Annotated in this window: 49 protein-coding genes (2 of these 49 only partly in view); 18 read left to right on the top strand and 31 right to left on the bottom strand. The window is 72.9% G+C overall.

Features of this window, described 5'->3' with window-relative positions; genetic code table 11:
• From JQN84_RS14740 to JQN84_RS14720, 5 genes are all read right to left on the bottom strand, one after another.
• On the bottom strand, nt 1-1,419 hold the 5' portion of the coding sequence (locus tag JQN84_RS14740; RefSeq protein WP_204958888.1) for a class I adenylate-forming enzyme family protein. 309 nt of this gene lie to the left of the window's left edge; only the first 1,419 of its 1,728 coding nucleotides appear in the window; the start codon lies at nt 1,417-1,419; its stop codon lies off the left edge, out of view.
• A 34-nt stretch (nt 1,420-1,453) separates the two neighbouring features.
• Entirely contained in the window at nt 1,454-2,773 is a 1,320-nt protein-coding gene (locus JQN84_RS14735) for a flavin monoamine oxidase family protein (RefSeq protein WP_204958887.1), read from the bottom strand.
• Entirely contained in the window at nt 2,770-2,991 is a 222-nt protein-coding gene (locus JQN84_RS14730) for an acyl carrier protein (RefSeq protein ID WP_204958886.1), read from the bottom strand. The genes JQN84_RS14735 and JQN84_RS14730 overlap by 4 nt, the downstream gene beginning before the upstream one ends.
• Nucleotides 2,992-2,995: 4 nt before the next feature.
• Nucleotides 2,996-4,549 (bottom strand): amino acid adenylation domain-containing protein, encoded by a 1,554-nt coding sequence (locus JQN84_RS14725; protein ID WP_204958885.1) that lies wholly within the window; start codon nt 4,547-4,549, stop codon nt 2,996-2,998.
• Between the two features lie 1,661 nt (nt 4,550-6,210).
• Complete coding sequence (locus JQN84_RS14720) at nt 6,211-7,386, bottom strand: metallophosphoesterase (RefSeq protein WP_204958884.1); 1,176 nt, start codon at nt 7,384-7,386, stop codon at nt 6,211-6,213.
• Nucleotides 7,387-7,555: 169 nt separating this feature from the next.
• Between JQN84_RS14720 and JQN84_RS14715 the strand changes: the two genes are divergently transcribed.
• The 4 genes from JQN84_RS14715 to JQN84_RS14700 are packed head-to-tail and all read left to right on the top strand — an operon-like array spanning nt 7,556 to nt 11,122.
• Nucleotides 7,556-8,281 (top strand): ABC transporter ATP-binding protein, encoded by a 726-nt coding sequence (locus tag JQN84_RS14715; RefSeq protein WP_204958883.1) that lies wholly within the window; start codon nt 7,556-7,558, stop codon nt 8,279-8,281.
• The gene (locus tag JQN84_RS14710; protein ID WP_204958882.1) at nt 8,278-9,048 is read left to right on the top strand and encodes an ABC transporter permease; all 771 of its coding nucleotides are present in this window, start codon (nt 8,278-8,280) and stop codon (nt 9,046-9,048) included. Before JQN84_RS14715 ends, JQN84_RS14710 begins: the two co-directional genes overlap by 4 nt.
• On the top strand, nt 9,041-10,462 hold the full coding sequence (locus tag JQN84_RS14705; protein WP_239485296.1) for a sensor histidine kinase: 1,422 nt from the start codon (nt 9,041-9,043) through the stop codon (nt 10,460-10,462). Before JQN84_RS14710 ends, JQN84_RS14705 begins: the two co-directional genes overlap by 8 nt.
• A 15-nt stretch (nt 10,463-10,477) precedes the next feature.
• On the top strand, nt 10,478-11,122 hold the full coding sequence (locus JQN84_RS14700; protein ID WP_204958988.1) for a response regulator transcription factor: 645 nt from the start codon (nt 10,478-10,480) through the stop codon (nt 11,120-11,122).
• A gap of 106 nt (nt 11,123-11,228) precedes the next feature.
• Here JQN84_RS14700 and JQN84_RS14695 read toward each other — a convergent pair whose 3' ends face one another.
• On the bottom strand, nt 11,229-12,560 hold the full coding sequence (locus tag JQN84_RS14695) for an alpha/beta hydrolase family protein (RefSeq protein WP_204958881.1): 1,332 nt from the start codon (nt 12,558-12,560) through the stop codon (nt 11,229-11,231).
• Nucleotides 12,561-12,730: 170 nt separating this feature from the next.
• On the opposite strand from JQN84_RS14695, the gene JQN84_RS14690 reads away from it, so the two are divergent.
• The 3 genes from JQN84_RS14690 to JQN84_RS14680 all read left to right on the top strand — a co-directional run bounded on the left by JQN84_RS14690 (nt 12,731) and on the right by JQN84_RS14680 (nt 15,504).
• Nucleotides 12,731-13,585, top strand: coding sequence for a helix-turn-helix domain-containing protein (locus JQN84_RS14690; protein WP_204958880.1), 855 nt, complete (start codon nt 12,731-12,733; stop codon nt 13,583-13,585).
• A gap of 175 nt (nt 13,586-13,760) precedes the next feature.
• The gene (locus JQN84_RS14685) at nt 13,761-14,699 is read left to right on the top strand and encodes an NADP-dependent oxidoreductase (protein ID WP_204958879.1); all 939 of its coding nucleotides are present in this window, start codon (nt 13,761-13,763) and stop codon (nt 14,697-14,699) included.
• 67 nt (nt 14,700-14,766) lie between these two features.
• Nucleotides 14,767-15,504 carry a phosphotransferase family protein gene (locus JQN84_RS14680; protein ID WP_307821216.1) on the top strand — a complete coding sequence of 246 codons (738 nt, stop codon included), beginning with the start codon at nt 14,767-14,769 and terminating at the stop codon, nt 15,502-15,504.
• A gap of 183 nt (nt 15,505-15,687) precedes the next feature.
• On the opposite strand, the gene JQN84_RS14675 is transcribed toward JQN84_RS14680, so the two are convergent.
• From JQN84_RS14675 to JQN84_RS14660, 4 genes are all read right to left on the bottom strand, one after another.
• Nucleotides 15,688-17,067: a glycoside hydrolase family 6 protein gene (locus tag JQN84_RS14675; protein WP_307821215.1), complete on the bottom strand. Its 1,380-nt coding sequence runs from the start codon at nt 17,065-17,067 to the stop codon at nt 15,688-15,690.
• Between the two features lie 203 nt (nt 17,068-17,270).
• Complete coding sequence (locus JQN84_RS14670) at nt 17,271-17,663, bottom strand: PPOX class F420-dependent oxidoreductase (RefSeq protein ID WP_204958878.1); 393 nt, start codon at nt 17,661-17,663, stop codon at nt 17,271-17,273.
• Between the two features lie 275 nt (nt 17,664-17,938).
• Nucleotides 17,939-19,180 carry a hypothetical protein gene (locus JQN84_RS14665; protein WP_204958877.1) on the bottom strand — a complete coding sequence of 414 codons (1,242 nt, stop codon included), beginning with the start codon at nt 19,178-19,180 and terminating at the stop codon, nt 17,939-17,941.
• The gene (locus tag JQN84_RS14660) at nt 19,167-19,700 is read right to left on the bottom strand and encodes a SigE family RNA polymerase sigma factor (RefSeq protein WP_204958876.1); all 534 of its coding nucleotides are present in this window, start codon (nt 19,698-19,700) and stop codon (nt 19,167-19,169) included. Before JQN84_RS14660 ends, JQN84_RS14665 begins: the two co-directional genes overlap by 14 nt.
• A gap of 182 nt (nt 19,701-19,882) precedes the next feature.
• Here JQN84_RS14660 and JQN84_RS14655 point away from each other — a divergent pair, with 182 nt between their 5' ends.
• Both JQN84_RS14655 and JQN84_RS14650 read left to right on the top strand, forming a co-directional pair.
• Nucleotides 19,883-21,172 (top strand): sensor histidine kinase, encoded by a 1,290-nt coding sequence (locus JQN84_RS14655; protein WP_204958875.1) that lies wholly within the window; start codon nt 19,883-19,885, stop codon nt 21,170-21,172.
• Nucleotides 21,160-21,825, top strand: a complete 666-nt coding sequence (locus JQN84_RS14650) for a response regulator transcription factor (RefSeq protein WP_204958874.1) — start codon at nt 21,160-21,162, stop codon at nt 21,823-21,825. The genes JQN84_RS14655 and JQN84_RS14650 overlap by 13 nt, the downstream gene beginning before the upstream one ends.
• On the opposite strand, the gene JQN84_RS14645 is transcribed toward JQN84_RS14650, so the two are convergent.
• The 11 genes from JQN84_RS14645 to JQN84_RS14595 form a co-directional block, all read right to left on the bottom strand.
• Nucleotides 21,794-22,534 carry an ABC transporter ATP-binding protein gene (locus JQN84_RS14645; RefSeq protein ID WP_204958873.1) on the bottom strand — a complete coding sequence of 247 codons (741 nt, stop codon included), beginning with the start codon at nt 22,532-22,534 and terminating at the stop codon, nt 21,794-21,796. The genes JQN84_RS14650 and JQN84_RS14645 overlap by 32 nt on opposite strands.
• On the bottom strand, nt 22,531-23,538 hold the full coding sequence (locus tag JQN84_RS14640) for an ABC transporter ATP-binding protein (RefSeq protein WP_307821213.1): 1,008 nt from the start codon (nt 23,536-23,538) through the stop codon (nt 22,531-22,533). Before JQN84_RS14640 ends, JQN84_RS14645 begins: the two co-directional genes overlap by 4 nt.
• Nucleotides 23,535-24,434 carry an ABC transporter permease gene (locus JQN84_RS14635; RefSeq protein WP_204958872.1) on the bottom strand — a complete coding sequence of 300 codons (900 nt, stop codon included), beginning with the start codon at nt 24,432-24,434 and terminating at the stop codon, nt 23,535-23,537. The genes JQN84_RS14640 and JQN84_RS14635 overlap by 4 nt, the downstream gene beginning before the upstream one ends.
• On the bottom strand, nt 24,427-25,428 hold the full coding sequence (locus JQN84_RS14630) for an ABC transporter permease (RefSeq protein WP_307821212.1): 1,002 nt from the start codon (nt 25,426-25,428) through the stop codon (nt 24,427-24,429). Before JQN84_RS14630 ends, JQN84_RS14635 begins: the two co-directional genes overlap by 8 nt.
• Nucleotides 25,425-27,020 (bottom strand): ABC transporter substrate-binding protein, encoded by a 1,596-nt coding sequence (locus tag JQN84_RS14625; RefSeq protein WP_204958871.1) that lies wholly within the window; start codon nt 27,018-27,020, stop codon nt 25,425-25,427. The genes JQN84_RS14630 and JQN84_RS14625 overlap by 4 nt, the downstream gene beginning before the upstream one ends.
• A gap of 77 nt (nt 27,021-27,097) precedes the next feature.
• Nucleotides 27,098-27,358: a superoxide dismutase gene (locus tag JQN84_RS14620; RefSeq protein WP_204958870.1), complete on the bottom strand. Its 261-nt coding sequence runs from the start codon at nt 27,356-27,358 to the stop codon at nt 27,098-27,100.
• A 5-nt stretch (nt 27,359-27,363) separates the two neighbouring features.
• Nucleotides 27,364-28,038: a superoxide dismutase gene (locus tag JQN84_RS14615; protein WP_239485295.1), complete on the bottom strand. Its 675-nt coding sequence runs from the start codon at nt 28,036-28,038 to the stop codon at nt 27,364-27,366.
• Nucleotides 28,039-28,204: 166 nt separating this feature from the next.
• Nucleotides 28,205-29,524: a cellulose binding domain-containing protein gene (locus JQN84_RS14610; RefSeq protein WP_239485294.1), complete on the bottom strand. Its 1,320-nt coding sequence runs from the start codon at nt 29,522-29,524 to the stop codon at nt 28,205-28,207.
• Between the two features lie 726 nt (nt 29,525-30,250).
• Nucleotides 30,251-31,510 (bottom strand): ABC transporter permease, encoded by a 1,260-nt coding sequence (locus JQN84_RS14605; RefSeq protein ID WP_204958868.1) that lies wholly within the window; start codon nt 31,508-31,510, stop codon nt 30,251-30,253.
• Nucleotides 31,507-32,163 (bottom strand): ABC transporter ATP-binding protein, encoded by a 657-nt coding sequence (locus JQN84_RS14600; protein ID WP_088643779.1) that lies wholly within the window; start codon nt 32,161-32,163, stop codon nt 31,507-31,509. Before JQN84_RS14600 ends, JQN84_RS14605 begins: the two co-directional genes overlap by 4 nt.
• A gap of 26 nt (nt 32,164-32,189) precedes the next feature.
• Nucleotides 32,190-33,434: an efflux RND transporter periplasmic adaptor subunit gene (locus JQN84_RS14595; RefSeq protein WP_204958867.1), complete on the bottom strand. Its 1,245-nt coding sequence runs from the start codon at nt 33,432-33,434 to the stop codon at nt 32,190-32,192.
• 89 nt (nt 33,435-33,523) lie between these two features.
• On the opposite strand from JQN84_RS14595, the gene JQN84_RS14590 reads away from it, so the two are divergent.
• The 3 genes from JQN84_RS14590 to JQN84_RS14580 all read left to right on the top strand — a co-directional run bounded on the left by JQN84_RS14590 (nt 33,524) and on the right by JQN84_RS14580 (nt 36,088).
• Entirely contained in the window at nt 33,524-34,090 is a 567-nt protein-coding gene (locus JQN84_RS14590; protein ID WP_204958866.1) for a hypothetical protein, read from the top strand.
• Nucleotides 34,091-34,175: 85 nt separating this feature from the next.
• On the top strand, nt 34,176-34,727 hold the full coding sequence (locus JQN84_RS14585; RefSeq protein ID WP_204958865.1) for a hypothetical protein: 552 nt from the start codon (nt 34,176-34,178) through the stop codon (nt 34,725-34,727).
• Between the two features lie 113 nt (nt 34,728-34,840).
• Nucleotides 34,841-36,088, top strand: coding sequence for a PP2C family protein-serine/threonine phosphatase (locus JQN84_RS14580; protein ID WP_204958864.1), 1,248 nt, complete (start codon nt 34,841-34,843; stop codon nt 36,086-36,088).
• A gap of 7 nt (nt 36,089-36,095) precedes the next feature.
• Here JQN84_RS14580 and JQN84_RS14575 read toward each other — a convergent pair whose 3' ends face one another.
• Complete coding sequence (locus JQN84_RS14575) at nt 36,096-36,443, bottom strand: STAS domain-containing protein (protein WP_204958863.1); 348 nt, start codon at nt 36,441-36,443, stop codon at nt 36,096-36,098.
• A 339-nt stretch (nt 36,444-36,782) separates the two neighbouring features.
• Here JQN84_RS14575 and JQN84_RS14570 point away from each other — a divergent pair, with 339 nt between their 5' ends.
• Complete coding sequence (locus tag JQN84_RS14570; protein WP_239485292.1) at nt 36,783-39,332, top strand: FIMAH domain-containing protein; 2,550 nt, start codon at nt 36,783-36,785, stop codon at nt 39,330-39,332.
• Nucleotides 39,333-39,508: 176 nt separating this feature from the next.
• On the opposite strand, the gene JQN84_RS14565 is transcribed toward JQN84_RS14570, so the two are convergent.
• The gene (locus JQN84_RS14565; RefSeq protein ID WP_204958862.1) at nt 39,509-40,180 is read right to left on the bottom strand and encodes a DUF305 domain-containing protein; all 672 of its coding nucleotides are present in this window, start codon (nt 40,178-40,180) and stop codon (nt 39,509-39,511) included.
• Nucleotides 40,181-40,440: 260 nt separating this feature from the next.
• Here JQN84_RS14565 and JQN84_RS14560 point away from each other — a divergent pair, with 260 nt between their 5' ends.
• Both JQN84_RS14560 and JQN84_RS14555 read left to right on the top strand, forming a co-directional pair.
• Nucleotides 40,441-43,437, top strand: a complete 2,997-nt coding sequence (locus tag JQN84_RS14560) for a 3-keto-alpha-glucoside-1,2-lyase-like domain-containing protein (protein WP_204958861.1) — start codon at nt 40,441-40,443, stop codon at nt 43,435-43,437.
• Between the two features lie 253 nt (nt 43,438-43,690).
• Nucleotides 43,691-44,830 (top strand): hypothetical protein, encoded by a 1,140-nt coding sequence (locus JQN84_RS14555; RefSeq protein WP_204958860.1) that lies wholly within the window; start codon nt 43,691-43,693, stop codon nt 44,828-44,830.
• A gap of 40 nt (nt 44,831-44,870) precedes the next feature.
• On the opposite strand, the gene JQN84_RS14550 is transcribed toward JQN84_RS14555, so the two are convergent.
• Nucleotides 44,871-46,085 (bottom strand): PP2C family protein-serine/threonine phosphatase, encoded by a 1,215-nt coding sequence (locus JQN84_RS14550; protein ID WP_239485291.1) that lies wholly within the window; start codon nt 46,083-46,085, stop codon nt 44,871-44,873.
• Nucleotides 46,086-46,178: 93 nt separating this feature from the next.
• Here JQN84_RS14550 and JQN84_RS14545 point away from each other — a divergent pair, with 93 nt between their 5' ends.
• Nucleotides 46,179-46,610 carry a DUF1304 domain-containing protein gene (locus tag JQN84_RS14545; protein ID WP_281900911.1) on the top strand — a complete coding sequence of 144 codons (432 nt, stop codon included), beginning with the start codon at nt 46,179-46,181 and terminating at the stop codon, nt 46,608-46,610.
• 47 nt (nt 46,611-46,657) lie between these two features.
• Here the strand turns inward: JQN84_RS14545 and JQN84_RS14540 are convergent, their stop codons facing one another.
• The 3 genes from JQN84_RS14540 to JQN84_RS14530 form a co-directional block, all read right to left on the bottom strand.
• Nucleotides 46,658-47,341 carry a response regulator gene (locus JQN84_RS14540; RefSeq protein WP_204958859.1) on the bottom strand — a complete coding sequence of 228 codons (684 nt, stop codon included), beginning with the start codon at nt 47,339-47,341 and terminating at the stop codon, nt 46,658-46,660.
• Nucleotides 47,338-49,878, bottom strand: a complete 2,541-nt coding sequence (locus JQN84_RS14535; protein WP_204958858.1) for a sensor histidine kinase — start codon at nt 49,876-49,878, stop codon at nt 47,338-47,340. The genes JQN84_RS14540 and JQN84_RS14535 overlap by 4 nt, the downstream gene beginning before the upstream one ends.
• Nucleotides 49,879-50,013: 135 nt before the next feature.
• Entirely contained in the window at nt 50,014-51,549 is a 1,536-nt protein-coding gene (locus JQN84_RS14530; protein ID WP_204958857.1) for a glycosyltransferase family A protein, read from the bottom strand.
• A gap of 359 nt (nt 51,550-51,908) precedes the next feature.
• On the opposite strand from JQN84_RS14530, the gene JQN84_RS14525 reads away from it, so the two are divergent.
• On the top strand, nt 51,909-52,337 hold the full coding sequence (locus JQN84_RS14525) for an ATP-binding protein (protein WP_204958856.1): 429 nt from the start codon (nt 51,909-51,911) through the stop codon (nt 52,335-52,337).
• Between the two features lie 125 nt (nt 52,338-52,462).
• Here the strand turns inward: JQN84_RS14525 and JQN84_RS14520 are convergent, their stop codons facing one another.
• Nucleotides 52,463-53,350 (bottom strand): DUF3152 domain-containing protein, encoded by an 888-nt coding sequence (locus JQN84_RS14520; RefSeq protein WP_281900919.1) that lies wholly within the window; start codon nt 53,348-53,350, stop codon nt 52,463-52,465.
• Nucleotides 53,351-53,515: 165 nt separating this feature from the next.
• On the opposite strand from JQN84_RS14520, the gene JQN84_RS14515 reads away from it, so the two are divergent.
• Nucleotides 53,516-54,793 (top strand): DUF2786 domain-containing protein, encoded by a 1,278-nt coding sequence (locus tag JQN84_RS14515; RefSeq protein WP_204958855.1) that lies wholly within the window; start codon nt 53,516-53,518, stop codon nt 54,791-54,793.
• Between the two features lie 26 nt (nt 54,794-54,819).
• On the opposite strand, the gene JQN84_RS14510 is transcribed toward JQN84_RS14515, so the two are convergent.
• The 3 genes from JQN84_RS14510 to JQN84_RS14500 all read right to left on the bottom strand — a co-directional run.
• Entirely contained in the window at nt 54,820-55,329 is a 510-nt protein-coding gene (locus tag JQN84_RS14510; RefSeq protein ID WP_204958854.1) for a hypothetical protein, read from the bottom strand.
• A 133-nt stretch (nt 55,330-55,462) separates the two neighbouring features.
• Nucleotides 55,463-55,636: a CsbD family protein gene (locus JQN84_RS14505; protein ID WP_088643694.1), complete on the bottom strand. Its 174-nt coding sequence runs from the start codon at nt 55,634-55,636 to the stop codon at nt 55,463-55,465.
• Between the two features lie 144 nt (nt 55,637-55,780).
• Nucleotides 55,781-57,671, bottom strand: partial view of a heavy metal translocating P-type ATPase gene (locus JQN84_RS14500; RefSeq protein WP_204958853.1) — the 3' portion only. It continues 398 nt past the right edge of the window; only the last 1,891 of its 2,289 coding nucleotides appear in the window; its start codon lies beyond the right edge, outside the window — the gene reads right to left on this strand; the stop codon is at nt 55,781-55,783.

Below are 57,671 nucleotides of genomic sequence, written 5' to 3'. Positions count from 1 at the left end.
GGCCAGCAGGACCTCCTCGATCGGCAGGCTGTACACCGGCCCGGACGCGGTGTCCATGACGTCGACCGTACGGTCGAGGTGGTAGAAGTTGCCCTCGCTGTCGCGGTACGCCACGTCACCGGTCAACCAGTAACCGTTGAGCTCGAACGAGCGGGTCAGCACCGGGTCGTTCCAGTAGCCCGGGGTACGCGACGGGGTCTGCACGGCGAGCAGACCCACCGTGCCGTCGGGCAGCTCGCGACCCTCCTCGTCGAGGACGGCGGCCCGGTGGACCACCTCGAGCGGCTTGCCGACGCAGCGGTCGTTGCGGGCCGACTCGGGCGTCGTCACCTGCCCGAACAGCGCCATCCCCATCTCGGAGGAGCCCAGCCCGTCGATGAACTGCGACCCCGGCAGCGCGGGCTGCTCGGCCTTCTCGTCGGGCAGCAGCCACGGCTTGATCAGCCCCGCCGGCCGCTCGCCCAGCGTCACCAGTCGACGGATGTGGCCGTAGTGCGCGCCGTCGCCGGTGTTGAACCAGCTGTGCACCTTCGCCGCGCCCCGGACCGGCAGGTCACCCGTGGCCAGCTCCACATAGGTGCGCGGGAACGATGCGATCATGGTCGGCTGGAACGCCTCCATCACCGGCTCGACGACCTCGCGCCGCCAGTTCCCCATCACCACCGTCGGTACACCGAGCAACGTCGTGGTCAGGAAGTAGCTGAGGCCGCCGGCGTGCGTGTGCGGCATCAGGGACATGAGCTTGTCGTACGACTCCGCCGGGAACCGCACCATGCGGGGCTGCTTGCCGTTCCAGAACTGCTTGTGGGCCAGCATGGTGGACTTCGGGGTGCCGGTGGTGCCGGAGGAGTGGATGAGCGCCACCACCTCGTCGTCCTTGTGCTGGTACGGGAACCACTCGGGCAGCTCACCGGGCTGCGGGTCGTACGCCCGGATCTCTGCCGTCGGCACGACGAAGCGCGGCTTGCGCTGGTTCGCCCGGTACGCCGCGACCAGCCGGGTCGGGTCGTCGGAAACCACGCCGACCACGCCCACGTGGTCCAGGTACCGCACGGCGCCGTTCGTCGGCATCGCGTCGTTCACCATCGCGGGGATCGCCCCGAGCGAGGTGAGCGCGAAGTAGTGGAGCAACGGCTCAAGCCCCTCGGCGACCAGGACACCCACCGGGTCACCCGGACGGACGCCGTTCGCCCAGTACCACTTGGCGTACCGGTCCCGCAGCGCGGCGAGATCCACCAGGCTGTGACCGCGCAGGACGACGGCGCCCCGGTGGTCGGTCGAGTGGCTGTACGCGTACGGCACGTTGCGGTTCGGGTTCAGCTCAAGGGCACGCTGGAGGAAGTTGCCGGCGCCGAGTGTCGGGTCGGTCATCATCTCGCGCCGAACCGACAGTGGGGCGATGGGGCTGATCGCGCTCATCGAGATCTCCTAGGCTCTCAGTGCTCTGCGTGGCTCAGTGCTGCTCTGCGGTGATTTCCGCGGCCACTCGATGGCCGGAGCGGATCGCACCCTCCATCAGGCCGAAGAACTCGGTGCTCGTCTCGGTGCCCGCCCAGTGCACCCGCTGGTGCGGCTCGGTGAGGTGGGGGCCGTGCCGCATCCAGTCCCCCGGGCCGAACAGCGCGGCGTAGCAGCCACGGCTGTACTCCGCCGTGACCCAGTCGGTCACGAAGAACGACACCGGGTCCGGTAGCTGCGGGAAGAGCTGGCGGGCCTGGGCGAAGGCCGCGGCGCGCTGCTCGGCATAGGTGAGCGCGCCGAACCGGCGGGCCTCGCTGCCGGTGACGAACCCGGTCAGCACCCCGACCCCGCCCTCCGGGGAGTCGTCGACCGTGGACAGCAACGGGCCGTCGGCGCTGACCGACCAGCCCGACAGCCCGTGCTCGCGCCACAGCGGGCGGGGATAGACCAGGTGCAGCTTGACCGCACATCCGGGAGCGGTCTGCGCGGAGGCACGCGGAGCCGGCAGCGCCGGGTGGTACTCCAGGCCGTCGGCCAGCAACGGCGGCAGCGCGACGATCACCCGGTCCGCGCGCAGCTCGCCGCTGGCCGCGTACACCGTGACACCGTCGGCGTCCTGGTGGATCGCCCGTACCGGATCGGAGAGCCGGACCCGGTCGCCGAGCGCGGCGGCGAGCACCTCGCAGACCTGGTGCGCGCCACCGGCGACCCGCTCCTCCTGCGCCCCGCCCTCGAACGCGTTGAGATAGCTGACTCCGCCACCGGAACGCAGGTAGAACGCCATGTGCAGGACGGAGATGTCCGCCGGGTCGGCGGCCATCATCTCGCCGAGGAAGAGCGGGAAGAACAGTTGCGCGTCCGGATGCGGCAGGTTGTGCCGCGCCCACTGCGCCGCCGTCATGGCATCCAACTCGGCCGCGTTCGGCGTCAGCCAGGGCGCGTCCACCCGTACGCTCGCGACCAGTTCGTCGAGCAGGTCGAACATCCCGCCCAACGCGACCGCGTTGAGCGGCGGGAACCGCCCCGGGCTGGTGTCCCGCCCGTCGTTGAGCGCGAACGTGCTGGCCCCCGCCATGGTCGTCGGCGTGGTCTTCAGGCCGGTGCGGGCCAGCAGGGCCAGCAGGCTGGTGTGCCGCTCACCCAGGTACGCCGCGCCCGCGTCGACCCAGTTGCCCGGCGCGACCTCGATGCCGTGGGTACGCCCCCCGACCCGGTCGCGTGCCTCCAGAACGGTCACCTCGACACCGGCCGAGACGAGTTCCGTCGCGGCGGTCAGGCCGGCGAGACCGCCACCGACAACGATGACGCTCACTGGACCACGCTCGCGATCTTCTCGGACAGATGGTCGGGCGACGGACCGTTGAGGAAGTCCTCGAAGGACAGCTCGACGCCGTACTCGCGGGCGATTGCGCTCAGCACCCGCGTCGCGAGCAGGGAGTCTCCGCCCAGCTCGAAGAAGTCCGAGCTCATCGCGATGTCGTCGGTCTGCAGAACCCTGCGGAAGATGTCGGTCACTCCGGCGGCGCTCATTGGCTCAGCTCCTTGAAAGGTGGTCGGACGCGTACCGCCGATGCGACCCGGCGCGGTCGACCTTGCCACTTGACGTGTAGACGAGGTCCGGAACGACGATGATCCGGTTGGGCACCAGATGTCGGGGAACCCTGGTACGCAGGTAGGCCAGGACCTCCGCGCCGAGCACCTCGGTGTCGGCCCGGGGACGGGGCACCACGTACGCGGTCATGGTGGTGTGGTCGGCGACGGTGACACCCACGACCGCGGTGGCGGCCACGTCCGGTTGGCCCGAGATCTGGGCCTCGACCTCACCCGGGTCGACGCGGAACCCGCGCACCTTGATCTGGCTGTCGAGCCGACCCTCGTGGATCAGCGTGCCGTCCACGGCCCGGCTCACCCGGTCACCGGTGTGGAAGTAACGCTGCGGCCCGTCGCCGAGATCGAGCAGTTCGAACCGGGCGGCGGTCTCGGCCGCCAGGCCGAGATAGCCCAACGCCACCGACGCCCCGCCGATCAGCAGCTCACCCTCGTCGCTGATGTGCTCCCGCACGTGCGGGAGCGCCCGTCCGATCGGCACCCGCCGGGTCGGGTCCCATCCGGACCCGACGCCCGGCGTACGCGGGCCGTGCAGGTCGACGGCGTGGGTGACCAGGGTGGTCTCGGTGCAGCCGTAGGTGTTGACGAGGCGGATCGCCGCGGTGTCGCGGGCGCACCAGTCGGCCAGTCGGGCCGGGCTGGCCGCCTCACCACCGATGATCATCAGTCGTACGCACGCGGGCAGCGTGGCCTCGTCCTCCACCAGGTAGTGCACGAGTTCGTGCCAGAACGCGGTCGGCAGGTCCAGGACGGTCACCCCCTCCGCCGCGACCATCCGCAGGAAGCGGGGGAACGATCCGGAGTAGGCCTCGCTGTTGAAGACCAGGGTCGCTCCGCTGGTGAGGGTCGGCAGGATCTCCTCGAAGCAGGTGTCCCAGTTCAGCGAGGCGAACTGGAGAACCCGGTCGCCGGGGCCGATGTCGAACAGCTCCGCGAGCGAGCGGGTGGCGGCGGTGATCGCCCGGCGCGGGGTGAGCACCGCCTTCGGCGTCCCGGTGGATCCCGAGGTGAACAGCACGTACGCCGGGTCGTCGGGGTCCGGTGCGCCGAAGGTCGCCGGATCGCCGACCGTCTCGTGCATGCTGTCCGCGAACGGGTCGGTGGGACCGCCAACGAGGCTTCCCGACGTGGACGGCTCGGGTGCCGCCGGCAGTATCCGGGCGGATCCGCTCGCCGTCACCAGTTCCTGCTGTCGGGAGACCGGGAAGGTCGGGTCGATCGGGCAGTAGGTCCCACCCGCATCGAGCACGCCGAGCAGCCGGACGATCGTGTCGGCTGATCGTGCGGTCCGCACGCCGACCACACCCGGTTGCGGGCCGATCTCGGCGGCCGTCTCCCGGACCATCCGTTCAAGCTGCGCGTAGCTGAGCACCCGACCGTTCTCGCTGATCGCCGGTGACTCCGGGTGACGGCGCGCGGTCCGGTGAAAATGATCAAGTAAATCGTCCGAGGCCGCAGCCTCTCCATCGTGCTGTGACATGGAACCCCCCGTGCTCGCCACACGGTCCACCCTGGGCCGAGTGCCTTCGCAATTCGAACAGGCCCGAATAGTCCAAGTGGCTGGACCAATGTTGGACGGCGGCTTGCTCCGCGCCCATCATGCATGGGATGAGCCAATCATGCAAATCACTCGCTTTGCTGGTTCCCTTAGCCCTGGTAGAGGATTCACCGGCTCCCAAGGACACAGAAGCGGGCACAGCAAACCGCAGATAGACCGATGTTCTGCGGCGATGTCCAGGAAGCCGCGGCCACGCCGCCGACACGCCCGGCGGTGCCCGCGAGTCGGACTGACCGTTTTCTGACAGCAGATTTCACAATGAGGTTAGATCTAACGCGCCAGTAGGTGCAAATTGCCACGAATGGGCTCTGCGCGAAACGGTGCGCAGGATGAGGCGCCGAGCCACCCTCGACCGATCCTCGAATTTCTCTGGCCGCCGGCCACTGTTCTTCCGAATATCCGCTGGTGGCAACCGATACGGGTGCGCCATTGGCACCCCCACGACGGGACCGGTGCCGGTCGACAGCGCTCACCCGCTCGGGCCGGACCCACCGCCGAATCCCGCCCGGGCGGCCAGCCCCTCGACCGGACGCCGGCCGGCCGACGCCCGACCAGCAGCGGCCTTACCGCCTCTGATCAGCACCGCAGCGAGCAAACTCGGCCCCGATGGACCGCCCGGCGGCCAGCCGGGGCATCCCCTGCCGCCACACCCGCCCGGACCACACCCACGCCCGAGCGCCACCCCGGCCGGAGCAGCCGGGCCTATCCTCCGACGAACCGGGGACCATGGGGCGATGCGTGTCGAAAACGGATAAATGCGAGTGGGAAAAACGTCGCTCCCACACCGCCCCGCACCCATTTGGCAAGATTCACGTACGTATCCACCGACCCGCGCCCACCAATGCCCCGACGCCGCCCGGCCATTCGCCCACATATGCCATTTGAGCTGCTACGATACACATACTTTCCCATATTCAGGACACCCGCAGGGTCGCCGCCGCAGCTACCCGCCGGACCATTAGGATTTCCGGCCGCCGCCCGGGCGACCCGGGCCCGGCATTCAGCAGCACCCGCTGATGCCGTCAGCACTTGCCGAGATCGCGCCGCCGCACCGACCCCCGAACGTGCTGCGCCCGGCCATGGTCACCGGTGGTGACCGGCTGCCCGTTCACCACCCCGGCGGTGGTGTGCGCAGTGATCGGCGGGGCGCGGACACCCAAACGTTGATCTTTATCGACGCGCCGCCCGCGGCGTTACCACTGCACAGATGACACGACCTCAGAGTCCGCCAAGTGCCGCGAAACAAAGTGTTTACACAATGCACGATCCGACCGACGAGTTGTCGGAGACCTGTCAACCGGAATTTCTCAACTCGCAGTGAATGGTGAGAACACCCCGGTCGGCCGTACGACGGTGGTCATCCCTTGCGGGACCATCGACCACGGCGCTGTTTCTGCGGTGCGCGACCGGGCCGAAACCGCTCGCCCGGACCGGGGCCACCCGGGTCGACCGGTCCGCGCCGCCCGGTGATGACCGCGCCGCCGGTACCGTCGATCGTCACCAGGTCGCCCTCGGACAGGGTGCGCTCGCCGACCCGGATCAGACCTGCGGCCTCGTCCGTCCGGCCAGGTGTGGCTGGAGCACTACCCGGCCCGGAGGGTGAGCAGGGTGATCTCGCTCGGCGCGAAGATCCGGAACGGCGGGCCCCAGAAGCCGGTCCCCCGGCTCGTGTAGAGCTGGGTCCTGCCGTGCCGGCTCAGGCCCTGGACGACCGGCTGGTCGAGCCGGACCAGGTAGTGGAACGGCCACATCTGGCCGCCGTGGGTGTGCCCGGACAGTTGCAGATCCACGCCGGCCGCGACCGCGTCGCCGATCTGCTTCGGCTGGTGCGCCAGCAGCAGCACCGGCAACCGCGGGTCGGTGCCGGCGAGCGCCGCGGCGTGGTCGGCGCGGTGCCCGGCGACGCCGGAGGAGGCGGCGGTCAGGTCATCCACCCCGGCGACGACGAGCCGGGCGTCGTCCCGCTCCACCACGAGGTGCCGGTTGTGCAGGGGCTCCCAGCCGAGTGCCCGCATGTGCTCGACCCAGCCCTGCGCCTGGCCGTAGTACTCGTGGTTGCCCGTCACGTACACCCGGGCCAGCCGGGCCTGCACGGTGCCCAGCGGCGCCGCCTGCGCCCGGCGCTGGTCGACGGTGCCGTCGGCGATGTCGCCGGTGTGGCAGACGATGTCGGGGGCCAGGCCGTTGACCACCTCGATCGTCCGGGCGGACCAGCGGGCCCGGTCGATCGGGCCGTAGTGGGTGTCGGTCAGCAGCACCACCCGGACCCCGTCGAGACCGGCTCCCAGCCGGTCGATGGTGACCTCCACCCGCCGGACCCGGGGCACCCGCATCGCCTCGACGTAACCCCAGACGGCCAGGACGACCGCGACGACCGCCGCACCGGCCGCCACGAACCGGGACCGCGCCGGATCGGCGACCCCCATCGCGGCCAGCGGGAGCCGGGCGACGTTGCCGATCAGCGCCCAGACGAACAGGATCCACACCAGGCCGAGCAGGGTGTCCCCGGCGCGGGCCGCCGCGTCCAGCCGCCGGCGGCCGTGCCCGAGATACATCAGTACGGGGAACGCGACGAGCGCGACCACGAACAGGGTCGTGCCGGCGGCCTGCACGGGCGTCGGCCAGCGCGCCGCCACCGTCAACGTCCACCACGGCAGCCCGAACAGCAACGCCAGGACCGCGACCAGCGTCGCCCCGGACAGCAGCGGTCGCAGCGATCCTCGCCTCGGCCGCACCTGTACGGCATCGCCAGCAGCCATCGTCGTCCTCCCGTCGGGGCCCGTGCAGCATGACACGGTCCGGGCTGGATCGACCACGCCGGAAAACACCCGGACGCCCGGCGAAACCGGGAGCTGGGGGAAAACCGCCAGGCGGAGCCGGGTGCCTGCCGGCTTCTGACCGCGGACGCTGTTGCCTAACGTCGATCTGGTGATCGAACTACGGGAGTTGACCAAGAGGTACGGGGACCGGGTCGCCGTGAACGGGCTGACCGTCCGGGTACAGCCGGGGGTGGTGACCGGCTTCCTCGGCCCGAACGGGTCCGGCAAGTCGACGACGATGCGGATGATCCTCGGGCTGGACGCCCCGGACCATGGGGAGGCACTGATCGGCGGTGTGCCGTACGCGAAGCTGACGTGGCCGTTGAGGTCGGTCGGCGCACTCCTCGACGCCGGGGCGTTCCACCCCGGTCGCAGCGGCTACGCGCACCTGGCCGCGCTCGCCGCCAGCAACGACATCCCCCGATCGCGCGTCGATCAGGTGTTGCGCCTCGTGGGTCTGTCCGATGCGGCGAAGCGGCGCACCGGCACCTACTCGCTCGGCATGCGCCAGCGGTTAGGCGTCGCGGTGGCGTTGCTCGGCGACCCGGGGGTCCTGCTGCTCGACGAGCCGGTCAACGGGCTGGACCCGGAGGGCATCCGCTGGATCCGGAGCCTGCTGCGCGCACTCGCCGCCGAGGGTCGGACGGTGTTCGTGTCCAGCCACCTGATCGCCGAGATGGCGTTGACCGCGGACCAGCTGGTGGTCATCGGCCGGGGCGAACTGCTGGCGGAGACCACCGTCGCCGAACTCGCCGGCCGCCACGACACGCTGGAGGACGCGTTCTTCCGGCTCACCTCGCAGACCACCGACTACCGCGGCACGGAGGTGTCATGAACGGCTACGGATTCCGGCAGGTGGCCCGGATGGAATGGATCAAGCTGAGCAGCGTCCGGTCGACGTGGTGGCTGACGGTCGCGACGGTGCTGTCGATGGCGGCGACCGGGGTGGGGGTGGGCCTCGGCTACCGGTCCCACACGCCGGTCGCCACCACCGCCCAGATCCTGAACAACAGTCTCAGCGGCGCCCTCCTGGCCCAACTGTTCCTGGGCGTGCTCGGCGTCCTGCTGGTGACCGGCGAGTACGGCACCGGGCAGATCCGGTCGACGTTCGCCGCCGTACCGCGGCGTCGGACGGTCCTTTCGGCGAAGGCCGCCGTGTGCGGTGGCGCGGCTCTCACCGTCGGCATGGCCGGGACGTTCGCCGGCTATCTGGGCGGGCAGCTCGCGATCCGTGGTACCGCCATCCCGACCGCTTCCCTCGGGGACCCGGCGGTCCTGCGGGCGGTCCTGCTGACCGGCGGTTATCTGGCCGCCACGGCGCTGATCGGGGTGGGTATCGGGGCGTTGGTGCGGCATTCGGGGGCGGCGATCGGCATGCTGTTCGGTCTGATGTTCGTCCCCACGATCGTGGTCGGGCTGTTCGGCGAGCACGGCGTCGCCGTCGGACGCTTCATGCCGCTGCTGATGCTGCTCAACTCGGTGGCGGTGCTCTCGCCCGGGTCCGGGCTGTTCACCGGGTGGGTCAGCGTGCTGCTGATGTGCGGGTACGCGGCGGTGGCGATCCTGTGCGGTGGCATCCTGCTCCGCTCCCGGGATGCGTGACCCACGGGCCGACGACAACGGGGCCGACCACGACCGGGCCGGTCGCAACGGAACAGGCAGCAGCGCGGTCATCGGCCAGAATGGGCCGATGACCGCGCTGCGCGCACCGTTCACCGGACCCGTCCTGCGTCAGGCCGTGTTCTGCGTGGTCGGTGTGCTCAGCGCGGTCACGGTCCTGGCCGCACCGATGCTCGTGCCCGCCGTGGGTGCCCTCGTCCTGTGGGCCACCGGGGCCATGTCCCGTGAGCCCGCCCCCACCGTCGCGCCGCTGTTCCTGGTGCTGTTCCCGCTCACCGTCGCGCTGCTGGTCGTGTTGGCCGCCCCGGCCGGGCGCGCGACGGGAGCGGTGCACCGCCGGCTCGCGTCCCGGCTGCTCGGCGTACACCTGGAAGCTCCGCCGCCACGGTCGTCGCGGCGGCCCGGTGCGCTGGTCACCGACGGGCCGGGCTGGCGGGCCTGCGGGTACGCCCTGCTCAAGGTGCCGCTGGCCGTCCCGCAGGGCTACGGCGTGTTCTGTTACGTGTTCGGGCCGGTCAACCTCAGCTACCCGCTGTGGTGGCCGCTGTTCCGCAACCACCCGCCCGGCACCCGCCTCGGGCCGGTGTTGGCGCTGACCCCGTTCGGCCCCATCGGCGCGCGCACGCTCGCCGGCACGTTCCTCATCGCGGCGGCCGGTCTGGCCATGCTCCTGGTGGCACCGACGCTGATGCGGATCGGCACGACGGCCGACCTGGCGGCGATGCGGTGGCTGCTCGGTCCGCGCCGGCTCGCCGAACGGGTGCGGCAGCTCCAGGTCAGCCGGGCCCAGGCCATCGACGACGCGGCCACGATGATGCGCCGGCTGGAACGGGACCTGCACGACGGCGCGCAGATCCGGCTGGCGACGCTGGCCATGAACCTCGGCATGGCCACCGAGAAGCTCGGTGTCGACGGCCCGCCACCCGACCTCGTGCAGGCCCGCGAGCTGGTCGCCCTCGCCCACCAGGGCGCGAAGGACGCCCTCGCCGACCTGCGCGACCTGGTGCGCGGCATCCACCCACCGGCGCTCGACAACGGTCTCGGCGACGCGCTGGCGACGCTGGCCTCCAGCAGCGCGCTCCCGGTCACGGTGACGGTCGAGCTGCCCGACCGGCCGGCGCCCGCGATCGAGACGATCGCCTACTTCTGCGCGGCCGAACTGCTCGCCAACGCCGCGAAGCACAGCAACGCGACCCGGGTCCGGCTCGGTGTCGTCGGCACCGGCCGCAGTCTGACGCTCGGTGTCACCGACGACGGCACCGGCGGGGCGGACCCGGCCGGCCCCGGCCTGACCGGGCTGGCCCGCCGCATCACCGTCGTGGACGGCCGGATGATGGTGCACAGCCCGGTCGGCGGGCCCACCCGGGTCGAGATCGAGCTACCCACACAGGTGTGAATGGGAGGCGACGGCATGCGGGTGGTGATCGCGGAGGACGCCGCGATGATGCGCGAGGGGTTGGTCCGGCTGCTCACCGACCGTGGCTTCCAGGTCTGCGCGGCGGTGACCGACGCGGACTCGTTACGGTCGGCCGTCGCCGACGCCCTGCCGGACGTGGCAGTGGTCGACATCCGGATGCCGCCGACGCACACCGACGAGGGGCTGCGTGCCGCGATCGACATCCGCCGCGACCATCCCGAGGTCGGGGTGCTGGTGTTCTCCCAGTACGTCGAGACCCGCTACGCGACCCGCCTGCTCACCGACCGGCCCAGCGGGGTCGGCTACCTGCTCAAGGACCGGGTAGCCGACGTCGCCGACTTCGTGGAGGCGCTGACCCGGGTGGCGGCCGGCGGCACCGCGCTCGATCCGGAGGTGGTCGGTCACCTGATGCGGGCCGGGCGGGACGTGGCGGGGCTGGCGTCGCTGACCCCCCGCGAGCGTGCGGTGCTCTCGGCGATGGCCGAGGGCCGGTCCAACGCCGGCATCGCGGCGGCGCTCGCCATCACCCCCGGGGTGGTGGAGAAGCACGTGGCGAACATCTTCGCGAAGCTCGGGCTGCCGGCCTCGGACGGCGACAACCGCCGGGTGCTGGCCGTCCTGCGCCACCTCGGCGGCTGACCGTGCCCGGTCCGACGCCGGCCGGCGTGCATGCCCGTCGGCCGGCGACCGACACGAACGCCGGCCGGCAGCCGAAGGGCCACCGGCCGGCGGGGTGGTTCGCGGGTCAGGGGATGAAGGTGACGCCGGGCAGTCGGGGCGACGGACCGTCCAGCAGGTGCCCGTCCCGGCCGCGCAACCACCTGTCGAAGAAGGCGGTGACCAGGGTCTCCTGGGTGCGGACGGCGCGGGCCGGGTCGAGGGTGCCGATGGTCTCGGTGACGAAGCTGTCGGGAAGGCCGAGTTGCCGGGCGATCTGCGGAAGCAGCGGCACGATGTCCTTGTACGCGTCCTCGCTGGGCGCCCCGTCGAGCCGCAGGTCGACCCGCCAACCGGTGCTGTTGTCCCACAGCATCCGCCAGGACGGCGTCTGCCGGTGGTCGGTGCCGGCGTCACCGACGAACATGAACGGCCGGTCCAGACCGGTACGGGTCACCGGCCACAACCGGAGGGCATCCGGGACGATCGGTGACTCGATGCTGCCGTCCATGTCGATCGCGGCCCTGATCCGGGAGTCCTCGCTCATCACCTGCAGAGCGGTGATCCCGCCCGCCGAGACACCGAACATGCCCGCCCGGCGCAGGTCCAGGCCGCCCGCCACGCCCCGGGGCAGCGGCCGGCCCTCCGCGTCCGGGTTGCCACCCCGGTGCAGGGCAGCCAGCTGGTCGAGCACGAAGCGGATGTCCGCGACCCGGGTGTCGAACACACGGGCCGCGAGTCGCTGGAAGTCGTCGGGCTGCTGCGCCTGCTCGAAGAGCTGCGGCAACACGGTGGTGAGGACCCGGCCGTCGGGAAACTCCACCTCGGACGTCTCGTAGGTGTGGTCGACGGTCACCACCACGTACCCCCGGCTGGCGAGGTCCTGCACCACCGTGGTGTTCCAGGTCCGCGGGTCGCCGGCCCCGGGGGAGTACAACACCACGGGGAACGGTCGCGCGCGCCGCGCCATCGGCGCACCCCGGTGACCGCTGGTCCGGGTGGCGGCGAAGTCCACCGCGCCCGCCGGTATGTCGTACAGGCTGGTCCCGACCCCGTCGGCGCTGCCGAAGTGGGCCGCCGCGCCGGGCAGCATGTGGGGTGCCCGGGGGAAGCGGTCCACGTCGGTGGCCGGATACCAGAGGCTGACCATCAGCTCGCGGGAGGCCGGGGTGGTCGCCCACGGGTCGGTGCGGGAGCGGTCGACCAGGTGCAGGTCGACGGTGCCCACCGGATAGGGCCCGGTCGGCGTCGGCAGTCTCAGCCGGGCCGGGCCGTCACCCGGACGCCAGGTCGGCCCGTCACCTGGATGCCGGGTGGACGGCTCGACGGTGCCGGCGGCGAAGGTGGGTGCCGCGTTCGTCAGGGTCAGACAGCCGGCGACCAACGCGGCGAACAGGGCTGTGCGGATTCTCCGTGCCATGAACGGGCTCCTCGGGAAACCGGGGCTGCGCCTGCGGCCGCCCTCGGTCGTTCCCACGCTAGGAGCGCGACAGGGGCGACAGAAGGCGGCTTCCACCCGCCGTCGTACCGGGGATAACCCCCGGGACCACCCGCGACCTGCGGTCCGGCCGGTCGGGGCAGACTGGGACCGTGGAACGTCACGAGTTCGGCGTCGCGGTGCGCCAGTTGCGGGAGAGCACGACGCCGGCGACGGTCGGGCTGCCGGTCGGCCGGCGGCGGGTGCAGGGGTTGCGGCGGGAGGAACTCGGCGAGCTGGCGGGCATGTCGGCGGACTACGTACGCCGGTTGGAGCAGGGGCGCAGTCATCCGTCGGCCGGGGTGGTGCACGCCATCGCCCGTGCGCTGCGGGTCGGGCGGGCGGAGTACGAGCGGCTCTGCGCGCTGGCCGGGTACGCCGCCGCGGACGGGCGGGTGCCCGACGAGATCGGTCCGGGCGCGATGCGGCTGCTGGAGCGGTTCACCGACACCCCGATGTTCGTCTCCGACGCGGCGATGAACCTGGTCGCCGTGAACACCGCGTTCCTGGCCCTGGGGCACTGGGAACTCACCGGGGACCCGTGGCAGTGGAACGTCGCCTGGCGTACGTTCTGCGATCCGTTCCGTGGTTTCCGGCAGTCGGCGGCCGAGGCGACCGATCACGAGGCGGTCCTCGTCGCCCGGCTGCGCAGCGCGGTGCTGCGTTACCCGGCCGATGCCTCCCTCGCCGGGCTGGTGGACGAGATGCGCAGCCGCAGCGGTCTGTTCGACACCCTGTGGCGGGAGCCGCGTCCGGTGACGGCCTACGAGAGCAGCGCCGCGTTCGTCCATCCGGACGGCGGTGTCGTCACCCTCGTCGGCAGCCTGGTCACCATCCCGGGTGACGATCTGGCGGCCCTGATGCTCACCGCGGCACCGCGTTCGGCCGATGCGGCGCGGCTCGCCGAGATCGTCGACGACGCCGGTGAGCCGGCCGTCATCAGGGTGGGCCAACCTGGCCCAGGCTGACCGCGCCGGTTCCTGCCAGATTGGGTGACGTATCCGGCGACCGCGGATCCGGCGGCTGCCTCCGGGCGACCCTGGTGACACCGGGCCGGATGCCTCCGCACCGCGCGGCGCTGCCGCGACGGCACCGCTTCGCGCCCGAGGCTCACCGACGGCGTCCAGGAAAGCAGGTCAGGCAATGAAGGCAGTGCGTTTTCACGAGTTCGGCGGCCCCGAGGTGCTCCGCTACGAGGACGTCGAGCAGCCCGTCCCCGGTGTCGGTCAGGTCCGCATCCGGGTCGCCGCGACGTCGTTCAACGGCGTCGACGGCAACATCCGCGCGGGCTTCATGCAGGGCCCGATCCCGGTCGAGCTGCCCCACACTCCCGGCCTCGACGTCGCCGGCACGGTCGACGCGGTCGGTCCCGAGGTGACCGACATCGCGGTCGGCGACCGGGTCATCGGCTTCCTGCCGATGACGGGGACCGGGGCGGCGGCGGAGTACGTGATCGCGCCGGCGGAGATCCTGACCGGGGCGCCGGGGAACATCCCGTTGGCCGATGCGGCGGCGCTTCCGCTGGTGGGGCTGACGGCGTGGCAGGCGCTGTTCGACCACGGCAGGCTGACCGCCGGCCAGCGGGTGCTGGTCAACGGGGCCGGCGGCGCGGTCGGCGGATACGCCGTGCAGTTGGCGAAGGAGGCCGGTGCCCGGGTGATCGCCACGGCCAGCCCCCGCAGCGCCGACCGGGTCCGGGCCGCCGGGGCCGACGAGGTGGTCGACCACACCAGCACCGACGTGACGGCGGCGGTGACCGAGCCGGTCGACCTGGTGCTCAACCTCGCCCCGGTCGCCCCGGAGCAGCTCGCCGCCCTGGTCACGCTGATCCGTGACGGTGGAACCCTGGTCAACACCACCGTCTGGATGCCCGCCCCTTCCGACGGGGCGCGTGGCGTACGCGGCATCGACCTGTTCGTCCGCAGCGACGCCGACCAGCTCGCCGACCTGGCGGCGCGGGTGGGCACCGGCGAGTTGCACGTCGAGGTGGCCCAGCGGGTGCCGCTTGCCGAGCTGCCCGCGCTGCACGCCCGGGCCGGCGCGGGTGAGCTGCCCGGCAAGACGGTCGTCCTCACGGCCTGAGGGCGACCGTCCGGCCGGCGGCACAAACCAGGTGACGTCGACGGATGTCTACGCGAGACTGACCGGCGTGGCAGGGGTCGAGGTGGTCGTCGCCCATCAGGAGCGCGCGACTCTGCGCGTCGGCGACCTGTTCCTCAAGATCGACTCCGATCCGACGCGCACCGCCGTCGAGGTCGAGGCGATGGCGCTGGCACCGGTCCCCACGCCGGAGATCCGATGGCACAGGCCGCCCGTGCTCGCGCTCGCCGCCCTTCCCGGGCGGCCACTGGGCCAGCTCGGCGAACCGTCGACCGCGTCGCCCGCCGCGTGGGCCGCGGCCGGTGCCGCCGTACGCAGGCTGCACGACGCCCCGCTGCCGCCCTGGCCCGGTCGTCACCTCGACGACCTGGCGGCACGCCTCGACGGGGAGTGCCGGTGGCTCGTCACGAACGGCGTCCTCCCCGCCGATCTGGTCGCCCGTAACCGTCGGGTCGCCGAGGCCGCGCTGCGGCCGTGGACCCCGGTGTTCATGCACGGCGACCTGCAGACCGCGCACGTGTTCGTCGAGCACGACGAGGTCACCGGCGTGCTCGACTGGTCCGAGGCGGGCCCCGGCGACGCCCTGTACGACCTCGCCATCCTGACGCTCGGTCACGAGGAGCACCTGGGTGACGTCGTCGCCGGCTACGGCACCGAGGTCGACGTCGACGTCATCCGGGCGTGGTGGTCGGCGCGGAGCCTGCTGACGATCCGCTGGCTGACGGAACACGGCTTCGACCCGGCCGCTCCGGGCTGCGAGATCGACGTGCTCACCGCCCGGAGGTGAGGCCACCGGGCCGGTGTTCCCTCCGCTGCGGGTGACCCGCGCCGGCGTAGACGTACCGTTGGAAGATCTCCTGGTGTGTGAGATCCCCTCTCCTGTCTAGCCTGCGGCCGGGCCGCAGCGAGCGGACGGCGGACGGCCCGGCGCGGAAGGGTGCTCCGCGCCGGGCCGTCGCCGTCGGACCGGTCAGCTGGCCGCGCAGGTGGCCGTGGCACCGGGGCCGGTGCCGTTGCCCTGGAAGCCGAAGTTGGTCGACTGCCCGGCACCGACCTGCCCGTTGTAGCTCACGTTGGTGAACCGGACGGTCCCGCTGGTGCCGCTGGACTGTGCGCTCCAGGTGCTGGTGACGCTGGCACCGCCGGGCAGGCTGATGCTGACGTTCCAGCCGTTGAGGGCGGTGGCGCCGGCGGTGACCGTAACGCTCGCCGTGAAGCCGCCGTTCCACTGGTTGACCACCACCGACGCGGTGCAGCCGTTGCCGGCCGGCGGCGGCGTGGTGGGGGGCGCCGTGGTGGGGGGCGGGGTCGTCGGCGGGGCCGTGGTGGGCGGCGCGGTGGTCGGCGGGGTCGTCACCGGCGGGTTGGGTGCGCCGTTGGCCAGACTGAAGGCCAGGTCCGGCTGGAAGGAACCGGCGGTGTATCGGCAGCCGTCGGCCTCGCCCGGCGGCTTCACCCAGAGGTACGCGTCGATGTTGTTGTCGCCGGTGTTGGTCGTCGGGTACTGCCCGATACGCCGGTCGGTGTTGTCGTCGCCGCACCAGTCACCGCTGGCTCCGCCGTTGCGGCTGGTGTCGATGACCTGGCGCTTGCCCGAGATGCCCATGCCGTTGAGGGCGTTGATGACGTTCCGGCCGAAGTTCGCCTCACTGGAGGTGGGGTTGAAGTTCGACACGTTGGTGAAGAAGCCGTCGGCGTACTGCACGCCGGCCGCGCGCAGGCGGTTGGCCGTCTCGTTGGCGCTGTTCCAGGTGGAGTGGCCGCCGTCGAGGTAGACCTTGGCGTTGGGGTTGGCCGCCTTGAGGGTCCGGGTGGCCGTCGAGATCGCCTGGTTGCGGGCGTTGATCTCGTTGCTGTTCAGGCAGGTCAGCAGGGCGAGCGAGTCGGTCTCCAGGATGATGATGACCGTCTGGTTGCCCAGCCCCCGGGCGAAGTTCGACACCCAGGTCTGGTACTGGTTGAGGTCGGGCGCGCCCCCGGCGCTGGCCCCGCCGCAGTCCCGGTTGGTGATCTCGTAGATCGAGAGCACCGGGATCTGCCCCGCGGAGTTGGCGGCGCCGACGAACGACGCGGCCTCGGACTGCGCGGTTGACGGGTTGAAGTTGGCGAACCACCGGGCCTGCGGCTGGCTGGCGATCTTGTCACGGATGACGCCGACCCGCGAGTCGCCGGGGTTGGCGGCGACCCAGCGGACGACGGCCGTCGTCGGGTCGCGGTAGAGCGGTCCGGATATCGTCCCGGCGGAGGCGGTGCCACCGGCGAGGACTACGCCGGCGGCGGTGACGCCCGCGACGGCCGCCACGCTGAAGGCCGCCACCGATCTGCGGCGGAGCGAGGAGAGGGTAGCCACGACGTGTTGCCTCCTGATCACATAGATGTTTCTACATGGGAGCGTTCCCACGACGGTAGCCGAGGCGTGCGCCGCTGCCAAGACGTACGGCCCACCCATTAAGACATCGACCAACTTCACGGGCTGGGCGGGCCGGACGGCAGCGTAACGCCGGTGCGGGGTGCGGCGACCGGAACAGGGAGGCGGCGACCCCGCTCACCGGGTCACGGTGTGTGCACCCGGTCGACCTTCACGGTGAGCAGGACCCGCTGCTGCCCACCACCGCCGAAACCGGGATAGGGGCGACCGAGGTACTTGCGGGACAACTCGTCGATGTGCTCGCGGGCACCGGCGGTGGAGATGTCCACCACGCTGCCGCGCAGCGCCCAGTACCGGGCCGGGGCGGCGGGGTCGGCGACGCCGATGGCGACCCGCGGGTCGCGTCGTACGTTGCGGGTCTTCTGGTGGGTGTCCACGGTGTTGACCAGCACGTGCTCGCCGTCGGTGCCCACCCAGGTCTGGGAGATCTGCGGTGACCCGTCGGGCATGAGCGTGGTCACGAAGCAGATCGCCGTACCGTGCAGGACCGCGACCAGGTCGTCGGGGAGAGCCGTCATGGGCTGCGCCTTCATCTCGGGGTGTGGTGGTGGAGCCGGCCGACAGCCAAGTGGAATAGAAATTCCAAATGGAAGGGCTATTCCACTTCCTGGGCGGTGCCGTGTCCACCTTCCGGCGCGGGATCGGGGCGACGTCGCCCACACACGGCGACAGCGGCACCGCCGTCGTGCGCGGTGCCGCTGTCGCCGGTGGCGGCCGGTCCCGATCGGTCGCCGGAGGGGGCGGCCGGTCCCGATCCCTGCCGCCGGCCGACCCGCCGGAGGGGAAGGTTCCGTTACGGCCGGAGGGCCTGCGCGGCCGGGGTCCAGGTCGACTCGTCCCTGACGTCGGCGACCCTGATGCCCTTGGCGACCTTCTCCAGCTCGGCCAGCGGCAGCTTGTTGCCCAGGCCCATCCCGCTGACCTGGAGGACGACCGTGCCGTCGGCGTTCCAGATGTTGCAGAAGCCGCCGCCTCCGGCACCGTCACCCGGGGCCCGCCGGTCCGAGCCGGGGTAGCACTTCGTCACACCCGGCTCCGGGGACTGGTTCGAGCTGCCGGCCGGCGTGACGAAGATGTGGAAGCCGTCCTTGATGCCGTTCTCGGCCTGGTCGTAGGGCGCGGTCAGGCCCGAGGTGGGCGCGGCCGGCCGGGTGTACGTCGCGCCGCCGAAGTCACCGGCGCGGGCCGCGGCGATGCCGCTGAGGCCGGGCATGGCGTGCGTGCCGGACTGCAACGGCCGGTAGCCGGCCGGCACGTAGCCCACGGTGAACGGCACCGTGGCCGGCTTCGGCCGGCTGGGCTTCAGACCGCCGACCAGGCCGCCGAGGTCCTGGAAGCTGGGCGAGGCCACGGAGCTGGAGATCGACGTCACCGCCGCCCACGCGTTGGGCGCGTACTCCCAGGCGAGCAGCTTGTTGCCCTCGTCGACCGGCTTGCTCGGGTCGAGGCCGACCGGCAGGGTCGCCTGCACGGCCCGGTGCCCGGCCACGGTGACCTTCCTGCCGTTCTTGATCCCGGCCGGGTCGAAGACGCCCGGCCGGTAGACGGTCAGGTACGCCCACAGGCTGGGCTTGCCCCCGGCCGCCCGCTTCTTCTGCTCGATGGGGTCGCCGCCCGCCTCGATCTCGTCGGCGGTGACCGGCTTGTCGTTCGAGATGTGGCCGTCGGAGTAGACCGAGGCGATCTGGTAACCGACCGACGCGACGATCGGGTCCTGCACGTGCAGCGGGCCCGCGTCGTACCCCTGGAAGGTGAAGGTGAACGGCGGGGCGTCGGCCCAGCGGGCCTCGGTGGGTGCGGCGGCCGCCGCACCCACCGGGGGCGGCGCGGCGGTGGTGTCCCGCCCGGCGCCCAGGGTCGGCAGCGCGAACGCGCCGGCGACCGCGACCACGACCAGGCCGGCCGCGCCGGCCGAGGCGAACCCGGCCCGGCGTCGCCGCTGCGCCCGGCGTCCCGCCGCGACGATGTCGTCGGCGGTACGGGTCATCGGTGGCTCCTGACCGGTCACCGCGTCCACCAATTCATGCAACTGCACTGGTCAACTCCTCGATCGAATTCCCGGTGAGATTGATGCGTTCGGCAGCGAGCGACTCGCGCAGCTTGGCCAGACCGCGGGATACCTGGCTCTTGGCGGTGCCCACCGTGCAGTCGAGGACGCCTGCCGTGTCCTCCAGGCTCAGGCCCAGGTAGTGCCGGAGCACGACGGCGGCCCGCTGCCGGGCCGGTACGGCGTCGAGCGCGGCCCGCAGCCGCATCCGCTCGTCGGTCGCGTCGGCCGGGTCGCGCAGCGCGACGTCCGGCATGGCGTCACCGGACGACCGCTCCCGCCGCCACGGCCGCCGGGTCTCGTCGACCGCCGCCCGGTAGACCATGGTCTTGACGTAGAGATCGGGCCGTTCCAGCTTCCGCCAGCGGGGATAGAGCTTGACCAGGGCGTTGGCCACGGCGTCCTCGGCCGCGTGCCAGTCACCGCAGGTCATGTACGCCAGCTTGCGCAGCGACGCCATCTGGGACGTCACGAACTCGCGGAACGCCTGTTCGTCTTCGGCTCTCACGTCGGCTGCCTCCTTGTGCCGGAGGTAGAACGGAGGCACCGGCCCGGGGAGTTGCACGGCCCGGTCAAGTAGTTGCCGGATCACTGTGCGCGACGACCTCCCAGCCGGGTAGGGCCAGGCATACCCGCAACGCTACGACCAGTGGGCTGGGTCGGGCGGCGTCGCCCTGACAGGGTTCGACCATGACCCCGGACGTACCCCTGCACCTGGCGGCGGCGCTGCGCCGACGCGACCACCTGCTCTCCCCGTGGCCGTGGCGGGCGCTGGCCTACCTCGCCACCACCCTGCCGGTCGCCGCACCCCTGTCGATCGGGCTGCTCGTCGTCGGCGCGCCCCTGATGGCCGTGCTCAACACGGTGCGGCAGGACCGCCCGGTCGAGCTGCCCATCGTCGTGTTCCTCACCGTCGTCGCCCTGCTGGTGCTCGCGTCGGCTCCGGTCGTCAGCCTCGCGGTGGCCGTGGTCGAGCGGTGGCGGCTGCGCCTGGTCGACCCGCGACCGCTGCACCGCCCCCGGTATACGGGTCTGGTGGCCCGCTACACCAGCGCCGCGGCCTGGCGGGAGGTCGGTCACACCTTCCTGCTGGGCGGGCTCGTGCCGCTGGCGTACTGGCTGCTGTTCATGCTCGTGCTGCTCGACGCGACGCTGATCGCCAGCCCCTGGCTGGCCAGCGGCAACGACCCGGTCATCGTGGTCTGGACCACGATCGACACCCCCCGCCAGGCGATCCCGTACGCGGCCGTGGGCGTCCTCTGTGTCCCGGCGCTGCTGTACCTGGCGGTCCTGCTCGCCGCCGGCCAGGCGACGGCGGCCCGTTGGCTACTCGACGGGTCCGTCGACACCACGGCGCTGCGGGAGGTCACCCGCTCCCGGGCCCGACTGGTCGACGCGTACGAGGCTGAGCGTCGCCGCATCGAGCGGGACGTGCACGACGGCGCGCAGCCCCGGCTGACCAGTCTCACCCTCCAGCTCGGCTTGGCCCGGCTGGACGTGCCCGACGACTCCCCCGCCGCCCGGCCGCTGGCCGTCGCGCACGAGCAGGCGAAGGGGCTGATGGTCACGCTCCGGCAGATCGTGCAGGGCATCCGCCCGCAGAACCTCACCGAACTCGGCCTGGCCGGCGCTGTCCGGGAACTGGCCGGGGCGGCCACCATCCCGGTCGACGTCCGGGCCGACCTCGGGCAGCCGCTGCCGGAGGTGGTCGAGACCACCGCCTACTTCGTGGTGTCCGAGTCCCTGGGCAACGTGGCCCGGCACGCCCGCGCGGGCCGGGCCGAGGTACGCCTGACCAGGTCCGCCGGCCGTCTCGTCGTCGAGATCGAGGACGACGGGTGCGGCGACGCCGACCCGGCCCGGGGCAGCGGACTGACCGGGCTCGCCGACCGGGTCGCCGCCGTCGACGGCCGGCTGCTGCTGTCCAGCCCGCCCGGCGGGCCTACCCTGGTGCGGGTGGAGCTGCCGTGCCCCCGGTGACCCGGGTCGTGCTCGCCGAGGACGAGGTGCTCCTGCGGGAGGGCATGGTCGGCCTGCTGACCCGGTTCGACTTCGCGGTGGTCGCCGCCGTCGGCTCCGCCCCGGAGCTGCTGGACGCGGTCGACGCGCACGAACCGGACCTGGTGGTGACCGACATCCGGATGCCGCCGCAGCACCGCGACGACGGGCTACGGGCCGCCGTCACCGCCCGCGCCGCCCGCCCGCACCTCGCGGTGGTGGTGCTCAGCCAGCACGTGCAGGCCGGGTACGCCGCGGCGCTGCTCGACAGCGGTGACCGCCGTCGGGTCGGTTACCTGCTCAAGGACCGGGTCGCCGACGTCGCCGAGTTCGCCGCGACCCTGCGTCGGGTCACCGACGGCGGCACGGCCATCGACCCCGACGTGGTGCGGCACCTGCTGCACCGCCCCCGCGACCCGCTCGCCGTCCTGTCCGCCCGGGAGCGGGAGGTGCTGGTGCTGCTGGCCGAGGGACACTCCAACGCGGCGATCGCGGCCCGGCTGTACGTCACCGAGGCGGCGATCGGTAAGCACGTCGGCAACATCCTGGCCAAGCTCGACCTGCCGCCCAGCGACGACACCAACCGCCGGGTGCTCGCCGTCCTCACCTACCTGCGGACCGGCCCCGTCCGGTAGCCGTCGCGGGGTCGGGCACCGCCGCCACCGACGGCCCCGGCAGGTCCACCACCCGGGTCGCCCAGCGGGCCAGCAGCGCCGGATCGTGGGTGATCAGCAGCACGCCCGCCCGGTGCCGGCGCTGGTAGTCGGTCACGACTGCCGCCACGTGGGCCTGGGTGGAGGCGTCGAGCATGGCGGTGGCCTCGTCGCAGAGCAGGTGGTCGGGGCGGTGCACGAGGGCGCGGGCCAGGCATGCGCGTTGCAACTGCCCGTCGCTGACCGCGTGCGGACGCCGGGTGAGCAGGTCGGGGGTGAGCCCGACCAGGTCGGCCAGCTCGGCCGTGCGGGCGCTCACCTGCCCGGCCGGTGTTCCGGTGGCGCGTAACGGTTCGGCGATCAGGTCGGCCAGGCTCAACCGGGGGTCACTGGCGGCGCGGGGACTCTGGAACAGGATCGCCACCCGGGTCCGTACGGCGGCGGGCAGCCGGTGCCGGACCCCGGCGACGGGTTCGCCGTCGAGGGTGATCCGGCCGCCGTCCGGGGCGTGCAGGAAGGCCAGCACCCGGGCGAGGGTGGACTTGCCGCTGCCGGAGGGGCCGCGCAGGCCGACCGTCTCCCCGGGTGCGACGTGCAGGTCGACCCGGTCGAGCACGCGCTGCCGTCCGTAGTGGACGGTGACCTGGTGCGCGGCGAGCCCGGCGGGCGGATGGTCGGCCGTGGTCGTCATGCCGCTGCTCCGGAGGTGAGCGGGTGGTGGCAGGCGACCTGCCCGGTGCCGTCGGCCGTCGGGCGGGGCGGGGTACGGCAGGTGTCGGTGGCCCGGTGGCAGCGCGGAGCGAACGCACAGCCGGCGGGCAGGTCGGTGAGCATCGGCGGGTGACCGGGCACCGGGGTGAACGCCCGGTCGGGCAGGGCGTCGAGCAGCCCGGCGGTGTACGGGTGGGCGGGGCGGTCGAACAGGTCCGGGGTGGGCCGGTGTTCGACGACGCGGCTGGCGTACATGACGGCGACGGTGTCGGCGACGCGGCGGGCGGCGGCCAGGTCGTGGGTGATGAGCAGGACGGCGGCCCCGGCGTCGCAGCGGCGGCGCAGCAGGTCCAGGGTGTGCTCCACCAGCGGCCGGTCGAGGCCGCTGGTGGGTTCGTCGGCGAGCAGCAGCGGCGGGTCGGGGGCCAGTGCCAGGGCGGTGGCCAGCCGTTGGGCCATCCCCCCGGACAGCTCGTGCGGATATCGGTCGAGGTCGGCGGGGTGCAGGCCGACGTCGGCGGCGGCCCGTTCGGCGGCCTCGGCGACGTCGCGGCGGGGGTGCCCGTGGGCGCGCAGGGTCTCCTCCAGCAGCCGCCGGCCGGTGCGCACCGGGGTCAGGGCGGTGGCCGGGCTCTGCGGGACGAGGCCGACGACCCGGCCCCGGACGTGCCGGGCGAGGTGCCGTTCACCCGCCGCGACCAGGTCGACCGGGGTGCCGTCCGGCGGGTGCAGGTGGGCGTGCCCGGTGACGGTGGCGTTGCGGGGCAGCAGGCCGAGCAGGGCGTGCGCGAGCACGGACTTGCCGCAGCCCGACTCGCCGACCACGGCCAGCAGTTCGCCGGGGTGCAGGTCGAGGCGCAGGTCGGTGACGGCGTGCACGACGGCGTCGGGGAGCCGGAACCGGACGGTCAGCCCGTCGACGGTCAGCAGCGCCGGCCGGGGGCCGGCGTCGGTGGGCACGGTGCCGGTTGCGCTCGCGGTCACAGCTGCAACTCCGCCCGTACGCGGGGGTCGAGGCGGTCCCGCCAGCGGCCGGTGAGCACGGCCAGGGCGAGGGTGACGGCGACCAGAGCCAGGCCGGGAACGATGCTGGCCCACCACGCGCCGGTGAGCAGGGACCGCTGACCGTCGTTGATCATGTTGCCGATCGAGGCGAGATGCGGCGGCAGGCCCAGGCCGAGGAAGGACAGCGCGGTCTCGTGCCAGACGGCGTGCGGCACCATCAGCGTGGTCGCCAGCGCGAGCCGGGGCAGCACGTGCGGCAGCAGGTGCCGGGTGAGCACCCGGGCCCGGCTCGCCCCGCCGGCGATCGCGGCGTCGACGAACGGGCGGGACCGTAGGCTGAGCAGTTCGGAGCGGACGATCCGGGCGGTGGAGAGCCAGTGCGTCAACGCGATCGAGGCGACGACCGCGCCGAGGCTCGGCCGCAGCATCGCCACGATGAAGATGCCCAGCAGCAGGTGCGGCAGGGCGGCGACGGTGTCGACGACCCGCATCAGCACCCGGTCGACGCGCCCGCCGACGCTGCCGGCGACCGCGCCGACGAGACCACCGATGACGGTGGCGACGAGCGCGGCGACCACCCCGACGAGCAGCGAGACGCGCAGCCCGTAGAGGCTGCGCAGGGCCACGTCCCGACCCAGGTCGTCGGTGCCGGCCAGGTGTTCGGGCGAGGGCGCGAGCCGGGTCCGGGTTAGGTCGACCGCGCTCTGGTCCAGCGGCCACAATAGTGGTGCGAGCAGGCAGGCGAGGACCGCGACGACGAGCACGGCGGCGGCCACCCCCGCGCCGGCCCGCCCGCCCCGCAGCAGGATGGCCGGCCGGCGCGGCGGCAGGCGTCGGGCGGGCGGGGCGGCCGGTGGTGGGGCGAGGTCAGTCATCGAGGCGTACCCGGGGGTCGGCGGCGGCGTAGCCGAGGTCGGTGGCCAGGTTCGCGGCCAGCACCACGACGGTGGTGGCCAGGGTGGTGGCGGCCAGCAGCGGGAAGTCGGCGCCCAGCGCGGCCTGCACGGTGACCGCGCCGAGACCGGGCAGCGAGAAGACGGTCTCCACCAGCACCGCGCCGCCGACGAGTTCGGGCAGGTGCGTGCCGACCAGGGTGAGGAAGGGCAGCAGCGCCGTCCGCAGCGCGTGGCCGAACAGGACGGTACGGCCGGGCAGCCCCCGGGCGCGGGCGGCCAGCACGTGGTCTTCGCGCAGGCTCTCGGCGACCGCGTCCCGGACGAACAGCACGAACCACGGGGCCTGGGAGATCGCCAGCACGGTCACCGGCAGCACCAGGTGCCGGGCCACGTCGGCCGGGTCGGTGCCGGTCGCGGTGAGGTCGGTGAGCCCACCGGCGGGCAGCCAGCCCAGGGTGAGGGCGAACACGGCGATCGCGGCCAGCCCGATCCAGAACACCGGCATCGACTGCACGGCGTACGCGACGGTGCGCAGGGCGCGGTCGAAGACGCCACCGCGCCGGTACGCGGCCAGGGTGCCCAGCAGCACGCTGGCCACCAGGACGAGGGCGAGGGCCAGGCCGACCAGCAGCAGGGTCCAGCCGGCGCGGGCGGCGAGCACCGAGGTGACCGGTTCGTGGCGGCTGGTGGACCAGCCGAGGTCGCCGCGCAGCAGGTTGCCCACCCAGCGGGCGTACTGCACCGGCAGCGGGTCGTCGACGCCCCAGTTCGCGCGGAGCTGCGCGAGGTTCTCCTCGGTGGTGGTGAAGGCCGCCGCGCCCGCGTACTGCTGGGCCGGGTCGATCGGGGAGGCCGCGCCGAGGGCGAACATGCCCATGCTGGTCGCGGCGAGCACCGGTACGGCGACCAGCAGCCGGCGGCGGATCATGACCCCGGCCCCGGCCAGCCGGCGACGTCGGCCGGGTGGCGTCACGCCTTCTTCTCCCAGGTGTGCACGTTCCACCAGAGGCTGTTGGCGACGTCGTGCTCGTGCGGCTCGACCCGGGGGGTCACCCCGGTCACGCTGTCGCGCACCACGTAGGTGTGTTGCAGGTAGGTGAGGAACACCCACGGCACGTCGGCGGCGAGCTGCTTCTGGAAGGTGGCGTACGCGGCCCGTCGGGCGGCCGGGTCGGCGCTGTCCCGCCCGGCCTGTAGCGCGGCGTCGACGGTGGCGGACCGGTAGGAGCCGGGGTTGAAGAAGCCCTGTCCGGCGAAGGCGGAACCGAACAGCTTGAACGACACGAAATCCGGGTCGTACGGGGTGCCGTACCCCATGATCAGCGCGTCGGTCTTCATCCGGGGGGTGATCGCGTCCCAGGTGAGACCCTGCGGGGTGACCGCGACGCCGATCTTCCTGGCGTCGGCGGTGACCGCCAGGGCCAGTTCCTTGCGCAGGCTGTCGGTGGCCGGGTACATCAGCGTGAACGCGGCCTGCCGCCCGTCCCGGGCGCGGATGCCGTCCGGGCCGGGGGTCCAGCCGGCGGCGTCGAGGATCGCGGCGGCGGCGGCCCGGTCGGCGGCAGCCCGGCCGGCGATCGACGGCTCGGCGAACTCGGAGGTGGGCGGCACCGGGCCGAACGCCGGCTCCCCCGCCCCGCCGAGCACCCCGGTCACCATGGCCTGCCGGTCCACCGCCGTGCTCAGCGCCCGGCGGACCGCCAGGTCGCCCAGCACGGGGTTGCCCATCGGCAGCATCACGCCCCGGTAGTCGGCGGTCGGGACCTTGTGCACCTGCTGACCGCGCTGGCCGTCGAATCCGGTCGCCAGCTTCGGCGGCAGCTCGGCCGCGTCGAACTCGCCGGCCCGCATCCGCTGGGCGCGGACGTTGTCGTCGGCGACGAACGCCACCACCACGCCCGGGTTCGCCGGCTTACCGCCCCAGTACCGCTCGTTCGCCGCCAGCACCAGCCGGTCCCCCGGCGTCCACGACGTCATCCGGTACGGCCCGGTGCCGATCGGCAGGCGGTTGAACTCCGCCTTGTTGACGTCCTGCCCCTCGAACGCCTTCGCCGGCACGATGCCCAGCGCCAGCCGCTGCACGAACGGCGCGTACGGGTGCTTGAGGGTGAAGACCACGGTGGACGGGTCGGGGGCGGCGACGGAGGCGAGCATGTCGAGGTCCGAGCGGAGCGTCGAGTCGACCTTCGGGTCCAGCACCGCCTGGTAGGTGAAGACGACGTCCCCGGCGGTGAGCGGGCTGCCGTCGTGGAACAGCACCCCCTCGCGCAGCGTCGCCGTCACCGTCCGGCCGTCCGCCGACACCGTCGGCAGTTCCCGGGCCAGGGCCGGCACGAGCTGGTTGCGGGCGTCCCGGGCGACCAGCCCGTCGAAGATGAGCGACGCGCCGTCGGGGCCGTAGTTGAGCACCGGGTTGAGGGTCTCCGGCTCACCCGCCGTGGCCACCACGACCGGACCGCCTGCGGCTCCGCCGGTGGACGACGGCGTCGGGGACGTGCAGCCGGCGACGACGGCCAGGGCGATGCCGAGCAATGCCGGCACGCGTACGGAGCGGGGCTTGACCATGACGTACTCCTGGGATGTCGCGGTGGAGCACCGCCGCGTCGACGCTCGACGCGGCGGTGCTCCAGGAGGCCGGTGGATCAGGGGGCGGGCGGCGGAGAGGTGTCGGCCACAAGCAGCGTGAGCTGCCGGACCAGGTCGTCCAGCGACTCCCCGGTCTGCGCGCGGACCAGCCCGAGGGCGAGGTCGGCGAGCAGGTAGAAGCCGAGGGTGCGGGCCTGCTCGGTGTCGAACGAGGCCAGCAGCGCCTCCGCCCCGGCGAGGTCACCGCGACGGCGGGCGGCGATGACCCCGGCGGCACGCTGGACGAGGTCGGCGGCGACCGGAACGGGGCCGGTCACGCCGGTCAGAGCTTCGGGGCGGTCGCGCGGGCGGCGTCGAAGCGGGCGGTCACGTCGGCCCAGTCGACGAGGTTCCACAGCCGGTCGACGTAGTCCGGACGGACGTTGCGGTACTGCAGGTAGTAGGCGTGCTCCCAGGCGTCGAACACCAGCAGCGGGGTGGAGCCCTGCCCGACGTTGCCATGGTGGTCGTAGACCTGTTCCACGATCAGCCGCTGCCCCAGCGGTTCCCAGGCCAGGACGCCCCAGCCGGAGCCCTGCACGCTCTTGGTCGCCGCCGACAGCTGCCCGGCGAAGCCGTCGAACGAGCCGAAGTGCTCGTCGATCGCCGCCGCCAACTCCCCGTCGGGCCGGTCACCGCCGTCCGGGGAGAGGTTGTTCCAGAAGATCGAGTGCAGCACGTGCCCGGACAGGTTGAACGCGAACGTCTTCTCCAACCCGACCAGCGCCGCGAAGTCGCCCTTGTCCCGGGCCTCGGCGAGCTGTTCCAGGGCGTCGTTGCTGCCCTTGACGTACGCCGCATGGTGCTTGCTGTGGTGCAGCTCCAGGATCTCGCCGGACATGGCCGGCTCCAGTGCACCGTAGTCGTACGGCATGTCGGGCAGCGAGTAGAGGCCCACCAGCAGCTCCTTGAATCGTGGGTCGACAGCGGGGCGGGCACTCGGGCCAGGTCGGATCATCGCAGGCCCGGGTACCCGCCACTGCTGCCACTATCGCGTAGTTGCCAGTTATTGGCAATAAGACCCGCCACGTCTCACCCGGGCGGCAGACCCGCGACACCGACCGGGCCCGGAACGGACGGCGGGCCCGGAGCCGGGTGGCTCCGGGCCCTGAGGGCGTCCGTGATCAGGAGATGGCGCAGGTGATGTTGCCGGGCGGCGGGGTGCCGTTGCCGGTGGCGGTGAACCCGAACGTGGTCGAACCGTTGGGGGCCAGCGCGCCGTTGTAGGCGGCGTTGCGGACGGTGACGTTGCCGGTGGTGCCGGTGTTGACGCCGTTCCAGACGCTGCTGAGCGCCTGGCCGCTGCCCAGGCTCAGACCCACGGCCCAGCCGGTGATCGCGCCGGAGCTGGTGTTGGCCACGGTGACCTCACCCTGGAAACCGCCGGGCCAACTGTTGACCGCCTTGTAGGTGGCGGTGCAGCCGCCCGGTCCGCTGGTGGGCGGCGGGGTGGTCGGCGGCGGCGTGGTCGGCGGGGCGGTGGTGGGCGGCGGAGTCGTCGGCGGAGCGGTGGTCGGCGGGGGCGTGGTGGGCGGCGTGGTGGACTGGAACTGGCTGAAGAAGCGCCAGATCTCCCCCGAAGTCCAGGTCCGCGAGTCGTTGGGGGTGCCCGACCCGTCGACCGGGCTGGGGGTGTGGTCACCGTCGAACGCGGCCCACTGCACCGGGAAGCCGGAACGGCAGCCCGAGTAGACGGTCGTGATGTGGGTGAAGGTGTTCAGGCCCGGCTCACGCGGGCTCTGCGCGGTGCACCCGTTGTTCCGGACGAACGTGTCACGCAGCGACCGGCCCATCGAGATGTTGAGCACGCTGTCGTGGGTGCCGTGGATGCCGAAGTACGGCACCGGCTGGGTTCCGCCGCTGCAGCCGCTGAGCTGGGCGCCGGACAGCACCGCGACCGCGCGCACGACGGTGGGCCGGGCGCAGGCCACCGCATAGCTCATCGCGCCGCCGTAGCTCCAGCCCAGCACGAAACGCTGGGTGGTGTCCACGCACAGGTCGTTCTCGACCTGCCGGAGGATGTCGTCGAAGAGGGTCAGGTCCCGGCCGTTGGTGTTGGCCCAGCCGGCGTCGATACCCTGCGGGGCGACGAAGATCGTGCTGTTGTTGGACAGCGGCAGCAGGCCGTAGTAGCCGGCCGAGGAGACGTTCTGCGCCGAGCCGTTCAACCAGTGGAAGCCGACGACCAGCCGGTACTGACGGTTGCGGTCGTAGCCGTCCGGAATCCGCAGGATGTAGCTGCGGTTCTGCCCGCTGCTGGTGATCGTGCGCGTCCCGTTGCTCAATGTGGGGGCCTTGCCGCAGCCGGCCGTCGCCGCGAGGGTGCCGTTCGTCGCCGCCTCCGCCGTCGCGGAGAGGCCGCCGTTCAGCGCGCCGCCGACGGTCGCCGCGAGCAGGACGGCTGCGGCGGCGATGGTCGGGAGTAGGTGTCTGTGTCTGACCATTGCTTGGCTCCTTGCCATGGGTCTGGTGTCCCGGTGGTGATACGCGAGTCGACCCGGCGATGGCCGGTGGACGGCAGGATGCGGTGAACGACCCGCACCCCGTCTCCCGCCTGGGCAGGGCGACTCGGGTGGGCGGACGCGCCCGTTCGGCGCGGACGGCACAACGGCTCGGTGGAGCGGCCCGGACGTGGTCGTCGACCGGCAGGGCGGCGCGAGGGGTGCCCTCGGGTTCCGCTGCCAACGGACTGCGACGACGGGAAGCGTGCCCTTCGCTCCCGGCCGAAAGATAGCAGGTTATCGATAACATACTCAACCGGACGAGCGACGCCGGCCGCCGGAGCGGGTGCGTCGTGGCACCGTGACGCCACCCGTGTCCCCCCGGCCGGGCGGCCCGGCACGCCGGGGCATGTCCACCCGCGACGACCCGGCCACCGCCGACCCGACCACACCGTCCCTGCTGGTCAGCGGCCTTACCGTAAGCGGATCCGCGAGCACCGTGCACCCCTCGGCCGAGCCGCCGAGGACCGTGGACCGGCCGGCACCGGGACGGGCCGGCCGGTCCGGGGACCGGGAGCCGTTCTCGAAACTATCGGTCCGGGCGGCTCGCAACTTTTCGGGATCCGGCCCCGTCGGCGTATGTGACCGTTAACTGCGGCGGCCGGGCCGCGACCCGGCCGCGGCCGGCGGCACCTACCGGTCGGGACGGACGCCCGGTCGGCGGCCGGCTCAGATGCTGGCCAGCGCCTCCGTCGGCGGCAGGGCGGCGGCCCGCATCGACGGGTAGACGCCGGCCACCACGCCCACCACCGCCGCACCGCCCAGCCCGGCCAGCGTCGAGGCCAACGGGATCACCACCGGCCACTGGTGGTACGCGGCGTAGCCGGCGGTCACGGCCAGCCCGAGCAGCGTCCCGACGATCCCGCCCAACGACGCCAGGGCCACCGACTCAGTGAGGAACTGGCCACGGATCTGCCCCCGGTGCGCGCCCAGCGCACGCCGCAGGCCGATCTCGGCCCGTCGTTCCAGCACCGAGATGACCATCGTGTTGGCCACCCCGATTCCGCCGACCAGCAGCGCCACCGCGGCCAGGGCCAAAAACAGCGACGAGAAGGCGTTCTCGGTGGCGCGCTTCGCGGCCAGCGCGTCGGAGGGGCGGCTGACCAGCACGTCGGCCGGGCTCTGCGGGTTGACCGTCTCGGGCAGCACCGCCCGCACCTGCTCGACCGCCGGCTCCAGCGACCGGACGTAGAGCACCGTGGGATGCCCGTCGAAGCCCAGCTCGGACTGCGCGGCCGGCCAGCCGACCAGCACCGACCGGTCGATGTCCGGCAGCAGCGGTACGGCGGCCAGGATGCCGACCACGGTGAACCACCTGTCGCCGATCATCACCTGCTGGCCGGGGCCACCCCCGGCGGGCACGTCGCGGACGCCCAGCCGGACCGCCGCGACCGCGCCGAGCACCACGGTGGGGAAACGCGCCGTCGCCGGGGTGAGCCAGCTTCCGTGCTGTACCCGGGCGTTGATGATCGGGAGCAGGTCGAGTTGGCTGGCCAGCACCGTCAGACCCGAGCCGTCGTCAGGATCGGTACGGTCGGAGCGGCGGACCAGCAGGTGGGTGTTGGCGACCGCGCTGACACTGGTCACCGGCCCCACCCGCCGGACCATGGCGGTCGACTCCGTCGGCAGCAGCGCCGGTGGGTCCTGGTCGGGCAGCGCCCGCACCTCAAGCATGTTCGTGCCGAGCGCGGAGAGTTCCCGCATCAGCTGGGCCTGGCTGGAGGCGGGGATGCCGGTGACCACGATCATGGTGGCGATCCCGATGGCGATGCCGAGCGCCGACAGCGCGGCCCGGGTGCGCCGGGTACGGATGCCGAGCAGCCCCAGACCGAGTAGGTCGGTCACGGCCAGCCGGACCGGCCGGGCGGCCTCGCGGGCCGTACCCGGATGCGCCCGGTGCGGCGTACCCCCGGTGGTGGGTGTGTTCATCGGGGCGTCACCACCCGGCCGGAGTCGGCGACCAGGTGGCCGTCGCGCAGCTCCACCCGGCGGGGCAGGCGGGCGGCGATGTCCCGGTCGTGGGTGATCACGGCGATGGTGGTGCCCTCCGCGTGCAGCCGGTACAGCAACTCCAGGACGGCCTGGCCGGTACGGGTGTCCAGCGCGCCGGTGGGTTCGTCGGCGAGCAGCAGCGCGGGTTGGTGGACCAGGGCGCGGGCGATCGCCACCCGCTGCCGTTCCCCGCCGGAGAGCTGGTGCGGCAGGTGGGTGACGCGGTGCGCCAGGCCGACCCGGTCCAGCGCCGCGAGGGCCAGCGGCCGGCGGTCCCGGCGGGGCACCCCGGCGTAGAGCAGGCCGGTGGCGACGTTCTCGGCGGCGGTGAGCCCGGCGGTGAGGTGGAACTGCTGGAAGACGAAGCCCAGCCAGCGCCCGCGCAGCGCGGACAACTGCCGGTCGGAGAGCCCGGCGACGTCGAGGCCGCCGAGGTGCACCGTGCCGGAGGTCGGCCGGTCCAGCGTGCCCATGATGTGCAGCAGGGTCGACTTGCCGGAACCGGACGGGCCGACGATGGCCAGCATCTCACCCTCGGTGATGTCGAGCGAGACGCCGGCGAGGGCGGTGACCCCGCCCGGGTAGCGCATGGCGGCGTCGCGTACGGCCAGCACGGTCACGAGGCGGTCACCACCGCGAGATCCTCGGTGATCCCGTCGCCGGAGACCTCGACCATGCCCTTGGCGAACATGCCGGTGGTGACGGCGACGAACCGTCCCCCGTCGGCCAGTTGCAGCGCGTAGCCACCCTCGCTGAGCGCCACCAGCGCGCCGACCGGTACGGCGAGGACGCCCTCCCGGGTCTCGCCGGCCAGGTCGACCTGCACGTCGGCGGCGTCGATCCCGGTCAGGTCGTCGTCCACGGTCACCGTGACGGCCCGCTTCGGCGTGGCGGTCGGGCCGGCGTCGTCCTGGGTGACGGCGGTGGCGACCGCCGATACGGTGCCGTCGACGGTCTTGTCGCCCGGCAGCGTCACCGTCACCCGGTCGCCCCGCTGGATCGTGCCGGCCTCGGCCACCTCGGCCTGCACGGTGATCACCTTCGCGGTCGGCGTGACGGTCAACAGCGGCGTCTCGGCAGGGTCGCCGCGCAGCGCGGTGACGGCGTCGACCCGGACCGCACCGGGCAGCACGGCCACGTCGCCGACGGCGATCCGGCCGGTCACCGGCAGTTCGGCGTCCTGCTGCCAGCGCTTGATGGCCCGCATCAGCGAGCCGGTCAGCACCCCCTCGCCCTTGCGGACGACGACCCGGGCCGGGGCGGAAGCCGTCGGCGTGGGTGCCGCCGCGCCCTGCCCGGACGTACCCCTGCCCGGTTCCGGTGCCGCGTCCTGCTGCCCGGCAGGCGACGCGGCGGCGGCCTTCACCGGTCGGGAGACCTTCTCCCCCGGTACCGGCTGGTAGCCGATCTCGTACCCCAGCGCCTTGAGGTTGGTGGCGACGACCCGCACGTCGCGGCCGACCGTGCCGGGTTCGGCCAGGTCGCGGTAGAGCGGCAGGCCGCCGTAGAACAGCGGCACCGGCTGGTCGTCGATCCGGTAGAGCTGCTTGCCCCGGGTGACCGTCGCGCCGGCCGGCGGCAGCCAGGTGACCGTCCCGCTCCGGCCGCCCTTCACCGGCTCCGCCCGCCCGTACCCGAGGGTGCCGGTCAGCGACACGGTGCTGGCGAGGTCGGTCCGCACGACGGTGGTGGTCTGCACCGGGACCGGCGGGTCCCCGCCGGCCGTGGCCGGGCCGCGGTGGACCGACCAGACGACGCCGCTGACGACGACCGCCAGCACCAGGATCAGCACCGCCGGGACGACGACGCGGCGACCGGTACGGCGCGGTGGGCTCTGCGCTGGGGACTGTTCTGTTGACACACCGCGAGCATGGCGACGGCTTTTCAGAAACCTGTCAGGTCCGGGGAATCCACACGGGTTCCTGACATCGCGCCCCGATCGTGGGCAGCATGTCGCACACGTTCCGCACCACGGCCCGTCGCTTCGCCGCACCGGCGCTGGTGGTCGGTTGCCTGCTCGTCGGTTGTTCCGCCGCCCCGACCGACGACCGGGCCGACCGCCCACCGGTGGCCTCGGTGCAGAGCCCCACCGCCCGCGCCGCCGGTCCCGCCGACGTCGAGGACCGGCGTCCGCTGATCCCCCTCGACGCCACCAACGACGAGATCGAGGCCCTGCGCGCGGCCTGGGGGCGGTGTGTGGCGAAGGAGGGCGGCCCCGGCTACGAGGACGGCCGGATGGTGATCTGGAAGGAGAGCCAGAACGACCCGAAGGCGAAGCGGGTACGGGCGGCGTGCCGGTCGACGGAGCCGGAGTTCTTCGAGGAGCGTCAGAAGCGTACGGACAACGCGGCGTTCCGCGACAACCAGCGCGAGTGGTACCAGTGCGCCAAGAAGGCCGGTTACCGGTTGACCGCGCCCGACGAGGACGGCGAGTTCGGCATCACCGAGGTCGGCCCGAACGGTGACTTCCAGTCGCCCAAGATGACGGCCTGCCGGCGGGAGGCGTTCAGCAGGTGACCCGCCCGGCCGGTCGCCGGCCACGCGGCGCGACCGGGCCGCCGCGAGGGTGAGTACGGCCGGCGGCCACGGGTAATCCGCGCCCATGGCGCGCTACACGAAACCCGAGCTGCGCGAGCAGCTCAAGGAGGAGATCCGGGCCGGCGACCGGGGCGGACGACCGGGGCAGTGGTCGGCCCGCAAGTCGCAACTGCTGACCCGCGAGTACCAGCAGCGCGGCGGCGGCTACCAGGGGCCGAGGGACGAGCGGCAGCAGTCCCTGCGCTGCTGGGGCGACCAGAAGTGGCGGACCAGGCAGGGCACCACCCGGGCCCGGCACGACGGTGAGACCGACAGGTACCTGCCCGACAGGGCGTGGAAGCAGCTCTCCCCGCAGCAGCAACGGGCCACCGACGCGCGCAAGCGCCGGGCGTCGACCTCCGGCCGGCAGTACGTGGCCAACACCGGCCCGGCCAGACGCGCCCGCCGCAACGTCACCTCGGGCGGCTCGCTGACCGAGCTGACCGTGGCCGAGGCGACGAAGCACGTCCGCGATCTCGACACCGCACAGCTCCGGGCCGCCCTGCGGGCCGAACGCCGGGGCAGGGGCCGTAGGACGCTGATCCGTCGGCTGGAGTCCGCGCTGAACCGCCGCTGACCGGACCGTCCGGCCGCGGCGGTCGGGCCACGGCCCGGACGACGACTGGGCGGGGCCGCCGCCGCGCCGCTCGTCGTGAGGCGGCCGGCATCGGGAGTGCATATGCTCCACAGATGGAGGACAGCGAGCAGATCGTGCTGGCCGAGATGCTGCAGTCGGCCGAGGACGCCGCGCCGGTCGAGGCGGTCGAGGCGGTCACCGGGGCGATCGCCACGGCGTTGAACGCGCTCGGTGTCTCCCTACTGATCGCCGATCTCAGCGGCCGGGCCCTGGCCCGGCTCACCCACCAGCCGGGCGTCGCCGGGCCGGGTCGCCGCCAGGGTGAGGAACTCGCCGAGGTGCTGCCCCTCGACGGCGGCCCCTACGAGCAGGCGGTCCGTCACCAGGTCCCCCGGGTGCTTCCCGGCGACGGACGGTGGACACTGCTCGCCCCGGTCACCGAGCGTGGTGAGGCCATCGGCCTGCTGGAGATCGACCTGCCCGACGAGCCGGACGCCGAGGTGATCGAGCGGGTCGCCCGTACGGCGCACGCGCTGGCGTTCGTGGTGATCGCCAACCGGCGGCACACCGACCTGTTCGAGTGGGGGCAGCGCAGCACCCCGTTCACCCTCTCCGCCGAGATCCAGCGTCGGCTGCTGCCCGCCTCGTTCACCTGCGAGGCCGGGGCGTTCGCCCTCTCCGGCTGGTTGGAGCCGGCGGCGAGCGTCGGCGGGGACACCTTCGACTACAGCGTGGCCCGGGACGCGCTGCACCTCAGCGTCACCGACGCGATGGGCCACGGGGTCGCCAGCGCGTTGACCGCCACCCTGGGGGTGGGCAGCCTGCGCAACACCCGTCGCCGGGGGTTGGCCCTCACCGAGCAGGCCGAGGAGGCCAACCGCGCCATCGCGACACACGCCAACGTCCGCGGCGCGTACGTGACGGCGGTGCTGGGGCGCATCGAGCTGGCCACCGGGCGCTGCGAACTGCTCAACGCCGGGCACGTCCCGCCGATGCTGGTCCGCGACGGCCGGACCACGATGCTGGAGCTGCCCGGCAACTTTCCGCTGGGCATGTTCCCCGAGGCGGGCTTCCGCAGCGGGGAGGTCGTCCTGCGGCCCGGCGACCGGCTGGTCGTGGTCACCGACGGGATGCGCGAACGCAACGCCGCCGATCTCGACCTGCCCGCCGCCCTGCACGACATCGCGTCGTTGCACCCCCGCGAGGCGGTCCGGGCGCTGTCGGACGCGGCGCTGGCCACCGCCGGCCCCGAGTTGGCCGACGACGCCACGCTGATGATCATCGACTGGTACGGCGACCACGGGCCGCGCCGCAGCACCGCCGGTGCGGACACCGACCGGGCCAGCGCCCCGTCCCGGTGAAGGACGTTCACGCCGCCCGGGCCGCCGCCTCGGCGTCGTGCACCGTGTCGAAGATGTCGATGACCTGGTCGACCGAGGTGATCGACAACACCGTGCGGACCGACCGGCGTACCCCGGCCAGCCCCAGCCAGCCGCCGCGTTCCCGCAGCTCACGATAGGCGACAACCAGCGCGCCGAGGCCGCTGGAGTCCATGAACCCGACGCCGGCCAGGTCGACCACCACCACCCGGGCGCCGCCCTCGACCACTTCGCGTAACCGTTCCCGCAGCTGGGGGGTGGTGCTCATATCGAGGTCACCAGCGACTTCGACCACCGTGCCGGCCCCCTCCCGGCGGGTCGACAGCGTGAATTCCACCTGAACCCCCTTCGTCAAGGCGTACCGGACATCCGGTGACGCCATGCGTCGTACCCACGGTGCCAGATTCCGAACGGGGGCGCTCGGGGACGTCCGCCGGTGTCGGAGGGATGCGGGCGCGTTTCGACGAGTGGCGCAGGGAGCGCGGCGGCTGCTCCTACGACTGTCGTGAGCTGCGTGACCGCCCGGGAGCAATTGCGTACGGCTTGGCGCGCAAACATGTACATAACTCACATGGGCATCTTGACCAGCACTTGATCGTCGGTACGGTCCTTACTCACGCGGCGCGTTTTCCCCCGATGTGGACGTCGCGGCTGGTCTTCGATCGGAAGGCGACACATGACAACTCCCCCAACCACCAGGGCACGCCGGGGTCGACGGGCCCTCGGCCTGATAGCCGCGGGGCTGCTGCTGGCCGGCGTGCTCCCCGGCACCGCGTCGGCGGCGGAGCCCGATCCGCGCGTCGGCCTCGGCGGCGGCTGGCTCGACGCGCAGTCCGCGATCAGCAACCTGGAACACGTCGCGCACCGCGACAAGCCCGCCGGGTTCGTCGACCCGACGAACCCGGGCAACGGCGGGTACTACAACTCGGATCTCGCCTTCGGCGGCCGGTACGCCTTCCAGGGCAACTACAACGGGTTCACCATCACCGACGTCGCCGACCCGGCCGAGCCGACGCTGGTCACCAGCGTGGTGTGCCCCGGCGGGCAGGGCGACCTCTCCGTGCACGGCAACCTGCTGTTCATGTCGGTCGAGGAGAGCCGGGGCCGGGTCGACTGCGGCACCAACCCCAACGTCGGCACCCGGTTCCAGGGGGTGCGGGTCTTCGACATCAGCGACGTCCGCAGCCCGGTGCAGGTGGCCGCCGTCCAACTCTGCCGTGGCTCGCACACGCACTCCGTGGTGACCGACCCCCGCGACGCCGACAACATCTACGTCTACGTCTCCGGCACCACCTCGGTACGGCCGGCGACCACGATGGAGGGTTGCAACAACAACGCCGCCGACGGGGAGAACCCGTCGCGGTGGCGGATCGACGTCATCAAGGTGCCGCTGGCCGCGCCGCAGGACGCCGCCGTGGTGAACCAGCCGAGGCTGTTCCAGGACCCGGTCACCGGTCGGGTCGACGGCCTCCAGAACGGCCCGGTCACGCCCCGGCACCCGTCCGGGTCGACCTGGTCGCCGACGCCGAACACCAACGCCTGCCACGACATCACCGCGTACCCGGAGATCGGGCTGGCGGCCGGCGCGTGCCAGGGCAACGGCATCCTGATCGACATCTCGGACCCGGCGAACCCGAAGCGGATCGACGAGGTGGCCGACCCGAACTTCGCGTACTGGCACTCGGCGACGTTCAACAACGACGGCACCAAGGTGATCTTCACCGACGAGTGGGGCGGTGGCAGCGGCGCACGTTGCCGGGACACCGACCTGCCGCAGTGGGGCGCCAACGCCATCTTCGACATCGTCGACCGGAAGATGACCTTCGCCAGCTACTACAAGCTGCCGGTGCCGCAGTCGTTGCAGGAGAACTGCGTCGCGCACAACGGCTCGCTGATCCCGGTGCCCGGCCGCGACGTCATGATGCAGGCCTGGTACCAGGGTGGCATCTCGGTGTTCGACTTCACCGACTCGAAGAACCCGCACGAAATCGCGTACTTCGACCGGGGCCCGGTCAACCCGAACGCGCTCGTGCTGGGTGGTTTCTGGTCGGCGTACTGGTACAACGGCAACCTGTACGGCAACGAGATCGCCCGGGGCTTCGACGTGTTCGCACTGAAGCCCAGCGCCCACCTGTCGGCGGCCGAGATCGAGGCCGCCACCCAGGTCAAGCTCGCCGGGTTCAACGCACAGGGGCAGCCGAAGATCAGTTGGACGCCGAGCTTCGCGCTCGTCCGCGCCTACCACGACCAGGGGGTACGGGCCGGCGCGATCGACGAGGCGTTGAGCGCGGAGGTCGACACGGCCCTGGGCCGGGCCAGCGGGTTCGCCGCCGAGGGCAGGCGGTTCGCCGCCGAGGCGCAACTGCGGACGCTCGCCGACCGGCTGGATGGCGCAGCGTACGGGACGCTCCGCCAGGCCGTGGTGGACCTCGCGGACACCTTCAACCCCCGGGTCTCCGCCACGGTGGGCCCGGCCGAGCCGACCGGTAACAACGGCTGGTACACCGATGCCGTCACGCTCACCCTGGCCGGCCTGATCCCCGGCATGTGGACCGGCCAGTACTCCGTCGACGACGGCGTGACCTGGGTGGACGTTCCGGCCAGCGGCGTCGCGACGATCAGCGCCGAGGTCAAGGGGTCGGTGCGGTACCGGGCGGTCGACGCGGCCGGCAACACCTCCCGGCAGGGCAGCCAGTGGCTCAAGATCGACCGGACCGCCCCCGAGGTGCAGGTGTCCGGGCTGACCGAGGGCACCGCGTACGGCGACTCCGGCACGGTGACGGTGGACTGGACGGTCACCGACACCGGCTCCGGGCCCGGCATCAACCCGGACAGCGCGCTGCTGGACGGCAAGCGGGTCGCCCGGGGGGCCACGGTCACCCTGTCCGGCCTTCCGCTGGGCAGCCACACCCTGACGGTGACCGCGAAGGACAAGGCCGGTAACACCACCGAACGGTCCGTCACGTTCACCACCACGACGTCCATCGCCGACCTGCAGGCCCTCGTCGACGGTTACCGGTCCGCCGGCACCGTCAGCGCGGGCAACGCCGACAAGCTGACCACCAGCCTCGGCAGGGCCGCCGCGGCGGCCTCCGCAGGCCAGCCGGCGGAGGCGGTCGGGCACCTGACCACCTTCCTCGACCAGGCCCGCGCACTCAACGCCATCGGGGCCCGCAACCTGCTGGTCCGCGACGCCCAGGCGCTGATCGACCAGTTCGACAGGTGACCCGCCCGGCCCGACCGGGCCGACGGACCGCCTGAACCCGGGGCCTGCCCAGTGATGCTGGGCAGGCCCCGGCCGTTCCCCGGCCGCTCCGGCACCGGCCTGCGGGCCTGGACCAGCGACCGGGCCTGCACCGGCGACCGGACGCGGTCGGCGACCCGGCGCGGTCGGCGACCCGGTCAGCCGAGCTTGGCCAGCATCTGCTGCATGCGCTGGATCTCGATGCCCTGGTCGGCGTTGACCTCCCGGGCGAACTGGTCGCTCGCCGGTTCCAGGCCACCACCGGCGGCGTACAGCTGCTCCACCATGGTCAGTGCGCCCTGGTGGTGGCGGATCATCGCGGTGAGGAAGAGCCTGTCGAACTCCGTCCCGCGTGCCTGCTTGAGCTGCTCGAACTGGGCGGCGGTAAGCATCCCCGGCATGAGCGCGTCGTGCGCCGCCCCGTCGTGACCGCCAGCGGCCGGCACGTTGCGCTCGGCGAGCCAGGTGCGCATCCGGGCGATCTCGTCGCCCTGCGACACCTCGATCCGCTTGGCCAGCAGCGTCACGTCCGGGCTGGTGGTGCGCCCGGCCAGCAGCGCGGTCATCGCCAGGGCCTGGGTGTGGTGCGGGATCATGCCCTGCACGAACCGACTGTCGGCGGCGGTGAACCCGGGCGGTGAGACCTGCGCCAGGTCGGTGCCGGACAGTTGCCGGCCCGGTTGGCCGGGTGCGCCGGGCTGCACCACCCGCGACGTCGGCGGTCGGTACGCCGGATCGTCCCGGCCGGCCCAGACGGCGACGCCCACCGCCGTGCCGAGGACGGCCGTGGCGACCACACCGGAAACGACCACGCGACGGGGCAGCGGCACGGTTCACCTACCAGTCCTGGCTTGAGCTGCGCGGATTCCATGGGCATAGTGCCTCACCCCCGACCCCGCCCACCAGCCCACGAGCCGGTGGATCCGACCCGCACACCTCGACTTTTGTTCAAACATCGAAAAGTTTCCCCAATTCGATTCAAAGTGCTAGTGTCTGCGATCAATCTTCGGTGTGACGCGTGCCATACCGAACCGCCATCGGCAGAAAGTGGCGCGGTCCCCCGGCCGGGCCCACCACCACTGGAGGCACCATGACCACCCCGCACCGGCGGCGACACAGATCCGCGCTCGTGGCCGCCGGCACCGCCCTGGCGACCGTCCTCGCCACCGGGTCCGTCACCCCGGCCACCGCCGCGCCCGTCGCCGACCTCCCGCCGCAGGAACCCGGCGTCACCCTGCGCACGTACGACATGGGCACCCCGCTGTCGGCGCTGTGCACCCTCAAGCCCGCCCAGACGCCGAACGTCGACAAGCTGATGCCGCAGGTCAACTGGAGTAGCACCGACGACTTCGGACTCGCCGACCGGTTCGTCAGCCACGTCACCGGCAACCTGGCCGCCCCCGTCGACGGCAGCTACGCCTTCCGCCTCACCAGCGACGACGGCTCCCGGCTGAGCATCGGCGACACCGTCGTCGTCGACCACGACGGGCTGCACGGGGAAACCGCCAAGGAGGGGACGGCCACCCTCACCGCCGGCCGGCACCCGCTGCGCATCGAGCACTTCGACGACGGCGGCGGCCAGGTGCTCCGGCTGGAGTGGCGTCCACCGGGCAGCGCCGACTTCACCCTCGTCCCGACCTCCGCGCTGAGCACCGACGCCGGGGTGGTCCGGGTCACCGCGCCCGGCTGGAAATACTGCGAGGGGGCCACCGACTCGGCCGGCGACGGCCTGCCGCTCGACCGGGTGCACCCCGGCTACACCCTCACCGACCTGCGCCCCGACGGGTTCCGGCCGCAGGTCACCGGGATGGCGTTCCGGCCCGACGGCGCGCTGGTGCTGAGCACCTGGGGCGGCACCGACAACGCCACCGGCGAGATCTGGGTGGCCACGGGCGTCACCGGCGCGACCGGCCCCGACCAGGTGACGTACCGCCGGTTCGCCGACGGGCTACGCGAGCCGCAGGGCGTCGCCGTGGTCGACGGCACCATCTACGTCAGCCAGAAGCACGAACTGACCGCGCTGCGCGACACCGACGACGACGGCGTCGCCGACGACCGGCGTACGGTCGCCACCTGGCCGTGGGGCGGCAACTTCCACGAGTTCGCGTTCGGCCTGCTCTACCGGGACGGGTTCTTCCACCTCAACCTGTCGGTCGCGATCAACCAGGGCGGCGCCACCACCGTGCCCCAGCCCGCACCGAACCGGGGCACCTCGATCAGGGTCAACGCCCGGACCGGCAAGATCACGTACGTGGCCGGTGGGCTGCGTACCCCGAACGGGATCGGCTGGGGGCCGCGCGGCGAGGTTTTCGTCACCGACAACCAGGGTGGCTGGCTGCCCGCGTCCAAGCTGGTCCAGATCCAGCAGGGGGCGTTTTTCAACCACTACACCAGCCCCGACGGGCCGTACGACGACAAGCCGGTGACCCGGCCGATCGCCTGGCTCCCGCAGAACGAGATCGGCAACTCCCCGTCCAGCCCGGTGCTGTTGACCCAGGGCCCGTACGCCGGGCAGGTCGTCGTCGGCGACGTCACCTACGGCGGCCTGCAGCGGGTGTACCTCGACGAGGTCGAGGGGCAGTACCAGGGGGCGGTGTTCCGGCACACCCAGGGCCTGGAGGCCGGCGTCAACGAGGTCACCCTCGGCCCCGACGGCGCGCTCTACGTGGGCGGCGTGGGTGCCGGCGGCAACTGGGGCCAGGAGGGCAAACTCAGCTACGGCCTCCAGAAGCTCACTCCCAACGGCACCTCGACCTTCGAGGTCAAGCAGATGCGGGCCACCGCCAACGGGTTCGACCTGGAGTACACCGAGAAGCTGTCGCCGGAGACCGCGCAACGGCTCGCCGAGGCGTACCAGGTGACGCAGTGGCGCTACGGGGCGACCAGCCAGTACGGCGGTCCCAAGCTCGACCTGGAGAAACTCACCGTGACCAGGGCGGTGCTGGCGGCCAACGGGCGGACCGTCCGGCTGCGCATCCCCGGTCTCATGGAGAACCGGGTGGTGCACGTCCGCTCGCCGCGCCCGTTCTCCGCCGTCGACGGTGAGCAGCTGTGGAACACCGAAGCCTGGTACACGCTCAACGAGATCCCCGGCCGGGTGGCTCAGCCGCAGACGTTCTTCGAGGCCGAGGAGGGCCGCACCGTCGGCGTCGGGATGGCCACCGACCACGCCGCCTACTCCGGTGCCGGGTTCGCCGCCGGGTTCGCCGACGACGGCGCGTCCACCCGGATCTCCGTCGACGTGGCCGAGGCCGGCACCCACGACCTGGCGATGCGCTACAGCAACGGCCCCAACCCGTTCTCCGGCCCCAAGCAACTCAGCCTGTACGTCAACGGCAAACGGATCGGACAGACGGTCTTCCCGTCCACCGTCACCTGGGAGGAGTGGGGCACCGTCACCACCAAGGCGCACCTGCGCCGGGGCCGCAACATCGTCGAGTACCGCAAGGAGAGCGCCGACTCCGGCCACGTCAACCTCGACGTGCTCGCCGTCCGGCCACGCGGGGAACGGATCACCCTGTTCGACGGCGGTGACCTCACCGAGTGGCAGCACACCGACGGGCGCGAACCGGAGTGGACGCTCGACGGCAACACCATGACCGTACGCGGCGGCGACCTGCGTACCGTGCAGGCCTTCGGCGACTTCCGGCTGCACGTCGAGTTCAACCTGCCGCTCTACCCACCGGAGGTGACCGGCCAGCAGCGCGCCAACAGCGGCGTCTACCTCCAGGACCGCTACGAGATCCAGGTGCTCGACTCGTTCGGCATCGACCCGCCGCAGAACAACGACGCCGCCGCCATCTACACCCAGAAGGCGCCCGACGTGAACGCGGCCCGCCCGCCGCAGACCTGGCAGACGTACGTCATCGAGTACCGCCAGGCCCGCTACGACGCGGCCGGCGTCAAGGTGGCGAACCCCCGGGTCACCGTGGTGTGGAACGGCGTCACCGTGCACGACGACGTGGAGATCCTCGGCCCGACCGGCGGCAGCCGGCCCGAGGGCCCGGCGGCCGGCGCCATCCGGCTCCAGGATCACGGCAACCCGGTCCAGTACCGCAACATCTGGATCAAACCGCTGGACGGGTGACCGCACCGCCGGCCGGGATGCGGCCGGGGCCGCCACGGCGGTCCCGGCCGCTCCGCGTTCTGGGTCGGCCGGCCGTCGCCGTTGCGCGGACCGCCCGCCGCTGACGGGAGGCCCGCAGCAGCGGTACCGTCCTGATCGGACAGTGGGATGGTCGAGGGGGGGGCGAGCCATGACGTCGGCGTGGCCACCCGCCCCCATCGGCATCGATGCCGACCGCTGGGTGACCCGGTCGGGCTGCCACACCGTGCTCGTCGTGACCCACACCCTCGCGAGCTGCCACCGGTTGCTCGACGTCATCGGGTACGTCGAGAGCGACCCCCGGGTGCAGGTGGTCTTCACCATCGCCCCGGACGTCTTCAACCACCGGGTGGAACAACTCCTCGACGGGCTCGGCGCACTCGTCCTGCCCTGGCAGCAGGCCGTTCGGGAACGCTTCGATCTCGGCCTCGCCGCCGCCCACGGCGGACTGCATGAACTCCACGCGCCCCTGCTACTGCTCGCCCACGGAGCCGGACGCAGCAAGCGGGTCCGCTCCGGCCCGAGCGCCGTACCGGCACCCGCCGACCACCCCGTCTACGGTCTCGACGCGCAACGGCTCACCCATGACGGGCGGGTGCTCCCGGCGGCTCTCGCCCTCTCCCACGAATACGAGGTGGAGGTGCTGCGACGGCAGTGCCCGGACGCGCTCGCAACGGCAGTGGTCGTCGGCGACCCCTGCGTCGACCGGCTCGTCGCCAGCCTGCCCCGCCGCCCGGACTACCGACGGGCCATGGGGCTGGGCGAACACCAGGAACTCGTGGTGGTCGCCTCCACCTGGGGCCCGGAGGGTAGCTTCGGACGTTGGCCCGACCTGCTACCGCAGGTGATGGCACAGCTCCCGGCCGAGCGCTACCGGGTCGCCGCGCTGCTACACCCGGCAATCTGGGCCGCTCACGGGCACCGCCAGATCCGCGCCTGGCTCCGGAACTGCCTCGACGCCGGGCTGCTGCTGCCCGAGCCGACCGAGGACTGGCGGGCCCCGGTGGTCGCCGCCGACCACGTCATCGGTGACCACGGCTCCGTCACCTCCTACGCCGCGGCCGTCGGACGTCCGACCCTGGTGCTCCCCGCCCCGGAACCGGCACCCGCCCCCGGTACGCCGCAACACCTGCTCGCCCTGCACGCGCCCCGGCTGGACCTGCACCGGCCCCTGCTGCCCCAGCTCGCTCTCACCGGCCGGATCGACCCGGCAGCGGTGCTGGGCGCGTTGACCGCCCGCCCGGGCGACGCCGCGGAGCTGCTGCGGCGCACCATGTACCGCCTGCTCCAGCTCACCGAGCCCGACCGGCCCGCACGGACCGACCCGGTCCCGGTGCCCCGCCCCGATCACCGGGACACCGACCCGAACGGATGACCCGTCGTCCCGGCACCGCCGGCTGCCCCATGCGGGTCGCTCAGCGACCAGGCGTCGGGCCCCCGGGCAGGTCGGGCAGGTGGGTACGCGGTGGACGCCACTCCAGCAGCAGCGCCGTAGCGTCGTCGTCGAGCTGCCCCTCCTGGTACGCGACCACCGCGCGCACCAGCCGGCGCATCGTCTCCGGGGTGGCCAACCGGTCGTTGAGTGCCCGGTTGACGAAGTCGACGAGCCGCGTCAACCCGAACCGTTCCCCGTCGACGCCGCGCGCGTCGGTGATGCCGTCGGTGTAGGCGAGGATGCGGTCCCCGGGGTGCAGCTCCTCCTCGTACACCCCGGGGCGCTGGGTCGCCAGGTGGCCCAGGCCGAGCGGGAGCGCGGTCGGGCCCGGCAGTTCCCGGATCGCCTTGCCGTCGCGCAGCAGCAGGGCGCCCGGGTGACCCGCGTTGATCATCCGGAGCCGGCCGGTGCTCGGCTCCAGCTCGACGAGGAGCGCGGTGGCGAACAGGTGCGGGTGCTCGGAGCGTATCCATTTGTCGATGCTGAGGGCCGTGTCGACCAGGTCGAGGCCGCAGCGGCGGGCGTTGCGGTAGGCGCTGACCGCGAGTGAGGCCAGGGTGCTCGCCTTGATGCCGTGCCCGCAGGTGTCGAAGAGCCCGACGCTGAGCACGTCGCCGTTGAGCGCGTAGTCGAAGACGTCGCCGCCGACGTCGTAGCACGGTTCGAGGATGGTGGTGAGCACCATGTCGTCGGTGGCGAAGGTCAGCGGCGGCAGCAGCCCCCAGAGGATCTCGGCGGCGACCTGCATGGGCAGCCGCCGTCGCAGCCGTTCGACCACGTCACCGTACGGCCGGCGGTTCACCACCAGCTGACCGACGCAGGTCGCCAGCTCCCGGGCGGGCCCGTCCAGGGCGCGGTCACCGGCGGCCGGCGAGACGATCTCCAGGACGCCCATCCGCTCGCACCCGACCAGCAGCGGCACCCAGATCCGGTCCGGATTGTCGGCTGCCCGTTGCACGTCGAGACCGGTGAACGCCCTGCCCGCGAGGGTCGTCTCGATCGACAGGCTCTCCCGGACCGGCCCGACGCCGAGCAGTGGCACCAGGCTCGCCTGCTGGTAGTCCGCCAGGTAGATCACGATCTCGGTGGCGTCCACGGCCGGCGCGACCCGGTTCACCAGTAGCGGCAGGTCGTCCGGCCCGCCCCGGGGTGCGGCGAGCTGGAGCCAACGCACCGCGTCACCCGCGTCGAACAACCTGAGCCTCCCCCACGTCTCCCCCACCGTAGGAGGCCGACGGCAAACAGCCAACACCCGACTCGGCGAGCGTGGCGGGCAGGGAGAATGACGGTGGCGGACATCTCCGTCCGCGCGAACGAAGGAGGCAGCGGCGTGGTCGTCGCGGGACTCGTCCTGGCCGGCATCGCCGGCCTCATCCACGCCTACATCTTCTACCTGGAGTCGGTGGTCTGGACCAGCGCCCGCGCCCGCGCGGTCTTCGGCACCAGCCGTGAGGAGGCGGAGGTGACCCGGCAGCTCGCCTTCAACCAGGGCTTCTACAACCTGTTCCTGGCCGTCGCGATCGTCGTCGGCATCGTCGCGTACGCCGTGGGCGCACACGCCGTCGGCGCGACGCTGGTCTTCGTCGGCGCCGGGTCGATGGTCGCCGCCGGTCTGGTGCTCCTGGTCTCGTCACCGTCGAAGGCGAGCGCCGCGCTCAAGCAGCTCGTCCCTCCGCTGCTCGCCGTCGTCGCCCTGGCGATCGGCCTCAGCCTCGGCTGAGCTGGCGGGCCACGACCCGGCGCGGACGCCCGGTCGGACCGTGCCGGTCAGGGGCGGTAGCGGTAGCCCATGCCGGGTTCGGTGATCAGGTGCCGGGGGCGGGCGGGGTCGTCTTCGAGCTTGCGTCGCAGCTGGGCCAGGTACTGCCGCAGGTAGTTGGTCTCCTGCTGGTATTCCGGGCCCCACACGTCGTGCAGGAGCTGACGCTGGCTGATCAGTTTGCCGGGGTGGCGCAGCAGTCGTTCGAGCACGGCCCACTGGGTGGGGGTCAGCCGGGTGTCGGTGCCGTCGTCGCTGGTGACGGTGTGGGTGGCGAGGTTGACGGTGTGTCGTCCCACCCGCGCCGTGGCGGTGGCGTCGGCAGGTGCGGCGGTGAGGCGGCGGGTGACGGCGCGGATGCGGGCGAGCAGTTCGTCGACCCCGAACGGTTTGGTGACGTAGTCGTCGGCGCCGGCGTCGAGGGCGGCGACTTTGTCGGCGCTGCCGGCTCGCCCGGACAGCACGATGATCGGCACGGTGGTCCAGCCGCGTAGGCCCCGGATGACGTCCACACCGTCGAGGTCGGGCAGGCCGAGGTCGAGCACCACCAGGTCCGGGGGGTGGCCGGCGGCGGCCTTCAGCGCGGCCGTGCCGGTGTCGGCGACCTCGACGTCGTAGCCGCGGGCGCGCAGGTTGATCCGCAGCGCGCGCAGGATCTGTGGTTCGTCGTCGACGACCAGGATGCGGGTCACCGGTCCGGCCTCTCGTCGGCGGCGGGTAGCCGCAGCACCATGGTCAGCCCTCCGCCGGGGGTGGTCTCCGGGGTGATGCTGCCACCCATCGCCTCGGCCAGGCCCCGGGACAGGGCCAGCCCGAGCCCCACCCCGGTCCGGTTGTCCCGGTCGCCGAGCCGCTGGAACGGCAGGAAGACGTGCTCCCACCGGTCCTCGGGGATACCCGGCCCGGTGTCGATGACCCGTAGCTCCACCTGCCCGGCGTGGGCGCTGGCGGTGATCGTGGGCGGCCGGCCGGCCGGGCTGTGCCGCAACGCGTTCGCCACGACGTTGACCAGCACCCGTTCCAGCAGGCCCGGGTCGGCGTCGACCGCCGGCAGGTCGGCCGGGATGTCGGTGCGCACCCCGGCGGCGGCCGGCCCCAGCTCGTCCAGGGCCAGCGGTACGGCATCCTCCAACCCGACCGCGGTACGGGCGACGCCCAACACGCCGGCCTGCAACCGGCTCATGTCCAGCAGGTTCGCCACCAGCCGACCCAGCCGGTCCAACGACTCGTCGGCGGTGGCCAACAACTCGGCCCGGTCCTCCGGGTCGAACTCGACGTCAGGGCTGCGCAGACTGCTCACCGCCGCCTTCGCCGACGCCAACGGCGTACGCAGGTCATGGCTGACGGCGGCGAGCAACGCGGTGCGCAACCGGTCGGCCTCGGCGAGCGGCCGGGCGGTGGCGGCCTCCTCGGCGAGCCGTTCCTGGCGCAGCGCGACAGCGGCCTGCGCGGCGAACGCCTCCACGATGCGCCGGTCGGCGGCCTCCAACCGACGACCGGAGAGCACCACGGTCAACCGCTCGTCGACCGGCACCGTGGTCTCCCCCGCGCCGGGGCTGCCGGCCGGGTCCACCCCGACGCTGGCGACCCGACGCCACACGCCCTCCTCGTGGGCCCGACCGGGCCGCCCCTGCGCCTCGGGGGCGAGTTCGAGCACGCTGACCGCGCGCAGCCCGAAGGTCTCCCGCAACCGGTCCAACAGCGCCGGCAACGGCCGCTCGCCGCGCAGCACGCTGCCGGCGACCACCGCCAGGGTCTGCGCATCGGCGGCGGCACGGGCCGCCTCCCGGGTACGCCGGGCCGCCACATCCACCACCCCACTCACCGCGACCGCCACCGCCACGAAGACACCCAACGCGAGCAGATTGTCCGCCTCGGCGATGGTCAACGTGCGGTACGGCGGAGTGAAGAACCAGTTCAACAACAGCGACCCACCGAGCGCAGCGACCAACGCCGGCCACAGCCCACCGACCAGCGCCACCCCGACCACCCCGGCCAGGAAGATCAGAATGTCGTTGGTCAGGCTCAGGTCCGGCAACACCGACAGCAGCAGGGTGAGCAGCGGCAGGCCCAGCCCGGCGAGCGCGAAGCCGAGCAGCCGACGCCGCCGGGACAGCGCCGCCGGCACCCCCGGCCCGCGCCGACCCCGACCGGCCTCCGGATGGGTGACCAGGTGTACGTCGATCGCCCCGGAGCGGGCCGTGGTCGTCACGCCGACGCCTCGGGCGAACAGCTGGGCGAACCGGCCGCGCCGGCTCGCGCCGAGCACCAGTTGGGTGGCGTTGACCCCCCGGGCGAAGTCGAGCAGGGCGGCCGGGACGTCCGCGCCGAGCACCTGGTGGTAACTCCCGCCGAGGCTCTCCACCAGGACCCGCTGCCGGGCGAGCTGGGCCGGGTCCGCCCCGGCCAGTCCGTCGTCGCGGGCCACGTGCACGGCGAGCAGGTCGGCACCCTTGCTCCGGGCGGCGATCCGGGCGGCCCGACGGATCAGCGTCTCCCCCTCGGGGCCGCCGGTGAGGGCGACGACGACCCGTTCCCGGGCCTCCCAGGTGTCGGAGATGCCCTGCTGGGCCCGGTACCGGTCGAGCTGGTCGTCGACCTTGTCGGCCAGCCAGAGCAGGGCCAGCTCGCGCAGCGCGGTGAGGTTGCCGACCCGGAAGTAGTTACCCAGCGCCGCGTCGATCTTGTCGGGGCCGTAAATATTGCCGTGCGCCATCCGCCGGCGCAGCGCCTCCGGGGTCATGTCGACCAGTTCGACCTGCTCGGCGGCGCGGACCACGGCGTCCGGGACGGTCTCCCGCTGGGTGGTGCCGGTGATCTGCGTGACGACGTCGTTGAGCGACTCCAGGTGCTGCACGTTGACCGTCGACAGTACCGAGATGCCCGCGTCAAGCAGTTCCTGGACGTCCTGCCAGCGTTTCTGGTGCCGGGAGCCGGGCACGTTGGTGTGGGCCAACTCGTCGACCACCACCACCTCGGGCCGGCGTTCAAGGACGGCGTCCAGGTCCAGCTCGGTGAAATTGACGCCCCGGTAGCGCAGCGGGCGGCGGGGCAGCACCTCCAGGTCGCCGATCATCGCGGCGGTCTGCGGCCGGCCGTGCGTCTCCACCAGGCCGACCACCACGTCGGTGCCCCGTTCGGCCCGCCGCCTGGCCTCCTCCAACATCGCGTACGTCTTGCCGACCCCGGGGGCGGCGCCCAGGTAGATGCGCAGTTCACCTCGTGACACGCGTCCATCCTCCCGCTGTGCGTGCCGCCCCGGGGCGCGACCGCCTGATGGGGGTGTCGGCGTCGGGGTCAGCAGGCGGGCAGGCTGCGGTCCAGGACCAGGTTGAGTTCCAGCACGTTCACCGTGGGGACTGCATCAGCGGCGGATGGCCCGCCGGATCGACTCGGGCACCCGACGCGCCACCGCCCGTCGCAGCCGGAAACGCAGGCTGCCCAGGTACGGCACGGAGACCGGCCGGGCCCCGTCGGACGCGCAACGGAACGCCACCGGGAGGCTGGCGTCCTCGGTCCAACCGCAGCAGGTGACCCGGACCTTGAGGTCCCAGGTGCCCCTGCTCCGGCCGCCGTTGAGCGCCCCGACGTCGAGGCGGGCGGTGCCCCGCTGGACCAGCCGCAGCATGCCGTCGGCCGCCGGGACCAGCTCGACGGTGCCGGTGACCGGTACGAAGAACTCCTCCCGGGTGTCCCGCCGCCTGGCGATCACGTCGAGCTTGGACTGCTTGATCCGGGCGGTGGCGTCCCGCAGGTCGGCCGGGAGGTCGTCCACCGGCACCACCAGCAGCCGCTGCTCGCCGTCGGCGGTGAGGGTGAGCGGCTGGTCGCCGAAGAACAGCTCGGCGGTGAGCCTGACGGTCAGGGTGGTGGCGTCCCGCTCGACCCGCTGCACGGTGGGCGCGGCCCGTACGGCCGCCTCCCACCCGGCGAGCCGGCGCAGGTCCGGGGTGCGCCCCTGCTCGATGAGCCTGGTGATGATCCGTTGCAGCGGCGGAAGGCCGGCGGCGACGCCCGGGGCGAACCGGTCCCGGATCGTCCGCTGCGCCTCGCCGACCAACTGGTCCACCCAGTCGGCGGGCGCGTCGAGCAGTCGTCGGCCGCGCAACCGGGACACCATCTCGTTGCGCAGCCACCGCCGGTGCAGCCGGTCGCGCAGCGGGCCGGGCTCGGTGTGCTCGTCGACGATGTCGAGCGCCTCGCGCAGGTTGACGAAGTAGCCGGCCGGCTCCAGCGCGGTGGCCGTGACGTTGCCGGCGTCGACCCGCCGCTGGTGGTGGTAGCAGACGTAGTCGGCCAGCACGCAGGTGCGCCGGGACAGGAAATACGCCCGGGTGACGAAGACGTGGTCCTCCAGCCGACGCTTGCCCTCGGGGAACCGCAGGCCGTGCTCGACGAGGAAGGAGCGCCGGAACAGCTTGTGCGCGGTGAGGCTGTCGATCAGGGGAGCGTTCTCCAGGGTGGCGTCGAACCGGTTGCGCCGGAACAGCTCACGCGGCACCGACCGGCGGTGTCCGGCCATCTTGCCGATCACCAGGTCCGCGTCGTGCGCGGTCGCGCAGGCGTACAGGCGTTCGAGGGCCTCCTCGCCGAACCAGTCGTCGTCGTCGGCGAAGAAGACGTACTCGCCCCGGGCGTGCTCGACACCGAGGTTGCGGGGCCGCGACGGCCAGCCGGAGTTGTCGATGTGCAGCACCCGGAAGTGCGGGTGGGCGGCGGCCAGTTCGTCGAGCCGGGCACCGGTCGAGTCGGTCGAGCCGTCGTCGACGAACATCGCCTCGAACTCGCTGGCCGGCAGTGACTGCCGCAGCAGCGAGGTGACGAGCTTCTCGATGTGCGGTCCGGAGTTGTACGCCGGGACCACGACGGTCACCTTGGGGGTATTCGTACTGGCGGTCATGGCTCTTCCTGAGGCGGTCCGCGAGCCGGCGCGGGGATGCGCCCAACCGTGCGGACGGGCACCCGTTAGCGGGGCGTTCCGTCGCCGACATGGCCCGTTCAGTTTGCGGACTTTACGCGACCGCACGGGCTCACGCAGGCCCCGAATCGGATGGTTTCTGCGATTGCCGGCGTGCCGGCGGACCCCCACCCGTCCCGGCCTGGCACACCACCCTGGACAGTGGCCCGAAGCACACCCGACCGGACTGCGCGGGGGCGGGGAACGGGCCGGCGCGCGGGGCCGGTACGACGGGTGGCATGCGACGAATCCCCGACAGCCGGGATGGCATGGTGGGCCGCTACGTAGGGTAAACCGGGATCATGGCACAGCTTCTCACCTCGCCGCCCCCGCCGCAGGCCACCGAATTGCGCCGGTGGGAACTGGCCGATCCCGCCGACCTGCGCGCCCTGCGTGCCTCCCTGCACGAGGCCCTCACCGGTGAGCAGCTCCTCGACGGTCAGCGGATGGAAGAGATTCCCGAGTTGATCGTCCTGGTTGCCACCGAACTCGCCACGAATGCCCTCAAACATGGCATTCCACCGACCATTGTCCGGTTGCTGACGGTCGACGACTCGCTCATCCTCGACGTGGCCGACCACGACCTCAGCACCATCCCCGAGTTGGCCGACACCCGCCCGATGGGGGCCGGGGGCCGGGGCCTCCAGATCGCCATGGCCGTCTCGCTCAAGGTCGGCTGGTACGCCACCGACCGCACCAAGAACATCTGGGCGTCCTTCCCCCGCCGGTGACCGGGCAGCACGACGGGCGACGCGCGACTGGTCACCTCAACGGGACCGACAATCCGCCTTCACTCCGGCCGGGCAGCGCATCGTCGCCCATCTCGGGTAGGTCAACGCCCGCCCGCAGGCCGGGGTCAGTCGTCGGAGGGGATCGGGTCGTCGTACTCGCCGGCCGGGCCGGTGAGCAGGGCACCGCCCACCATCGGCCAGGCGTTCGGCCGGCAGCCGTGCAGGCCCAGGGTCTGCTGCTGCATCACCGGGGCCGGCCCGCCCGCGGCCGGACACCGTTCGTGCCCCCGGCCCAGCCGGTGCCCCACCTCGTGGTTGAGCACGTACGCCCGGTAGGTGCCGAGGTCGCCCCGGAAGTCGGGCACGCCCCGGGCCCAACGCGCCACGTTGACCACCACCCGGTCGCCGTTGCGGCAGGAGGTGTACCGGTCGGAGGTGTCCCCGCACAACTCGCCCCGGGTGACCGGGGTGGTCAGCATCACGGTGAAGTCGGCCGGGGTGTCGCCGCCGACCCGTTGCAGCCGCCACCTGCCGTCGGCGGTCCAGCCCCGGCGGTCGGCGAGCACCACCGCCACCTCCCGACCGAACCGTTCCGGGTCGACGTCGTCGATGCCGCCCTCCACCGCCACCCGGTAGCGCAGGAGCTGCCCGCCGCGCCCGGCCACCGCCCCCTGCGCGGTCGCCGTCCGCCAGGTGCCGGTCCCCCGTTGCGGATAGCGCAGCGCCGGAGCGGGCGCGGCGGCGGAAGGCACGGCGGAGGAGAGCGGGGCGGGAGCCTGCGCCCCGGGGGGCACCGGCGGCACCGCCGCGTTGGCCGGCCGCAGCGGTTCCCGCCGTACGTCGCCGACGAGGGCACCCAGGTCGATGCCCTGCCGCTGGGCCACCACCGCGCCACCGGCGACCAGCCCCGCCACTACCAGCACCACCGTCAGGACGCCGGCCGGGGTCACGCCCCGCCGTCGCCCCCGGTGCCGGCCACGGTCGACGGACTCGCTCACCGTCAGGGTGCTCACCGTTCGCCTCCCGTCCACCCGGATCCACTCCGGGCAGGAGTACGGACCCGGGAGGCGAACGGATGAGTGCCGGGGAGGGGCAATCCGGGTGCGGGTACCGTTGCCGGGCAGACACTCCCGACGATCCGGACACCGTCCGGCCGTCGTCCCCGAGGAAGGACCCCCGTGCCGGACGCCGACGCCCTGATCACCGCCGCGGTCACGGCGGTGCGCGGCACCGACGTACGCGACGCGGAGCGGAAGCTGGACCGGCTGGTGGTCGGCAGCGCCCCGGCGCGGCCCGGCGACGACGGCGGCCGGGGTGCCGACGACGGGGCCGCCGGGCCGACGGCGGTGGACGCCGCCCTGCTGCGCCGGCTCGTCGCCGCGGTGCACCGGCTGTGGCCACGGGGCTGGCAGCCGGTCGACGTGGCCCGGATCGTGACCCGCCGGCTCGGCGCGCGCCCCGGGCGGCTGGTCGTCGACGCGCTCGCCGCCGACCGGGCGGCCGAGCCCGGCCCGGTGCCGCAGTGGTGGGACGACCAGTTGGCCGACCTGGACGCCCGGGTCCGCTGGGACGGCGACGCGGGCTGGCTGGGCGGGTGGGCGGTCCGTGAGGGCACGGACCGGATCGCCGCCCTGCGGGACGCCGTCGAGGTGCTGGCGCTGCTGGCCGGGCTGCCGCCGATCGCGGTGCTGCGCCCACCGCCCGGCGGCCACGGTGCCGTGACGGTGACCGGGCCGCGCGGTCCGTCCGGCTCCCGCGTCCTGGACCGGGTACGGGCGCTGCTGGCCAAGGCCGAGTCCACCACCTTCCCCGCCGAGGCGGAGGCGTTCACCGGGAAGGCGCAGGAACTGATCGCCCGGCACAGCCTGGAACGGGCGCTGGTCGAGTCGGCCGCGACCCACCCGGACCATCCCGGCGGGGTGCGGATCGGCACCGACGCCCCCTACGCGGGCGCGAAGGCGCTGCTGGTGCAGGAGGTGGCGACGGCGAACCGGTGCGAGTCGGTCTGGTCCGACGACCTCGGTTTCGCCACCGTGCTCGGCTTCCCGGCCGATCTGGAGGCGGTCGAACTGCTGCACACCTCGCTGCTGGTGCAGGCCACCGCCGCGATGCTGCGCGGCCGGCGGGAACGACGCGGCGGCGGCCGGCGGACCAAGGCGTACGACGAGGCTTTCCTGCACGCCTTCGCGCTGCGCATCGGTGAGCGGCTGCGGGCGGCGACCGAATCGGCGGACCGGCAGGCGGCGCAGGACACCGGGGCGGACCGGCTGCTGCCGGTGCTCGCGGCCCGCTCAGGCGCGGTGCGGGAGCGGATGGACACCCTCTTCCCCGGGGTCACCCGGGCCCGGCTGACCGTGCGGGACGCCGAGGGCTGGCAGTCCGGCACCTCCGCCGCCGACCGGGCCTCGCTCGCCGGTAGCGCGCCGCCGTCCCGCCCGCTGACCGGTCGACGCTGAGCTGTCGCCTGAGCCGTAGCGCCGGCTCAGACGTGGCAGTCGCGGGTGAGCCGGGGCGGGATGTCGACGAAGTCGGTGCCCATCCAGCTCGCCGGGCTCTTGGCCGACGCCCCGGCGTCGATCTTCGTGGCGGTCTCCTCCACCAGCTTCCTGATCCGATCGTCCCGGGCCTTGCGGGCCTGCGCGCGGACGTCGTCGGCGAGCCGGCTCAGCCGCCCCTTGAGCTTGCCGTTGAGCTGCTCCGGGGTGAGTTCCTCGCGGGTGGCGTCGGCCGAGTCGGCGGTGATCTGCCGGCTGCCGTCGATGATCAGCTGGTCGACGGCGCGGCAGACCTGGGCGGTGTTCGCGGCGGTGCCGGCGGGCGGTCCGGTGCTCTCCGGGGCAGTGGTGGTCGCCGTCTGGGGTGTGGGTTCCCCGGTGGTGGCGGTGGCCGACGGGCCGGGTGCGGCGTCGGTGCCGGTGCCGCCGTCCGAGCAGCCGGCGGCGAGGACGGCGAGGACGGCGAGGGTGAGTGCGGTGGTGGAGCGGCGATGCATCGACTTTCCCCGTTCGGTGTGACGGCCGTACCGCGACACGATGCCGCACGACCCGGCGGGAAATCGAATCGGCGGACCCGGACACGCGTCACGCCGGCCCGACGGGGTCGGTCCGGCGTGACGGTGGTGCGGTTCAGCTCTTGAAGGCGTCCTTGACCTTCTCGGCGGCCTGCTTGAGGCTGGACTTGGCCTGGTCGTTGCGGCCCTCGGCCTCAAGGCGCTCGTTGTCGGTCGCCCGGCCGACGCCTTCCTTGATCTTGCCGGCGGTGTTCTCGGTCGTGTTGCCGATCTTGTCGTCGAACCCCATGAGAGCCTCCCGAATAAAGCATTTCTTCCAACGCCACCCAGATACCCCCACCCCTCGTCCCCAAAACGCACCGCCACCGGCCCCCGCCCGTTGATCAAGAGGTTTGCGTCACCAGCGAGCCGGCGGGTGACGCGCACCTCTTGATCAACCCGGCTGCCCGGATCGCGCTCGTGCGGGGTGCGGTGTGGTCGGGAAGCGGCGGAGGCGGAGGCTGTTGGCCACCACGAAGACCGACGAGAAGGCCATCGCCGCGCCCGCGATCATCGGGTTGAGCAGGCCGGCGGCGGCCAGGGGGAGGGCGGCCACGTTGTAGGCGAACGCCCAGAACAGATTGCCCTTGATCACCGCGAGGGTGCGCCGGGAGAGCCGGATCGCGTCCACCGCGGCGGTCAGGTCGCCCCGGACCAGGGTCAGGTCGGACGCCTCGATCGCCACGTCGGTGCCGGTGCCCATGGCCAGTCCCAGGTCGGCCTGGGCCAGGGCCGGCGCGTCGTTGATCCCGTCGCCGATCATGGCGACCGTGTGACCCTGCGCCTGGAGCCGGCGGACCACGTCGACCTTGTCGGCCGGCAGCACCTCGGCGGTCACCTGGTCGATGCCCACCTCGGCGGCCACCGCCTGCGCGACTGTCGCGTTGTCCCCGGTGAGCAGCACCGGGGTCAGGCCCAGGGCGCGCAGCCCGGCGATCGCCGCCCGGCTGGTGGGCCGGACCACGTCGGCGACCGCGAGGACGCCCCGGGCCCGCCCGGACCAGCCCGCCACCACCGCCGTACGCCCGGCGGCCTCCGCCTCGGCCACCGCCCGGACCACCTCCTCCGGTACGTCCAGACCCCGCTCGCGCAGCAGCCGTGGCCGCCCGACGACGAGGTCGTGGCCGTCGACGGTGCCGGTGACGCCGAGCCCTTCGGCGGCGGCGAACCGGGTGACCGACGGCAGCTCACCGGCCCCGGCGGCACCTGCCGCCACGGCGCGGGCGATCGGGTGCTCCGAGCCGGCCTCCACCGCCCCGGCGAGCCGGAGCAGTTCGGCCCGGTCCTGCCCCTCGACGGGACGGACGTCGACCAGGGTCATCCGGCCGGTGGTGACCGTGCCGGTCTTGTCCAGCACCACCGTGTCGACCTGCCGGGTGGACTCCAGCACCTCCGGCCCCTTGATCAGGATGCCGAGCTGGGCGCCGCGCCCGGTGCCGACCAGCAGCGCGGTCGGGGTGGCCAGGCCGAGGGCACACGGACAGGCGATGATCAGCACGGCCACCGCGGCGGTGAAGGCGGCGGTCGGGCCGGCCCCGGACCCCAGCCACCAGCCCAGGGTGCCGACGGCCAGCACGATGACGATCGGCACGAACACCCCGGAGATCCGGTCGGCGAGCCGCTGCACGGCGGCCTTGCCGGTCTGTGCCGCCTCCACCAGCCGGGCCATCTGGGCGAGTTGGGTGTCCGCGCCGACCCGGGTGGCGGTGACGACCAACCGGCCGCCCGCGTTGACGGTGGCACCGGCCACCTGGTCGCCGGGCCCGACCTCGACCGGCACCGATTCGCCGGTGAGCATGCTGGCGTCGACCGCCGAGGTGCCCTCCTCGACCCGCCCGTCGGTGGCGATCTTCTCGCCGGGCCGGACCACGAACCGGTCGCCCACCACGAGCCGGTCGACCGGGACCCGGGTCTCCGTGCCGCCGCGCAGCACGGCGACGTCCCGCGCGCCGAGTTCGAGCAGGGCGCGCAGGGCCGCCCCGGCGGTCCGCTTGGAGCGCGCCTCGAAGTAGCGGCCGGCCAGCAGGAACACGGTCACCCCGGCGGCGGTCTCCAGATAGATGTTGCCGGCCCCGCCGGTGCGGACGATGTCCAGCCGGAACGGGTGGGTCATCCCGGGCATCCCGGCGTCGCCGAGGAAGAGCGCCCAGAGCGACCAGCCGAACGCGGCCAGGGTGCCGAGTGACACCAGGGTGTCCATGGTCGCCGCGCCGTGCCGCAGGTTGGTCCAGGCGGCCCGGTGGAACGGCAGCCCGCCGTACGCGACCACCGGGGCGGCCAGGGTC

The organism is Micromonospora humidisoli, from assembly GCF_016900955.1.
Classification (GTDB): Bacteria; Actinomycetota; Actinomycetes; order Mycobacteriales; family Micromonosporaceae; genus Micromonospora; species Micromonospora wenchangensis.
The sequence above is the reverse complement of the archived record's forward strand: the minus strand, read 5'-3'. Positions and strand labels throughout refer to the sequence as shown.

Bases quoted from the DNA above. Each gene is read 5' to 3' on its own strand.
- JQN84_RS14525 (WP_204958856.1), top strand. From the start codon at position 51,909: ATGGCACAGCTTCTCACCTCGCCGCCCCCGCCGCAGGCCACCGAATTG.
- JQN84_RS14670 (WP_204958878.1), bottom strand. From the start codon at position 17,663: ATGACGGCTCTCCCCGACGACCTGGTCGCGGTCCTGCACGGTACGGCG.
- JQN84_RS14610 (WP_239485294.1), bottom strand. From the start codon at position 29,524: ATGGTCAGACACAGACACCTACTCCCGACCATCGCCGCCGCAGCCGTC.
- JQN84_RS14510 (WP_204958854.1), bottom strand. From the start codon at position 55,329: ATGCATCGCCGCTCCACCACCGCACTCACCCTCGCCGTCCTCGCCGTC.
- JQN84_RS14585 (WP_204958865.1), top strand. From the start codon at position 34,176: ATGGCGCGCTACACGAAACCCGAGCTGCGCGAGCAGCTCAAGGAGGAG.
- JQN84_RS14685 (WP_204958879.1), top strand. From the start codon at position 13,761: ATGAAGGCAGTGCGTTTTCACGAGTTCGGCGGCCCCGAGGTGCTCCGC.
- JQN84_RS14560 (WP_204958861.1), top strand. From the start codon at position 40,441: ATGACCACCCCGCACCGGCGGCGACACAGATCCGCGCTCGTGGCCGCC.
- JQN84_RS14645 (WP_204958873.1), bottom strand. From the start codon at position 22,534: ATGACGACCACGGCCGACCATCCGCCCGCCGGGCTCGCCGCGCACCAG.
- JQN84_RS14580 (WP_204958864.1), top strand. From the start codon at position 34,841: ATGGAGGACAGCGAGCAGATCGTGCTGGCCGAGATGCTGCAGTCGGCC.
- JQN84_RS14615 (WP_239485295.1), bottom strand. From the start codon at position 28,038: ATGATCCGACCTGGCCCGAGTGCCCGCCCCGCTGTCGACCCACGATTC.
- JQN84_RS14695 (WP_204958881.1), bottom strand. From the start codon at position 12,560: ATGGCACGGAGAATCCGCACAGCCCTGTTCGCCGCGTTGGTCGCCGGC.
- JQN84_RS14720 (WP_204958884.1), bottom strand. From the start codon at position 7,386: ATGGCTGCTGGCGATGCCGTACAGGTGCGGCCGAGGCGAGGATCGCTG.
- JQN84_RS14530 (WP_204958857.1), bottom strand. From the start codon at position 51,549: ATGACCGCCAGTACGAATACCCCCAAGGTGACCGTCGTGGTCCCGGCG.
- JQN84_RS14605 (WP_204958868.1), bottom strand. From the start codon at position 31,510: ATGAACACACCCACCACCGGGGGTACGCCGCACCGGGCGCATCCGGGT.
- JQN84_RS14725 (WP_204958885.1), bottom strand. From the start codon at position 4,549: ATGTCACAGCACGATGGAGAGGCTGCGGCCTCGGACGATTTACTTGAT.
- JQN84_RS14505 (WP_088643694.1), bottom strand. From the start codon at position 55,636: ATGGGGTTCGACGACAAGATCGGCAACACGACCGAGAACACCGCCGGC.
- JQN84_RS14710 (WP_204958882.1), top strand. From the start codon at position 8,278: ATGAACGGCTACGGATTCCGGCAGGTGGCCCGGATGGAATGGATCAAG.
- JQN84_RS14635 (WP_204958872.1), bottom strand. From the start codon at position 24,434: ATGACTGACCTCGCCCCACCACCGGCCGCCCCGCCCGCCCGACGCCTG.
- JQN84_RS14655 (WP_204958875.1), top strand. From the start codon at position 19,883: ATGACCCCGGACGTACCCCTGCACCTGGCGGCGGCGCTGCGCCGACGC.
- JQN84_RS14700 (WP_204958988.1), top strand. From the start codon at position 10,478: ATGCGGGTGGTGATCGCGGAGGACGCCGCGATGATGCGCGAGGGGTTG.
- JQN84_RS14730 (WP_204958886.1), bottom strand. From the start codon at position 2,991: ATGAGCGCCGCCGGAGTGACCGACATCTTCCGCAGGGTTCTGCAGACC.
- JQN84_RS14705 (WP_239485296.1), top strand. From the start codon at position 9,041: ATGCGTGACCCACGGGCCGACGACAACGGGGCCGACCACGACCGGGCC.
- JQN84_RS14625 (WP_204958871.1), bottom strand. From the start codon at position 27,020: ATGGTCAAGCCCCGCTCCGTACGCGTGCCGGCATTGCTCGGCATCGCC.
- JQN84_RS14600 (WP_088643779.1), bottom strand. From the start codon at position 32,163: ATGCGCTACCCGGGCGGGGTCACCGCCCTCGCCGGCGTCTCGCTCGAC.
- JQN84_RS14590 (WP_204958866.1), top strand. From the start codon at position 33,524: ATGTCGCACACGTTCCGCACCACGGCCCGTCGCTTCGCCGCACCGGCG.
- JQN84_RS14570 (WP_239485292.1), top strand. From the start codon at position 36,783: ATGACAACTCCCCCAACCACCAGGGCACGCCGGGGTCGACGGGCCCTC.